Source organism: Vagococcus sp. WN89Y, assembly GCF_052220145.1.
GTDB lineage: Bacteria > Pseudomonadota > Gammaproteobacteria > Enterobacterales > Enterobacteriaceae > Kosakonia.
This window is the reverse complement of the sequence record NZ_JBQPOM010000071.1, coordinates 112454-167395: the sequence shown is the minus strand read 5'-3', so window position 1 is coordinate 167395 and position 54942 is coordinate 112454. Positions and strand designations below refer to the sequence as shown.

General features: G+C 53.6%; 61 protein-coding genes and 1 other annotated feature (2 of these 62 only partly in view). Of the genes, 36 read left to right on the top strand and 25 right to left on the bottom strand.

The window, feature by feature from the left end:
* Positions 1 to 644, top strand: the 3' portion of a protein-coding gene (locus ACTU3N_RS22285; protein ID WP_443088305.1) for an aldo/keto reductase. It extends 208 nt beyond the left edge of the window; only the last 644 of its 852 coding nucleotides appear in the window; its start codon lies off the left edge, out of view; the stop codon is at positions 642 to 644.
* 35 nt (positions 645 to 679) lie between these two features.
* On the opposite strand, the gene ACTU3N_RS22280 is transcribed toward ACTU3N_RS22285, so the two are convergent.
* On the bottom strand, positions 680 to 1564 hold the full coding sequence (locus tag ACTU3N_RS22280) for a D-hexose-6-phosphate mutarotase (protein ID WP_443088304.1): 885 nt from the start codon (positions 1562 to 1564) through the stop codon (positions 680 to 682).
* A 76-nt stretch (positions 1565 to 1640) separates the two neighbouring features.
* Complete coding sequence (gapA, locus tag ACTU3N_RS22275; protein WP_443088303.1) at positions 1641 to 2636, bottom strand: glyceraldehyde-3-phosphate dehydrogenase; 996 nt, start codon at positions 2634 to 2636, stop codon at positions 1641 to 1643.
* Positions 2637 to 2977: 341 nt separating this feature from the next.
* Here gapA and msrB point away from each other — a divergent pair, with 341 nt between their 5' ends.
* A complete protein-coding gene (msrB, locus tag ACTU3N_RS22270; protein ID WP_443088302.1) occupies positions 2978 to 3391 on the top strand; it encodes a peptide-methionine (R)-S-oxide reductase MsrB in 414 nt (137 codons plus the stop codon).
* 39 nt (positions 3392 to 3430) lie between these two features.
* Positions 3431 to 3709 (top strand): YeaC family protein, encoded by a 279-nt coding sequence (locus ACTU3N_RS22265; protein WP_443088301.1) that lies wholly within the window; start codon positions 3431 to 3433, stop codon positions 3707 to 3709.
* Positions 3710 to 3775: 66 nt separating this feature from the next.
* Here the strand turns inward: ACTU3N_RS22265 and pncA are convergent, their stop codons facing one another.
* The 3 genes from pncA to sppA all read right to left on the bottom strand — a co-directional run bounded on the left by pncA (position 3776) and on the right by sppA (position 7361).
* Complete coding sequence (gene pncA, locus ACTU3N_RS22260; protein ID WP_443088300.1) at positions 3776 to 4420, bottom strand: bifunctional nicotinamidase/pyrazinamidase; 645 nt, start codon at positions 4418 to 4420, stop codon at positions 3776 to 3778.
* Positions 4421 to 4426: 6 nt separating this feature from the next.
* Positions 4427 to 5443, bottom strand: coding sequence for an asparaginase (ansA, locus tag ACTU3N_RS22255; protein WP_443088299.1), 1017 nt, complete (start codon positions 5441 to 5443; stop codon positions 4427 to 4429).
* 64 nt (positions 5444 to 5507) lie between these two features.
* On the bottom strand, positions 5508 to 7361 hold the full coding sequence (gene sppA / locus ACTU3N_RS22250) for a signal peptide peptidase SppA (RefSeq protein WP_443088298.1): 1854 nt from the start codon (positions 7359 to 7361) through the stop codon (positions 5508 to 5510).
* 162 nt (positions 7362 to 7523) lie between these two features.
* Here sppA and ACTU3N_RS22245 point away from each other — a divergent pair, with 162 nt between their 5' ends.
* Positions 7524 to 8075 (top strand): NAD(P)H nitroreductase, encoded by a 552-nt coding sequence (locus tag ACTU3N_RS22245; RefSeq protein ID WP_443088297.1) that lies wholly within the window; start codon positions 7524 to 7526, stop codon positions 8073 to 8075.
* 33 nt (positions 8076 to 8108) lie between these two features.
* Here the strand turns inward: ACTU3N_RS22245 and phoC are convergent, their stop codons facing one another.
* Positions 8109 to 8855 carry an acid phosphatase PhoC gene (gene phoC / locus ACTU3N_RS22240; RefSeq protein WP_443088296.1) on the bottom strand — a complete coding sequence of 249 codons (747 nt, stop codon included), beginning with the start codon at positions 8853 to 8855 and terminating at the stop codon, positions 8109 to 8111.
* A 276-nt stretch (positions 8856 to 9131) separates the two neighbouring features.
* On the opposite strand from phoC, the gene selD reads away from it, so the two are divergent.
* A complete protein-coding gene (gene selD / locus ACTU3N_RS22235; protein WP_443088295.1) occupies positions 9132 to 10175 on the top strand; it encodes a selenide, water dikinase SelD in 1044 nt (347 codons plus the stop codon).
* 3 nt (positions 10176 to 10178) lie between these two features.
* Positions 10179 to 12137 carry a DNA topoisomerase III gene (locus tag ACTU3N_RS22230; protein WP_443088294.1) on the top strand — a complete coding sequence of 653 codons (1959 nt, stop codon included), beginning with the start codon at positions 10179 to 10181 and terminating at the stop codon, positions 12135 to 12137.
* Positions 12138 to 12139: 2 nt separating this feature from the next.
* Here ACTU3N_RS22230 and gdhA read toward each other — a convergent pair whose 3' ends face one another.
* Positions 12140 to 13483 carry an NADP-specific glutamate dehydrogenase gene (gene gdhA / locus ACTU3N_RS22225; protein WP_443088293.1) on the bottom strand — a complete coding sequence of 448 codons (1344 nt, stop codon included), beginning with the start codon at positions 13481 to 13483 and terminating at the stop codon, positions 12140 to 12142.
* Positions 13484 to 13716: 233 nt separating this feature from the next.
* On the opposite strand from gdhA, the gene ACTU3N_RS22220 reads away from it, so the two are divergent.
* The gene (locus ACTU3N_RS22220; protein WP_443088292.1) at positions 13717 to 14001 is read left to right on the top strand and encodes a DUF1496 domain-containing protein; all 285 of its coding nucleotides are present in this window, start codon (positions 13717 to 13719) and stop codon (positions 13999 to 14001) included.
* Here ACTU3N_RS22220 and ACTU3N_RS22215 read toward each other — a convergent pair.
* Positions 13967 to 14374: a pyrimidine (deoxy)nucleoside triphosphate diphosphatase gene (locus tag ACTU3N_RS22215; RefSeq protein WP_443088291.1), complete on the bottom strand. Its 408-nt coding sequence runs from the start codon at positions 14372 to 14374 to the stop codon at positions 13967 to 13969. The genes ACTU3N_RS22220 and ACTU3N_RS22215 overlap by 35 nt on opposite strands.
* A gap of 4 nt (positions 14375 to 14378) precedes the next feature.
* Complete coding sequence (gene xthA / locus ACTU3N_RS22210; protein WP_443088290.1) at positions 14379 to 15185, bottom strand: exodeoxyribonuclease III; 807 nt, start codon at positions 15183 to 15185, stop codon at positions 14379 to 14381.
* Positions 15186 to 15619: 434 nt separating this feature from the next.
* On the opposite strand from xthA, the gene ACTU3N_RS22205 reads away from it, so the two are divergent.
* From ACTU3N_RS22205 to ves, 7 genes are all read left to right on the top strand, one after another.
* The gene (locus tag ACTU3N_RS22205) at positions 15620 to 16840 is read left to right on the top strand and encodes an aspartate aminotransferase family protein (RefSeq protein WP_443088289.1); all 1221 of its coding nucleotides are present in this window, start codon (positions 15620 to 15622) and stop codon (positions 16838 to 16840) included.
* Entirely contained in the window at positions 16837 to 17871 is a 1035-nt protein-coding gene (gene astA, locus ACTU3N_RS22200; RefSeq protein WP_443088288.1) for an arginine N-succinyltransferase, read from the top strand. The genes ACTU3N_RS22205 and astA overlap by 4 nt, the downstream gene beginning before the upstream one ends.
* Positions 17868 to 19346 (top strand): succinylglutamate-semialdehyde dehydrogenase, encoded by a 1479-nt coding sequence (gene astD, locus ACTU3N_RS22195; RefSeq protein WP_443088287.1) that lies wholly within the window; start codon positions 17868 to 17870, stop codon positions 19344 to 19346. The genes astA and astD overlap by 4 nt, the downstream gene beginning before the upstream one ends.
* Entirely contained in the window at positions 19343 to 20668 is a 1326-nt protein-coding gene (gene astB / locus ACTU3N_RS22190) for an N-succinylarginine dihydrolase (RefSeq protein WP_443088286.1), read from the top strand. The genes astD and astB overlap by 4 nt, the downstream gene beginning before the upstream one ends.
* Before the next feature lie 11 nt (positions 20669 to 20679).
* Positions 20680 to 21645: a succinylglutamate desuccinylase gene (gene astE, locus ACTU3N_RS22185; RefSeq protein ID WP_443088285.1), complete on the top strand. Its 966-nt coding sequence runs from the start codon at positions 20680 to 20682 to the stop codon at positions 21643 to 21645.
* Positions 21646 to 22004: 359 nt separating this feature from the next.
* Positions 22005 to 22451, top strand: coding sequence for an ATP-independent periplasmic protein-refolding chaperone Spy (gene spy, locus ACTU3N_RS22180; RefSeq protein ID WP_443088284.1), 447 nt, complete (start codon positions 22005 to 22007; stop codon positions 22449 to 22451).
* A 278-nt stretch (positions 22452 to 22729) separates the two neighbouring features.
* The gene (ves, locus tag ACTU3N_RS22175) at positions 22730 to 23290 is read left to right on the top strand and encodes an environmental stress-induced protein Ves (RefSeq protein WP_443088283.1); all 561 of its coding nucleotides are present in this window, start codon (positions 22730 to 22732) and stop codon (positions 23288 to 23290) included.
* Here the strand turns inward: ves and cho are convergent.
* Together cho and nadE are read right to left on the bottom strand one after the other, a co-directional pair.
* On the bottom strand, positions 23284 to 24150 hold the full coding sequence (gene cho / locus ACTU3N_RS22170; RefSeq protein ID WP_443088282.1) for an excinuclease Cho: 867 nt from the start codon (positions 24148 to 24150) through the stop codon (positions 23284 to 23286). The two genes, ves and cho, sit on opposite strands and share 7 nt — an antisense overlap.
* 84 nt (positions 24151 to 24234) lie before the next feature.
* Positions 24235 to 25065, bottom strand: coding sequence for an ammonia-dependent NAD(+) synthetase (nadE, locus tag ACTU3N_RS22165; RefSeq protein WP_443088281.1), 831 nt, complete (start codon positions 25063 to 25065; stop codon positions 24235 to 24237).
* A 249-nt stretch (positions 25066 to 25314) separates the two neighbouring features.
* On the opposite strand from nadE, the gene osmE reads away from it, so the two are divergent.
* The gene (gene osmE, locus ACTU3N_RS22160; RefSeq protein ID WP_443088280.1) at positions 25315 to 25656 is read left to right on the top strand and encodes an osmotically-inducible lipoprotein OsmE; all 342 of its coding nucleotides are present in this window, start codon (positions 25315 to 25317) and stop codon (positions 25654 to 25656) included.
* Between the two features lie 49 nt (positions 25657 to 25705).
* Here the strand turns inward: osmE and katE are convergent, their stop codons facing one another.
* On the bottom strand, positions 25706 to 27964 hold the full coding sequence (gene katE, locus ACTU3N_RS22155; RefSeq protein ID WP_443088279.1) for a catalase HPII: 2259 nt from the start codon (positions 27962 to 27964) through the stop codon (positions 25706 to 25708).
* 191 nt (positions 27965 to 28155) lie between these two features.
* On the opposite strand from katE, the gene cedA reads away from it, so the two are divergent.
* A complete protein-coding gene (cedA, locus tag ACTU3N_RS22150; RefSeq protein WP_443088278.1) occupies positions 28156 to 28413 on the top strand; it encodes a cell division activator CedA in 258 nt (85 codons plus the stop codon).
* Between the two features lie 54 nt (positions 28414 to 28467).
* Here the strand turns inward: cedA and ACTU3N_RS22145 are convergent, their stop codons facing one another.
* The 4 genes from ACTU3N_RS22145 to hxpB form a co-directional block, all read right to left on the bottom strand.
* Positions 28468 to 29859, bottom strand: coding sequence for an L-cystine transporter (locus ACTU3N_RS22145; RefSeq protein ID WP_443088277.1), 1392 nt, complete (start codon positions 29857 to 29859; stop codon positions 28468 to 28470).
* Positions 29860 to 29989: 130 nt separating this feature from the next.
* On the bottom strand, positions 29990 to 30580 hold the full coding sequence (locus ACTU3N_RS22140) for a metal-dependent hydrolase (RefSeq protein WP_443088276.1): 591 nt from the start codon (positions 30578 to 30580) through the stop codon (positions 29990 to 29992).
* A 97-nt stretch (positions 30581 to 30677) separates the two neighbouring features.
* Positions 30678 to 31439 (bottom strand): 2-dehydro-3-deoxy-D-gluconate 5-dehydrogenase KduD, encoded by a 762-nt coding sequence (gene kduD / locus ACTU3N_RS22135; protein ID WP_443088275.1) that lies wholly within the window; start codon positions 31437 to 31439, stop codon positions 30678 to 30680.
* A gap of 148 nt (positions 31440 to 31587) precedes the next feature.
* Positions 31588 to 32256: a hexitol phosphatase HxpB gene (gene hxpB, locus ACTU3N_RS22130; RefSeq protein WP_443088274.1), complete on the bottom strand. Its 669-nt coding sequence runs from the start codon at positions 32254 to 32256 to the stop codon at positions 31588 to 31590.
* A gap of 146 nt (positions 32257 to 32402) precedes the next feature.
* On the opposite strand from hxpB, the gene ACTU3N_RS22125 reads away from it, so the two are divergent.
* Positions 32403 to 32939: a YniB family protein gene (locus tag ACTU3N_RS22125; protein ID WP_443088273.1), complete on the top strand. Its 537-nt coding sequence runs from the start codon at positions 32403 to 32405 to the stop codon at positions 32937 to 32939.
* A 45-nt stretch (positions 32940 to 32984) separates the two neighbouring features.
* Here ACTU3N_RS22125 and ACTU3N_RS22120 read toward each other — a convergent pair whose 3' ends face one another.
* From ACTU3N_RS22120 to pfkB, 3 genes are all read right to left on the bottom strand, one after another.
* Positions 32985 to 33845 (bottom strand): fructosamine kinase family protein, encoded by an 861-nt coding sequence (locus ACTU3N_RS22120; RefSeq protein ID WP_443088272.1) that lies wholly within the window; start codon positions 33843 to 33845, stop codon positions 32985 to 32987.
* 98 nt (positions 33846 to 33943) lie between these two features.
* Complete coding sequence (gene ghoS / locus ACTU3N_RS22115; RefSeq protein ID WP_443088271.1) at positions 33944 to 34234, bottom strand: type V toxin-antitoxin system endoribonuclease antitoxin GhoS; 291 nt, start codon at positions 34232 to 34234, stop codon at positions 33944 to 33946.
* 96 nt (positions 34235 to 34330) lie between these two features.
* Positions 34331 to 35263, bottom strand: a complete 933-nt coding sequence (gene pfkB, locus ACTU3N_RS22110; RefSeq protein WP_443088270.1) for a 6-phosphofructokinase II — start codon at positions 35261 to 35263, stop codon at positions 34331 to 34333.
* Between the two features lie 290 nt (positions 35264 to 35553).
* Here pfkB and ACTU3N_RS22105 point away from each other — a divergent pair, with 290 nt between their 5' ends.
* Together ACTU3N_RS22105 and ACTU3N_RS22100 are read left to right on the top strand one after the other, a co-directional pair.
* The gene (locus ACTU3N_RS22105) at positions 35554 to 36309 is read left to right on the top strand and encodes a DUF481 domain-containing protein (protein ID WP_443088269.1); all 756 of its coding nucleotides are present in this window, start codon (positions 35554 to 35556) and stop codon (positions 36307 to 36309) included.
* 260 nt (positions 36310 to 36569) lie between these two features.
* Positions 36570 to 36785 carry a hypothetical protein gene (locus ACTU3N_RS22100; protein WP_443088268.1) on the top strand — a complete coding sequence of 72 codons (216 nt, stop codon included), beginning with the start codon at positions 36570 to 36572 and terminating at the stop codon, positions 36783 to 36785.
* A 127-nt stretch (positions 36786 to 36912) separates the two neighbouring features.
* On the opposite strand, the gene ACTU3N_RS22095 is transcribed toward ACTU3N_RS22100, so the two are convergent.
* Entirely contained in the window at positions 36913 to 38358 is a 1446-nt protein-coding gene (locus tag ACTU3N_RS22095; RefSeq protein WP_443088267.1) for a flagellin N-terminal helical domain-containing protein, read from the bottom strand.
* 133 nt (positions 38359 to 38491) lie between these two features.
* On the opposite strand from ACTU3N_RS22095, the gene fumD reads away from it, so the two are divergent.
* The 9 genes from fumD (at position 38492) to ihfA (ending at position 46551) form a co-directional block, all read left to right on the top strand.
* Positions 38492 to 38704, top strand: coding sequence for a fumarate hydratase FumD (gene fumD, locus ACTU3N_RS22090; protein WP_443088266.1), 213 nt, complete (start codon positions 38492 to 38494; stop codon positions 38702 to 38704).
* A gap of 587 nt (positions 38705 to 39291) precedes the next feature.
* Complete coding sequence (gene thrS, locus ACTU3N_RS22085; protein ID WP_443088265.1) at positions 39292 to 41220, top strand: threonine--tRNA ligase; 1929 nt, start codon at positions 39292 to 39294, stop codon at positions 41218 to 41220.
* 3 nt (positions 41221 to 41223) lie between these two features.
* Positions 41224 to 41766 (top strand): translation initiation factor IF-3, encoded by a 543-nt coding sequence (infC, locus tag ACTU3N_RS22080; RefSeq protein WP_443088371.1) that lies wholly within the window; start codon positions 41224 to 41226, stop codon positions 41764 to 41766.
* Between the two features lie 92 nt (positions 41767 to 41858).
* Positions 41859 to 42056, top strand: coding sequence for a 50S ribosomal protein L35 (rpmI, locus tag ACTU3N_RS22075; RefSeq protein WP_001124225.1), 198 nt, complete (start codon positions 41859 to 41861; stop codon positions 42054 to 42056).
* 45 nt (positions 42057 to 42101) lie between these two features.
* Positions 42102 to 42458, top strand: a complete 357-nt coding sequence (gene rplT / locus ACTU3N_RS22070; RefSeq protein ID WP_013366084.1) for a 50S ribosomal protein L20 — start codon at positions 42102 to 42104, stop codon at positions 42456 to 42458.
* A gap of 153 nt (positions 42459 to 42611) precedes the next feature.
* Positions 42612 to 42735, top strand: a sequence feature (Phe leader region).
* Positions 42617 to 42661 (top strand): pheST operon leader peptide PheM, encoded by a 45-nt coding sequence (gene pheM / locus ACTU3N_RS22065; RefSeq protein ID WP_152525475.1) that lies wholly within the window; start codon positions 42617 to 42619, stop codon positions 42659 to 42661. Its footprint overlaps the feature before it by 45 nt.
* 126 nt (positions 42736 to 42861) lie before the next feature.
* Positions 42862 to 43845 carry a phenylalanine--tRNA ligase subunit alpha gene (gene pheS / locus ACTU3N_RS22060; RefSeq protein ID WP_443088264.1) on the top strand — a complete coding sequence of 328 codons (984 nt, stop codon included), beginning with the start codon at positions 42862 to 42864 and terminating at the stop codon, positions 43843 to 43845.
* Between the two features lie 14 nt (positions 43846 to 43859).
* Positions 43860 to 46247, top strand: coding sequence for a phenylalanine--tRNA ligase subunit beta (gene pheT / locus ACTU3N_RS22055; RefSeq protein ID WP_443088263.1), 2388 nt, complete (start codon positions 43860 to 43862; stop codon positions 46245 to 46247).
* A gap of 4 nt (positions 46248 to 46251) precedes the next feature.
* Complete coding sequence (ihfA, locus tag ACTU3N_RS22050; protein ID WP_006820203.1) at positions 46252 to 46551, top strand: integration host factor subunit alpha; 300 nt, start codon at positions 46252 to 46254, stop codon at positions 46549 to 46551.
* Positions 46552 to 46697: 146 nt separating this feature from the next.
* Here the strand turns inward: ihfA and ACTU3N_RS22045 are convergent, their stop codons facing one another.
* Both ACTU3N_RS22045 and ACTU3N_RS22040 read right to left on the bottom strand, forming a co-directional pair.
* Positions 46698 to 47489, bottom strand: a complete 792-nt coding sequence (locus tag ACTU3N_RS22045) for a DNA-methyltransferase (RefSeq protein ID WP_443088262.1) — start codon at positions 47487 to 47489, stop codon at positions 46698 to 46700.
* Positions 47434 to 47631, bottom strand: coding sequence for a Com family DNA-binding transcriptional regulator (locus ACTU3N_RS22040; RefSeq protein WP_443088261.1), 198 nt, complete (start codon positions 47629 to 47631; stop codon positions 47434 to 47436). Before ACTU3N_RS22040 ends, ACTU3N_RS22045 begins: the two co-directional genes overlap by 56 nt.
* Positions 47632 to 47934: 303 nt before the next feature.
* Here ACTU3N_RS22040 and ACTU3N_RS22035 point away from each other — a divergent pair, with 303 nt between their 5' ends.
* Both ACTU3N_RS22035 and ACTU3N_RS22030 read left to right on the top strand, forming a co-directional pair.
* A complete protein-coding gene (locus ACTU3N_RS22035; protein ID WP_443088260.1) occupies positions 47935 to 48615 on the top strand; it encodes a hypothetical protein in 681 nt (226 codons plus the stop codon).
* A 19-nt stretch (positions 48616 to 48634) separates the two neighbouring features.
* Positions 48635 to 49054, top strand: a complete 420-nt coding sequence (locus ACTU3N_RS22030) for a hypothetical protein (protein WP_443088259.1) — start codon at positions 48635 to 48637, stop codon at positions 49052 to 49054.
* A gap of 252 nt (positions 49055 to 49306) precedes the next feature.
* Here the strand turns inward: ACTU3N_RS22030 and ACTU3N_RS22025 are convergent, their stop codons facing one another.
* A complete protein-coding gene (locus ACTU3N_RS22025) occupies positions 49307 to 49447 on the bottom strand; it encodes a Hok/Gef family protein (protein ID WP_000078920.1) in 141 nt (46 codons plus the stop codon).
* Between the two features lie 191 nt (positions 49448 to 49638).
* Positions 49639 to 49899 carry an ogr/Delta-like zinc finger family protein gene (locus ACTU3N_RS22020; RefSeq protein ID WP_000488107.1) on the bottom strand — a complete coding sequence of 87 codons (261 nt, stop codon included), beginning with the start codon at positions 49897 to 49899 and terminating at the stop codon, positions 49639 to 49641.
* Positions 49900 to 50100: 201 nt separating this feature from the next.
* Here ACTU3N_RS22020 and ACTU3N_RS22015 point away from each other — a divergent pair, with 201 nt between their 5' ends.
* Positions 50101 to 51261, top strand: a complete 1161-nt coding sequence (locus ACTU3N_RS22015) for a hypothetical protein (RefSeq protein WP_443088258.1) — start codon at positions 50101 to 50103, stop codon at positions 51259 to 51261.
* A gap of 130 nt (positions 51262 to 51391) precedes the next feature.
* Here the strand turns inward: ACTU3N_RS22015 and ACTU3N_RS22010 are convergent, their stop codons facing one another.
* Entirely contained in the window at positions 51392 to 52489 is a 1098-nt protein-coding gene (locus ACTU3N_RS22010) for a phage late control D family protein (RefSeq protein WP_443088257.1), read from the bottom strand.
* 157 nt (positions 52490 to 52646) lie between these two features.
* Between ACTU3N_RS22010 and ACTU3N_RS22005 the strand changes: the two genes are divergently transcribed.
* The 5 genes in view from ACTU3N_RS22005 to ACTU3N_RS21985 are tightly spaced (at most 54 nt apart) and all read left to right on the top strand, a layout consistent with a single transcriptional unit that may run on beyond the window.
* The gene (locus ACTU3N_RS22005) at positions 52647 to 53831 is read left to right on the top strand and encodes a phage tail sheath subtilisin-like domain-containing protein (protein WP_443088256.1); all 1185 of its coding nucleotides are present in this window, start codon (positions 52647 to 52649) and stop codon (positions 53829 to 53831) included.
* Positions 53831 to 54343, top strand: coding sequence for a phage major tail tube protein (locus ACTU3N_RS22000; protein WP_443088255.1), 513 nt, complete (start codon positions 53831 to 53833; stop codon positions 54341 to 54343). Before ACTU3N_RS22005 ends, ACTU3N_RS22000 begins: the two co-directional genes overlap by 1 nt.
* A gap of 54 nt (positions 54344 to 54397) precedes the next feature.
* Entirely contained in the window at positions 54398 to 54766 is a 369-nt protein-coding gene (locus tag ACTU3N_RS21995; protein WP_443088254.1) for a hypothetical protein, read from the top strand.
* Between the two features lie 35 nt (positions 54767 to 54801).
* On the top strand, positions 54802 to 54930 hold the full coding sequence (locus ACTU3N_RS21990; protein ID WP_000763327.1) for a GpE family phage tail protein: 129 nt from the start codon (positions 54802 to 54804) through the stop codon (positions 54928 to 54930).
* Positions 54917 to 54942 carry the beginning of a phage tail tape measure protein gene (locus tag ACTU3N_RS21985; RefSeq protein ID WP_443088253.1) on the top strand. The gene runs 2782 nt beyond the window's last position, so 26 of the gene's 2808 nt are visible here — the first part of the coding sequence; the start codon lies at positions 54917 to 54919; its stop codon lies beyond the right edge, outside the window. Before ACTU3N_RS21990 ends, ACTU3N_RS21985 begins: the two co-directional genes overlap by 14 nt.

Below are 54942 nucleotides of genomic sequence, written 5' to 3'. Positions count from 1 at the left end.
TGCGCGACAAAGTTTTTCTGGTCTCAAAAGTCTACCCGTGGAATGCAGGCGGCAAAAAAGCGATCGCGGCCTGTGAAGCAAGCCTGCGCCGCCTGCGCACCGATGTGCTTGACCTCTATTTATTGCACTGGAAAGGCAATTATTCGCTGGAGGAGACGGTCGCGGCGATGGAGACACTGATCCGCCAGGGCAAAATCCGCCGCTGGGGAGTTTCTAACCTTGATTACGATGATATGCAGGCGCTAATGAGCGTGGATGGCGGGCAGGCCTGCGCCACCAATCAGGTGCTGTATCATCTCGGCTCGCGGGGGATCGAGTTTGATTTGCTGCCGTGGTGCCAGCAACAGGCGATGCCGGTGATGGCCTATTGTCCGCTGGCTCAGGCCGGTCGCCTGCGCCGGGGGCTACTGGAAAACAACGTGGTGCAGGATATCGCCTGGAACCACAAGGTCACGGCGGCGCAGATCCTGCTGGCCTGGGTGATTAGTCATCAGGGCGTGATGGCTATTCCGAAAGCCTCCAGCGTGGCACATGTAAAGGAAAATGCGGCGGCGCTGGGGATTGCGCTCAGTAGCGAAGATCTGACGCGGCTGGATGCGGCTTTTCCGGCACCGAAGGCGAAAACGCCGCTTGATATGGTGTAAAGGCTAAACCCTCTCCCAAAAGGAGAGGGTTACGTTTAGCGTTTCACGACGCGCAGCGTTTGCGCCAGGCGGGACGGTTTCTCGTCGGTGGTCTTTTGCGGGACGGTCACGCAGGCGGTTTCCACACAGACAAAGGTTTTGTAACCGTCGTCCGGCATATCCGCCATGCTGACGGAGAGCGCCGGGCCGGGGTTCCAGCCCACCACGTTGCTGTGATGCTGGTGAATAACCTCAATGGCGCGGTTCAGGGCACTGTCGTGGATCAGGCTGCACGCTTCCGGGTTCAGATATACGCGGTCGGTACGATCCGGGAAAGTCTGCACGCCATCGGTGAGCGCATCTTCTTTCGCATCATTAACCTTATCAATAAAGCGATCGCCGAGGCCGCTGACCTTGACCTTGCTGATATCGCCGACATTGAAATAGGTGTGCAGCGCGGCGGTCGTTTCAAACTCGCCATGGGCTTCCAGCTCAATTTCGCAGGTCGCGCCCAGTCGGTAGCGCGCTAACAGCGTGAAATCATGCGGCCAGTACTGACGTGTGGCCTCGCTGCTTTGCAATTCAAAGGTCAGCACCACGCCGCTGTCGTCTTCATTATGCGCCTGCAATGTCCAGGGCAGATTACGCGCAAAACCGTGCGCGGGCAGGCCTTGCTCTTTCGCCGGGCCGAACCACGGCCAGCAAACCGGCACGCCGCCGCGCAGTGCGACGCCTTCTTTAAACGGGGTGTTGTTGCTTAACCATAAAACCTCCTCTTCACCCTGCGGTTTCCAGGAGAGCAGATGCGCGCCCTGCAACGAGACGGATGCTTTAACCTGCGGATGATCAACAACAATCAGATCCAGCTCATCCATTTTGCGCAGCGAAAGGGTGGAGGTAATTTGTTCGACTACCGGAAGTGCAAAAATTTTATTTATCATTAACGCAATCCTCTGTCTTCAAAGCAAAAAAAAGAGCGACCGAAGTCGCCCTTGTTGATCAGTCACTCATCTCAGCTTATTTAGAGATGTGAGCGATCAGGTCCAGAACTTTGTTGGAGTAGCCGGTTTCGTTGTCGTACCAGGAAACCAGTTTCACAAAGTTGTCGTTCAGTGCGATACCTGCTTTAGCATCGAACACGGAAGTGCACACTTCGCCGTTGAAATCGGTAGAAACAACGTCGTCTTCGGTGTAACCCAGAACGCCTTTCATATCGCCTTCAGAGGCTTTCTTGATGGCTGCTTTGATCTGCTCGTAGGTCGCCGCTTTTTCCAGGCGAACGGTCAGGTCAACAACAGATACGTTCGGAGTCGGTACGCGGAACGCCATGCCGGTCAGTTTGCCGTTCAGTTCCGGCAGCACTTTACCTACTGCTTTAGCAGCGCCGGTAGAGGACGGGATGATGTTCTGAGCCGCGCCACGGCCGCCGCGCCAGTCTTTGTGAGACGGGCCGTCAACGGTTTTCTGAGTCGCGGTGGTTGCGTGAACGGTGGTCATCAGACCTTCGATGATGCCGAAGTTGTCGTTGATAACTTTAGCCAGTGGAGCCAGGCAGTTGGTGGTGCAGGATGCGTTGGAAACGATGTCCTGGCCTGCGTATTTGTCAAAGTTAGCACCGCGAACGAACATCGGGGTGTTGTCTTTGGACGGACCGGTCAGAACCACTTTTTTCGCGCCAGCGGTGATATGTTTACGCGCGGTTTCGTCGGTCAGGAAGATACCGGTTGCTTCTGCAACAACGTCAACACCTACTTCATCCCACTTCAGGTTAGCCGGGTCTCTTTCAGCGGTAACGCGGATTTTTTTACCATTCACGATCAGGTGGCCATCCTGCACTTCAACGGTACCGTCAAAACGACCGTGAGTGGAGTCATACTTCAGCATGTAAGCCATGTAGTCAGCGTCTAACAGGTCGTTGATTGCAACGATCTCGATGTCAGAACGTTTCTGAGCAGCACGGAAAACAATGCGACCGATACGGCCAAAACCGTTGATACCTACTTTGATAGTCATATATTCCACCAGCTATTTGTTAGTGAATAAAAGGTTGGCTGTAAAATTACAAAAACCTTACGCAGCGTCAAGCGGAATCGTGTCAATCATTGCGACAAATCAATCCTCCGCATAACCTTTGTTCGACTGACTCGCCTCACTCTTCCTTTGAGCATCCTCCCCCTTATGGGGACGCCGTTTGGGATTTTAAAGAGCGGACAAGATAAAAATGTGAAATGTCTCACAATTCCCTGGCCGCTTTAACACAACCGATAAGTTTAGAACAAAAGTTAGCACTTCAGTGTTAATGTTTTGTTAGAATCGACGGTAAAAGCGCTATTTTGACTGTGGGAGATGAGCATATGTCGAACAATTCCTCCGACGATTTAGAGAAAAAAGGCCTCACGGAGATGCAGTTTTACGTGACGCAAAATCACGGCACCGAGCCGCCTTTTACCGGGCGTCTGCTGCATAACAAACGCGACGGTGTTTACCATTGCCTGGTGTGCGATGCGCCGCTGTTTAATTCACAAACGAAATACGAATCCGGCTGCGGCTGGCCAAGCTTTTTCGAGCCGCTCAGCGAAGAGGCTATCCGCTATCTGACCGATTATTCACACGGTATGAAGCGCGTGGAAATTCGTTGCGGCAAGTGCGATGCGCATCTCGGCCATGTTTTCCCCGACGGCCCGCAGCCAACGGGCGAGCGCTACTGCGTTAATTCGGCCTCGCTGAGCTTTACCGACGATGAAAACGGTGACCAGACGCGCGGCTGAAAAATCGATTCAGCTATTATTCCTTCGGAGTTAAACAAGATGAACCTCGATCAAATCGTTAACAGCATGACGCCGGAGATTTACCAGCGTCTGGTGACTGCCGTCGAATTAGGAAAATGGCCAGATGGCGTAGCGTTGACGCCGGAGCAAAAAGAGAACAGTTTGCAGCTGGTGATGATGTGGCAGGCGCGCCATAACACCCAGGCGCAGCACATGACCATCGATACCGCCGGGCAGATGGTGATGAAAAGTAAGCAGCAACTAAAAGAGGATTTTGGCATCGCGCCAAAACCGATTGCGACGCTGAAAATGCAGTGACGGCTTGCGGGCCGCTCAAGCTTAAACCTAAGCGGCAGGGCAAAGCTGCCCTACTCGCGGTAAAACTCAGGCGTGGGTTTCCAGCCAGTCCGCCAGCGTATAGAGCGTCGCGCCTGCCCCCGCCATCGCCATAAACGCCTGCGCGCTATCCTGCGGCTGTAAATTGACGCCGCGACAACCGTCGGTGATGACGCTGACCTGATAGCCGAGCGCCAGCGCGTCCAGCACGGTAAACTTCACGCAGTAATCCGTCGCCAGTCCAAGAATTATCAGTTCGTCAATCTGCTGCTCGCGAAGCCAGCCATCGAGCTGCGTCTTTTCCCGGTGACAATTGTCAAAAAACGCGCTGTAGCTGTCTATCTTCGGGTTTTCGCCTTTGTGAAAAAGCGCATCAATCGCCTGCTGCTTCAGCAACGGATGCAGCGCGGCACCGTCGCTGCCCTGCACGCAGTGATCCGGCCAGAAAGTTTGCGCCAGACCATCCAGCACACCCTGACTGAACGGTTCAACAGCGTGCTGGCTGGCGAAACTGCCATGCCCGGCAGGGTGCCAGTCCTGGCTTGCCAGCACGGCTTCGCCGCGCGCTTTGCACCAGTCAATTAATACGTTGGCGACATCCACCGTGCTGTCGCCTTCGGCCACGGCCAGCGCGCCACCGGCGCAGAAATCATTCTGAATATCGACCAGCAATAATGCACGTTGTGTCATCATTCCCCCTTATTCATCCGGCGTCAGTTCGCCGCGCAAATTCTGCGTCATTGCCGTGCGGATAGCACTGGCATCCAGCCCCTGGCTTAACAAATAGTGCAGCTTGGTCAGCGTGGCTTCTACCGTCATATCGGCTCCGCCAATAACACCGACGTGGGCGAGGGCGTTGCCGGTGGCGTAACCCCCCATATTCACCTTGCCGGACATGCACTGTGTCAGATTCACCACCACAATACCCCGCGCGCTTGCTTCCTGTAATTCTTTGAGAAACTCACCGTTTTGCGGCGCATTACCCACGCCGTAGGAGCGCAGGATCAGCGCTTTAACCGGCTGGCGCAGAAAGTTTCGCACCACATCGGCAGAGATGCCGGGGTAAATCGTCACCACGCCAATCGGCTGCGGCGTAATCGGGTGAACAATCAGCTCGCCAGTCGTACCGGGTGCCGGTGGAGTGTTGAGCCTGCGGATATGAATGCCGGCCTCCAGCAACGGTGCAAGATTTGGCGAGGCGAAGGCGTTAAAACCGTCGGCGTGCGCTTTCGTGGTGCGGTTGCCGCGATAGAGCCGGTTATTAAAAAACAGCGTCACTTCATTAATGGGAAAGTTCGCCGCGACATATAACGCATTCAGCAGATTGATTTGCCCGTCGGAACGCAGCTCGGCGAGGGGGATTTGTGACCCTGTCACAATGACCGGTTTGCTGAGATTCTCCAGCATAAACGACAGCGCTGAAGCCGTGTAGGCCATGGTATCGGTGCCGTGCAGGATGACAAAACCGTCATACTCGTCGTAATGATCTTTAATATCCTCGGCGATATGCTGCCAGTCTTCAGGCGTCATATCTGAAGAATCCATCAGCGGCGCATATTCGTGAATGGTAAAGTCCGGCATCTCCGGGCGGTGGAATTCCGGCATCAGCGCCAGCTGGCGCTGCAAATGACCGGAGACCGGCACGTAGCCATGTTCAGAGCGTTGCATACCAATGGTGCCGCCGGTATAGGCAACGTAAATGGATTTCTTTTGCATGATAGTGGGTTCTTACCGCATCAAAAAAATCCCCTCCGTCAGGAGGGGACAGCGTGTTGTGATTTTAGCGGATAGTGGCGCAGTTGAGGCACAGCGCATAGCGATTTTGCGGGTCGTTAAACACCGCCAGCTTGTCGGCTTCGTTTTTTACTTCAAGAGCGGCACTGGCCAGCGGCGCGGGGAGCCACGCCTGCAATGCCTGCGGCAGTATCGCGCGTGCGGAGCCGGACATGCTGTCCAGCGCGCGATCGAAGAAGCTCGGCTCCTGCTCGTAGTAATCCACATGCCACTGCTTAAGCTTCGCCAGCTCGGCGGCTTTTGCCAGCGCGTCATCAAAGTCACCCAACGCATCGACCAGGCCGTTTGCTTTAGCATCTTCGCCAGTCCAGACGTGACCCTGGGCAATTTTGTCGATTTGCGCCGGCGTGCTGTTGCGGGACTTCGCCACCAGCGTGATAAAGCGCTGATAACCGTTCTCAATGCTCAGCTGCATCATCTCAGAGACCTGTGCAGGCAGTGCTTTGGTGATGCTGACATCCGCCAGCGGCGACGTGGCAACGCCGTCCGTATGCACGCCAATGGTTGCAAGGCTATCCTGCAGGGTGTTAATCACGCCAAAAATACCAATAGAGCCGGTCAGGGTGCTGGCGTTGGCAATGATGTAATTCGCCGGTGTGGAGATCCAGTAGCCGCCGGAGGCAGCCATACCGCCCATTGAAACCACCACCGGTTTGCCTGCCGCGCGGGCGGCGACAAGCTCGGCGCGAATGGTTTCTGAGGCGCTGACGCTGCCGCCTGGGCTGTTAACCCGCAGCACGATAGCTTTCACTTTCGGGTCCAGACGCGCGTCGCGGATTTGCGATGCGGTGGTGTCGCCGCCCACATTCCCCGGCGTTTCTTCCCCATCCATAATTGCCCCGTTGGCGAAGACCACGGCGATGGTATCACCCACATCGCTCGGTTTTTTCAGCGGGTAATCATAAAGGCTAACCGCGCGGAAGTTTTTGCTGTCGTTGTCCCAGCCAAACTGTTTCACCAGCGCTTTTTCCGCCTGCGGTGCGGAGCCAAGCTCATCAACAAGCTTATTCTCCAGCGCGTATTTACCGGTATCGCCGCCGGTTTTACGCAGCCCTTCAATCACCGCATCGGCGCCCGGGAACACTTGCTGAGGGGTGATTTGGCGGTTAGCCGCGATGGTCGTTAAATAGTTATTCCACAGCTCGCCAATCCAGCGGCTGTCTGCTTCGCGCGCCGCATCCGACATATTGTCGCGGATAAACGGTTCCACCGCAGATTTATAGGTTCCGACGCGGAACACATGGGTGGTGACCTTGAGCTTCTCAAGCAGGGTTTTGTAATACAGGCCGTTGGTGGCGAAGCCGTGCAGGTCAACCACGCCGTCCGGGGAGAGCCAGATTTTGTTGGCGAAGCTTGCCAGGTAATACTGCCCCTGACTGTAATTATCACCGATTGCATAAACTGGTTTGCCGCTGTCGCGGAACTCGCGCAGCGCCTTGCCGATATACTGCATCGAAGGCTGATCGGCTCCGGCGAAGTTTTTCAGATCCATCACGATGCCGGTGATATTACGGTCAGCCTGTGCCTGGCGGATGGTTTCCACGATGTCGAACAGCGAGTTTTCCTGCAGGCGATCGGAGCTGGCGCCAAAGAACTGGCGGCCCAGCGCGCCAAGCCTGCTGCTGGAGCTGGGTTTATCGACAATCACGCCAGAAATATCCAGCAGCAATGCGCCACGGCTGCTGTGCTCGGCTTTGCCGTTATTGAGCTGCATCCAGACGCCAACGCAAACCAGCACGAGTAAAATGAAAAATATATTCAGCACCAGATTGCGGATAAAGTTCAGCAATCGCCAGGTCCACCTGAAAAAGCCGGCAATAATTCGCCAAAGTGTACGCATGTCTTCTCCCTGGGAGTTAAAGGTTACCGCAGCCCTGCGCGGTAAAGTGTGGTTATCCTAATTATCCGGCTGCCTCTTGTCAGCAGGAATCGCCTCCATGCTGTAACAATTTCCGCACCCGTGTTAATTTTATAAATAAATTTCAACACAGGAGTTTAACTAATGGATGCACTTGAGCTGCTGGTCAACCGACGCAGCGCTTCACGGCTGGCAGAACCAGCCCCGGCGGGTGAACAACTGGAGAATATTTTACGTGCGGGTATGCGCGCGCCGGATCACGGTACGCTGCAACCCTGGCACTTTTTTGTGATTGACGGCGAAGGCCGCGAGCGGTTCAGCAAGGTACTGGAGCAGGGGGCGATGGCCACCGGTCAGGACGAGAAGGGCGTTGAGAAAGCCCGCACTTCGCCGTTTCGTGCGCCGCTTATCATCACCGTGGTGGCGAAGTGCCAGCCGCATCATAAAGTGCCCGAATGGGAGCAACTGCTCTCGGCAGGCTGTGCGGTGATGGCGATGCAGATGGCCGCGCTCGCGCAGGGGTTCAACGGTATCTGGCGCACCGGGCCGCTGGTGGACAGCCCGGCGGTGCGCGACGCCTTTGGCTGTGGCGAGCACGATAAAGTGGTTGGCTTCCTTTATTTAGGCACGCCGCAGCTTAAAGCGTCTACCACCGTGGCAGTGGCGGACACCGCGCCGTTTGTCACGCGCTTCTGATAACCACGCGCGTTCAAATGAACGCGCGTTTTCTTATTTATGCTTTGCGGCAAACTCTTCTTTTGCTTTCTGTAATTGCTGCTGGAACGCCGGGTTCGTGTGCAGCGTCGCCACTACGGCTGAGCCGACAATTCGCGCGGCGTCCACGTCACTCTGCCAGTGGTAGCCACAAATAACACGGCTTTGCCCCAAATCATAACCACGCTTAAGGATTTCGTTCTGGCGCTGAGGATTGATTTCCGCCAGCACCAGCGCCGTAGCCCAGCCAATAGAGGTATGACCGGAAGGATACGAGCCATTTTTCGACAGCGTATCCTGATCTTTCGTATTGCAAGTAGCGGTGCCGTAAAAGACGAACGGGCGAATACGCATATATTTCTGCTTGGCGCTGCGCGTTGCCAGATCGCCCGCATCTTCAATCATATTGGTTAACAGTTTATGCAGCGCGGGCGAGTCGTTCTCGGTGATTGGCGAGCCGAAGGCCGCAGAGAACGCATTAGCTACGCCGCCGCTGCTCAGGTTGGCATCTTCCGCCGCTTGCTTGCCGCGCGGTGTATTACGCAGCAGGCGACTCTGTTCGTACATGGCCTGATCGTTGAGAAACGCGATGCTTCCCACTTCTGGCGGAGGCGGCAGCAGCGCGAGACTGTCGATGGCCTGGTCGTTTTTCAGATAGTAGAGCGACGGTTTGGTCGTGGCATCGTTACCGGCCGGGACAAGCGCCCAGGCGTTGGCGCAAAAGAGACTGGCAAGGCAAAAAGCCATCATGTTTTTTTTCATTTGATTTCCTTTCTGCGAAGATTTAATGCACCGGAATACGGCGTGTAACATTTCTGTCATATTTAGTAAAAGCAAAAAAAAAACAGAAAAAATTGCGGTAAATCACAAAATGGGCCGATGTAAGTAACCAGGCATGAGCGAATGCGTGAAAAATCATCACCCTGGCGCGCTAATTCGCTCGCTTAATGAGCAGTAGCGCGCGAATTAAGCGTGCCGGACTTACCACCTTAGCGTTTGGGCGCTACCATAGCGGGATTGCAATGACAGGAGATGTCCATGAGCGAGCAAACTATTCGTTTAACGCAGTACAGTCACGGCGCGGGCTGCGGCTGTAAAATTTCCCCCAAAGTGCTGGATACTATCCTGCACAGCGAGCAGGCGAAGTTTCTCGATCCGAACTTGCTGGTGGGTAACGAAACGCGCGACGATGCCGCCGTTTACGATTTAGGTAACGGCACGTGTGTCATCAGCACTACCGACTTTTTTATGCCTATCGTCGACGACCCCTTCGACTTTGGGCGTATCGCTGCCACTAACGCAATAAGCGACATTTTCGCCATGGGCGGTAAGCCGATTATGGCCATTGCTATTTTGGGCTGGCCTGTAAACACGCTTGCGCCAGAAATTGCCCGCGAGGTTATCGACGGCGGGCGTTTTGCCTGCCAGCAGGCGGGCATTGCACTGGCCGGTGGTCATTCCATTGATGCGCCGGAACCGATTTTCGGCCTGGCGGTGACGGGCGTCGTGCCCACCGCGCGGGTGAAGAAAAACAGCACCGCCCAGGCGGGTTGCAAACTGTTCCTCACCAAGCCGCTCGGTATTGGCGTACTGACCACCGCCGAGAAAAAATCCCTGCTTAAACCTGAGCACGTTGGTCTTGCTACAGAAGTGATGTGCCGGATGAATATCGCAGGCGCGGCATTTGCCGATATCGATGGGGTAAAAGCGATGACCGACGTTACCGGTTTTGGCCTGCTTGGGCACCTGAGCGAGATGTGCCAGGGCGCGGGCGTGCAGGCGCAAATCAGCTATCAGGACGTGCCGAAACTGCCAGGCGTTGAAGAGTATATCGCCCAGGGCGCGGTGCCGGGCGGCACGCAGCGTAACTTTGCCAGCTACGGTCACCTGATGGGCGAGATGCCTGATGCCGTGCGCGATCTGTTATGCGATCCGCAAACCTCCGGTGGTTTGCTGCTGGCGGTGACGCCGGAGGCGGAAGCCATCGTCAAAGCCACGGCGGCGGAGTTTGGTATCGAGCTGAGCGCAATCGGCGAGCTTGTCAGCGCACGCGGCGGTCGCCCGATGATCGAGATCCGTTAATTAATGCGTCTTTTTATTGCCGAAAAGCCCAGTCTGGCTCGCGCTATTGCGGATGTGTTGCCAAAGCCGCATCGCAGAGGCGATGGCTATATTGAGTGCGGTAACGGTCAGGTGGTGACCTGGTGTATCGGTCACCTGCTTGAACAGGCGCAGCCGGATGCTTACGACAGTCGCTACGCGCGCTGGAACCTGGCCGACTTGCCGATTGTGCCGGAAAAGTGGCAGCTACAGCCACGCGCCTCGGTGCTCAAGCAGATAAACGTTATCAAGCGTCTGCTCAACGATGCCAGCGAAGTGGTGCATGCCGGTGACCCGGATCGCGAAGGGCAGCTGCTGGTGGACGAAGTGTTGGATTACCTGCAACTGCCTGCTGAGAAGCGCCAGCGGGTGCAGCGCTGCCTGATTAACGATCTCAACCCGCAGGCGGTGGAACGGGCGATTGAGCGGCTGCGCGCAAACAGCGAGTTTATCCCGCTGTGTGTTTCCGCGCTGGCGCGCGCCCGCGCCGACTGGCTTTATGGCATCAACATGACCCGCGCCTGGACACTGTTGGGCCGCAATGCAGGCTATCAGGGCGTGCTGTCAGTAGGACGCGTGCAGACGCCGGTGCTGGGGCTGGTGGTGCGCCGCGACGAAGAGATTGAAAACTTCGTGGCGAAAGATTTTTTCGAGGTCAAAGCGCATATCGTGACGCCTGCCGGGGAGCGCTTCACCGCGCAGTGGCAGCCGAGCGATGCCTGCGAGTCCTGGCAGGACGAAGAGGGGCGTTTGCTGCATCGCCCGCTGGCTGAACATGTGGTCAACCGTATCACCGGTCAGCCTGCCATTGTTACCGCTTATAATGATAAACGGGAATCGGAACTGGCTCCGCTGCCGTTTTCGCTCTCGGCGCTGCAAATTGAAGCAGCGAAAAAGTACGGCCTGAGCGCGCAAACGGTGCTGGATATTTGCCAGAAGCTGTATGAAACCCACAAGCTTATCACCTACCCGCGTTCGGATTGTCGCTATCTGCCGGAGGAGCACTACGCCGGGCGGCATGCGGTGCTGAATGCCATCGGCGCGCACGCGCCGGACTTGCTGCCCCAGCCGGTGGTTGATCCGGAAAAACGTAACCGCTGCTGGGATGATAAAAAGGTGGACGCGCACCACGCGATTATCCCGACCGCGCGCGCCTCGAAAGTAAATCTGACCGACAACGAGGCCAATATCTATAACCTCGTGGCCCGCCAGTATCTGATGCAGTTCTGCCCGGATGCGGTGTTTCGCAAATGCCAGATAGATCTTGATATCGCCAACGGTAAGTTTATCGCCAAAGCTCGCTTCCTGGCGGAGGCTGGCTGGCGCACGTTGCTGGGCTCGAAAGAGCGCGACGAAGAGAACGACGGTACGCCGCTGCCGGTGGTGGCGAAAGACGATGAGCTGTTATGCGAAAAAGGCGAAGTGGTGGCGCGCCAGACCCAGCCGCCGCGCCATTTTACCGATGCCACGCTGCTCTCTGCGATGACCGGTATCGCCCGCTTTGTGCAGGATAAAGATCTGAAAAAGATCCTGCGGGCAACCGATGGGCTGGGCACTGAAGCGACTCGCGCCGGGATTATCGAGCTGCTGTTCAGGCGCGGTTTTCTTATCAAGAAAGGGCGGTATATTCATGCCACTGAGCCTGGCAGAGCGCTGATTCACTCTCTGCCTGAAATGGCCGCACGGCCAGATATGACCGCGCACTGGGAGTCGGTACTGACGCAAATCAGCGAAAAGCAGTGCCGCTACCAGGACTTTATGCAGCCGCTGGTCGGCACGCTGCATGAGCTCATTCGCCAGGCGCGCAACACGCCGGTGCGCCAGTTCCGTGGCCTGGTCGCTCCCGATGCCGGGCAAAAGGCGAAAAAGCCAGCGGCGAAAAGCCGGGGGAAAAAGCGCCCGCCTGCGTCGCAGACGGGAGAAGACAACGCCGCGCCGGTGTAGCCTCAGATAACGCCCTGCGCCAGCATCGCATCGGCAACTTTGACAAAGCCTGCGATGTTGGCGCCGCGCACGTAATGCGTCTGTTTGCTCTCGCCGCCGTATTCCACGCAAGCCTGGTGAATGTCGAGCATAATATGGTGCAGGCGTGCATCCACTTTTTCCGCTTTCCAGCTCAGACGGGCGGCATTTTGCGCCATCTCCAGACCTGACGTTGCCACACCACCGGCATTGGCCGCTTTACCCGGCGCAAACAGCACGCCCGCCTCCAGAAACAGATCGGTTGCCGCAATAGTCGTTGGCATGTTAGCGCCTTCAGCAACGGCCTTCACGCCGTTAGCGATAAGCTTGCGCGCAGCATCCACGTCCAGCTCATTTTGCGTGGCGCACGGCAGCGCGATATCCACAGGCACTGACCAGGGCTGCTGGCCTTCGAGATAATGGAGGCCGAATTCGCGCGCATAATCCGCCACGCGGCCATCACGGCTGGCTTTTATCTCGCACAGTCGCGCCAGTTTTTCCGGCGTAAAACCTGCTTCGTCCACTACGGTACCGGCAGAGTCTGACACCGTTATCACGCGCGCGCCGAAGGCCATCGCTTTTTCGATAGCATACTGCGCGACGTTACCCGAACCGGAGACCGCCACGCGCATCCCTTCCAGACCCAGGCCGTGGCGCGACAGCATCGCTTCGGTGAAATACACCAGACCGTAACCGGTGGCTTCCGGGCGAATTAAACTGCCGCCAAACGACAGCCCCTTACCGGTAAACACGCAGGCGGTGTTATTGGAAAGTTTCTTCATCATGCCCGCCATAAAGCCCACTTCGCGTGCGCCGACGCCAATATCGCCTGCCGGTACGTCAGTATCGGCACCGAGGTGACGGTAAAGTTCTGTCACCAGCGCCTGGCAAAAACGCATCACTTCACCATCGCTTTTGCCTTTGGGGTCAAAATCGCTGCCGCCTTTCCCCCCGCCCATCGGCAGCGTGGTCAGCGCATTTTTAAAGGTTTGTTCAAAGCCGAGAAACTTAAGAATCGATAAGTTAACCGAGGGGTGAAAACGCATACCGCCTTTGAACGGGCCGATGGCGGAGCTGAACTGAACGCGCCAGGCCCGGTTCACCTGCACCTGATTGCGGTCATCCACCCAGGCGACGCGAAACTGGATAACGCGCTCTGGCTCAACCAGCCGCTCAAGCAATGAGAGCTGGCGATAGCGGGGATTTTGTTCGAGATACGGCCACAGCGTGGTCATCACCTCGCGAACCGCCTGGGAGAACTCCGGCTGGTGCGGGTCGCGTTGTTGTACGTGCGTAAGAAAAGCGTCAAGCGAGCGTGTCTGATCCATAGAAAGTGTTTTCTCTTATTGTTAGCGTGTGTTTGTTGCGATTGCGGGCGCGTTTGCAGGCCCTTCGGGACTATACCACTCGCTATGTGTCAGGCCGCAAGGAGAAATTTTGCTCACCAGGCATTTTAATAATATCGGCGCAGTCATAACTAAAAGCGATGACAAAGAGGAGTAAAGCTGGCGAGAAGAGATCCGTTATAGTAATAGAAGAAAACAAACAGTAAGGGCAGGTTATGAGCCGTTTTATGTGGATAGCAGCGTTAATGATGGTGGCCACGAGCAGTGCGCTGGCCGAGCGTTTTCCGTCGCCCAATGTTGAAGTACAGGTGCCGCCGGAGGTGTTCAGTTCCGGTGGGCGTACGCAAACGTCGCAGCCCTGTATTCAGTGCTGCGTGTACGCTAATCAGAACTATTCGGAAGGGTCGGTGATAAAAACCGAAGGCATACTGCTGCAATGCCAGCGTGATGAGCGCACGCTGTCGACTAACCCGCTGGTCTGGCGGCGCGTGCAGCCATAAACGCGTCCAGCAACGGGATGTCCGCCGGGGCCAGCGCGTAGTTCCGCGCCTGCTCCGGGGTACACCATGCCAGCGCGCTATGGTAATGGCGCGTCGGTTCTCCGGCGAAAGAGGGCACATGCCAGGCATGCAGATGGATTAACCGCCCGGAGACTTCGCGGCAGTGGCTTGCGATATAGCGCGCGGGCCGGGCGTCAATGCCCAGCTCCTCGCGCAACTCACGTATCAACGCCTGCGGCTGGGTTTCACCGGCTTCGACTTTGCCGCCGGCAAACTCCCACAGCCCGGCCTGGTCGGCGTGCGGCGGGCGTTGAGCAAGTAAAATCTTGCCGTCGCGCTCAATGATTGCCGCCACAACGTCGAGGGTTTTCATCGCATCAGACCTTAAAGGTTGCCCAGACCGGCGCGTGATCGGACGGCTTTTCCATGCTGCGGATGTCGTAATCAATCCCGGTTTCGATGCAGCGCTCCGCCAGCGGTTTGCTTGCCAGCAGCAAATCGATACGCAGGCCGCGGTTATCATCAAACCCTTTTGAGCGATAATCAAACCACGAGAAACGATCCTGAGTGTCCGGGTGCGCTTCGCGGAAGGTATCCACCAGCCCCCAGCCTTTCAGCCGCTCCATCCACTCGCGCTCTTCCGGCAGGAACGAGCACTTACCGGTACGCAGCCAGCGCTTACGGTTCTCTTCACCAATGCCGATATCCAAATCGGTCGGACTGATATTCATATCACCCATGATCAGCACCGGATTATCCTTTTTGAGTTCGTTATCGAGGAAATTTTGCAGATCCTGGTAGAACTTCTCTTTCGCCGGGAATTTTACCGGATGGTCGCGGCTTTCCCCCTGCGGGAAGTAGCCGTTGATCACCGTGACAGTGCCCATCGGCGAGGGCAGCTCCGCCATAATAATACGGCGCTGCGCTTCTTCACCGTCGTTCGGGAAACCGCGACGCACCGAAATCGGCGTCTCTTTGGTCAACAGCGCGACACCATAATGACCTTTTTGGCCGTGGTAAAAAACGTTGTAACCGAGACGCACCACATCCTCCAGCGGAAACATATCGTCGTGGACTTTCGTCTCCTGCAAACCAATTACGTCGGGCTGGTGTTTTTCGACAAGCGCTTCAAGCTGGTGAGGGCGGGCGCGCAGGCCATTGATATTAAAAGAGACAAATTTCATAGTCGCAGCTAACCAAGGGAGTGAGAGATGCAAGGATGTTAGCAGAGATTATCTGGCAGAACCGCCACTTATTTACATCGTTAATATCAATGGGGCAAAAAACGCGCCAGTTGCTCCGTTATGGTGCGTAATGCGCGATAACAGGGCGTTCTGTCAGAATAAATTTCGTTGATGATCACAGTTCCAGAATTATATCTGTTGAATGCATAAAATAACGCTAATGTTGCCCAATATCCTCCTGCAGTAAAAAATTATTCACTTATTATGCAATTATAGTGAATAGCGTCCGGTTGTAACTCATTGATATTTCGCTATGGCATTCGCTTTATGCATTTTTAACGCTGGCTGGCACGAACCCTGCAACCTACATTTACAGCGAAATGTTCATAATTACTTAACAATTAATCAACCTATTATTTACCGGTGAGGCCGCTATGACCCAGTCAGTTACGCGTGAAAATTTCGACCAATGGATGCTACCTGTCTATGCGCCAGCGTCTTTTATCCCGGTACGCGGTGAAGGATCGCGCCTGTGGGATCAAGCGGGGAAAGAGTATATCGACTTTGCCGGAGGGATAGCGGTAAACGCGCTGGGCCACGCGAACCCGGCGCTGCGTAAGGCTCTGGAGGAACAGGCAGCAAAATTCTGGCATACCGGGAACGGCTATACCAACGAGCCGGTGTTACGGCTGGCGAAACGCCTGCTGGATGCCACCTTTGCCGATCGCGCCTTTTTTTGCAACTCCGGAGCGGAAGCTAACGAAGCCGCGCTGAAACTGGCGCGGAAATATGCCCATGACACCTACGGGGCGCAAAAAAGCACCATCGTCGCCTTCAATAATGCCTTTCATGGCCGCACGCTGTTTACCGTCAGCGCAGGCGGGCAGCCTGCCTATTCGCAGGACTTTGCGCCGTTACCGCCGCAAATCCAGCACGCGCCCTATAACGATTTAGCCGCCGCACGCGCGCTGATTAATGACGACACCTGCGCCGTGATTGTCGAACCGATGCAGGGCGAAGGCGGCGTGGTGCCTGCGACCCAGGCGTTTTTGCAGGGGCTGCGCGAGCTGTGCACCCGCCACAATGCGCTGTTGATCTTTGATGAAGTGCAGACCGGCGTCGGGCGTACCGGCGAGCTGTATGCCTATATGCACTATGGCATCACCCCGGATGTCCTCACCACCGCCAAAGCGCTCGGCGGCGGTTTCCCGATTGGCGCGATGCTGACGACCGAAACATTCGGCAAGGTAATGGTTGTGGGTACGCACGGCACCACTTACGGCGGCAACCCGCTGGCGGGCGCGGTAGCGGGCGCGGTGTTAGACACGGTTAATACCCGGGCATTTCTTGATGGCGTCAAACAGCGCCATCAGTGGTTCACGGAGCAACTTAGCGCACTGAACGCCCGTTACGCACTGTTTACAGAGATCCGTGGGCTTGGCTTGCTGATCGGTTGCCAGTTAACGGAACAGTACGCCGGCAAAGCGAAACAACTGCTGCAACTGGCCGCGCAGGAAGGGGTGATGGTGATGGTCGCAGGCGCAAGCGTCGTGCGCTTTGCACCGGCGCTGAATATCAGTGAAGACGAGGTGCGTCATGGGCTGGAGCGTTTTGCCCGCGCGTGTGAAAAATTTGCTCTGGAGTCCTCATCATGATGGTTATCCGCCCTGTTGCGCAAAACGATCTGCCCGCGCTGCTCGCCCTGGCCGGGAAAACCGGCGGCGGACTGACTTCGCTTCCGGTCGATGAAGCCACACTTGGCGCGCGCATTGAGCGCTCGCAGCGTACGTGGCGTAGCGAACTGCCGGTGGCCGATCAGGGGTTTGTGTTTGTGCTGGAGGAGAGCGAAAGCGGCGACGTGGCGGGGATCTGCGCTATCGAAGTGGCGGTGGGGCTAAATGACCCCTGGTACAACTACCGCGTCGGTACACAGGTGCACGCCTCGAAAGAACTGAATGTGTACAACGCGTTGCCGACGCTGTTTCTGAGTAACGATCACACCGGCAGCAGCGAGTTATGCACCCTGTTTCTTGACCCTGCCTGGCGCAAAGAGGGTAACGGCTACTTGCTGTCAAAATCACGCTTTCTGTTTATGGCTGCGTTTCGCGATCGCTTTAATGAAAAAGTGGTGGCGGAGATGCGCGGGGTGATTGATGAGCAGGGGTTTTCACCGTTCTGGGACAGCCTCGGCAAGCGCTTTTTCTCGATGGATTTTAGCCGCGCAGATTACCTGTGCGGCACCGGGCAGAAAGCCTTTATTGCTGAGCTGATGCCAAAACATCCTATCTACACGCACTTTCTCAGCGCCGAAGCCCAGGCGGTGATTGGCGAGGTGCATCCGCAGACCGCGCCTGCGCGTGCGGTGCTGGAAAAAGAGGGCTTTCGTTACCGCAACTATATCGACATTTTCGACGGCGGGCCGACGCTTGAGTGCGATATCGATCGGGTGCGGGCTATCCGTAAAAGTCGGCTGGTGGATGTCGCAACCGGCCAGCGCGCCCCCGGCGAGTGGCCAGCCTGTATGGTCGCTAACGAACAGTATCACCAGTTTCGCGCCATGCTTATTAACGCCGACCCGGCAACAGAGCGGTTGCTGCTAAGCCCCGCTGAGCTGGATGCACTGAAATGCCAGCCGGGCGATACGGTGCGCCTGGTTCGTCTTTGCGCTGAGGAGAAAACACAATGAGTTTATGGATCAAGGGTGAATGGGTAACAGGCCAGGGAGAACGGCGCGTAAAGACCAACCCGGTCAGTCGTGAAGCGCTGTGGCACGGGTATGACGCCAGCAGCGCGCAGGTTACGCAGGCTTATCAGGCCGCGCGTGACGCCTTCCCGCAGTGGGCGCGTAAACCACTGAGTGCACGCCAGGCGGTTGTGGAGAAATTTGCCGCCCTTCTTGAAAGCAACAAAAGCGCGCTGACGGATATTATCGCACGCGAAACCGGCAAGCCGCGCTGGGAAGCGGCGACAGAAGTGACGGCGATGATCAACAAAGCGGCCATTTCCGTGAAGGCGTACCACGCGCGAACCGGTGAGCAGCATACCGAACTGGCGGACGGTGCAGCCACGCTGCGCCATCGCCCACATGGCGTACTGGCGGTATTCGGGCCGTATAACTTCCCCGGCCATTTACCCAATGGTCATATTATTCCTGCGCTGCTGGCGGGTAATACGCTGCTGTTTAAACCAAGCGAGCTGACGCCCTGGAGCGGTGAGGCGGTGGTGAAACTGTGGGAGCAGGCGGGTCTGCCTGCCGGGGTACTCAATCTGTTGCAGGGCGGTCGGGAAACCGGCCAGGCGCTGAGTGCATTACCGGGGCTGGATGGGCTGCTCTTTACCGGCAGCGCCAGCACGGGGTATCAGTTGCATCGCCAGCTTGCCGGGCAGCCGGAGAAGATTCTGGCGCTGGAAATGGGCGGTAACAACCCGCTGATTGTGGAAGACCCGGACGATACCGATGCTGCCGTGCATCTGGCTATCCAGTCGGCGTTTATTACCGCCGGGCAGCGTTGCACCTGCGCGCGCCGTCTGCTGGTGAAGCGCTCTGCCGCCGGGGATGCTTTTATTACGCGTCTGGTTGAGGTCGCGTCGCGGTTGACGCCGCAAGCCTGGGATGCCGAGCCTCAGCCTTTTATGGGCGGCTTGATTTCGCCTGAAGCGGCGCAGAAGGTTTATCAGGCCTGGCAGGCGCATGAAGCGCGCGGCGGGAAAACGTTGCTGGCACCGCGCTTGCTGGCAGAAGGCACGTCGCTATTAAGTCCGGCGATAATTGAGATGACCGGGGTGGCCGATGTCCCGGATGAAGAAGTGTTCGGCCCGCTGCTGTGCGTCTGGCGTTACGATACCTTTGAGGAAGCCATTACGCTTGCGAACGCTACCCGCTACGGGCTGGCCTGCGGCCTGATTTCGCCGTCACGCGAAAAATTCGACCAGCTTTTGCTGGAGGCGCGCGCCGGGATCGTCAATTGGAACAAACCGCTTACCGGCGCGGCCAGTACCGCGCCGTTTGGCGGCGTGGGGGCCTCCGGTAACCACCGGGCGAGCGCATGGTACGCCGCGGATTACTGCGCGTGGCCGATGGCGAGCTTAGAGTCGCCAGCGTTAACCCTGCCGCAAACGCTCAGTCCGGGGCTGGATTTCACCCGTGAGACGCTGCCATGAAAACGCGTGAAGTGAATTTTGATGGCCTGGTGGGGCCAACGCACCACTACGCCGGGCTGTCGTTCGGTAACGAAGCCTCGACAAAGCACCGCTTTCAGATTTCCAACCCGAAGCTTGCGGCAAAACAGGGCTTGCTGAAAATGAAAGCGTTAGCCGATGACGGTTTTGCCCAGGCGGTGATCCCGCCGCATGAACGGCCCAATGTCCCGGTGCTGCGCCAGCTTGGCTTTAGCGGCAGCGATGAGCAGGTGGTGGAAAAGGCAGCATTACAGGCTCCGCTGCTGCTTTCCGCCGTCAGCTCAGCCTCTGCCATGTGGGTCGCGAACGCCGCCACGGTGTGCCCTTCAGCCGATGCGCTCGATGGCAAAGTGCATCTGACGGTGGCGAACCTCAACAACAAATTTCACCGCTCGATCGAAGCGCCCACCACGGAGGCGATACTGCGCGCAATATTTGGCGATGAAAATCGCTTCTGCGTGCATTCTGCGCTGCCGCAAGTGGCGATGTTTGGGGATGAAGGTGCCGCCAACCATAACCGTTTTGGCGGTGATTACGGCGAGCCGGGGGTGCAGCTTTTCGTCTACGGGCGCGAAGAGCGGCGCGATACATTCCCCACGCGTTACCCTGCGCGCCAGACGCTGGAAGCCAGCCAGGCGGTTGCCCGCATCAATCAGGTGCGCCCTGAGCAGGCTATTTTTGCCCGCCAGAACCCGGACGTTATCGACCAGGGCGTCTTTCATAATGATGTGATAGCGGTATCTAACCGGCAGGTGCTGTTTTGCCATGAGCTGGCGTTTGTCGATCAGCCACATCTCCTGGAGCAGCTACGCGCGAACGTCCCCGGTTTTACCGCCATCCAGGTGCCGCAAAGTGCCGTCAGCGTGGCAGAGGCGGTGGCAACGTACTTATTCAATAGCCAGTTAGTAAGCCGCGAGGACGGGCGCATGATGCTGGTGCTACCGCAGGAGTCGCAGGCGCACCCTGGCGTGTGGCGCTATCTCAACGAACTGCTGGCGGCAGATAACCCGATAAGCGAGCTGAAAGTGTTCGATCTGCGCGAAAGCATGGCCAACGGCGGCGGCCCGGCGTGCCTGCGCCTGCGCGTGGTGCTCAACGCAAAAGAACAGCAAGCACTGAACCCGGCGGTGATGATGAACGATAGCCTGTACGCCGCGCTGAATGCCTGGGTGGATAAGTACTATCGCGACCGGTTGACGCTGGCGGATTTAGCCGATCCGCAGTTGCTGCGTGAAAGTCGCGAAGCGCTGGATAGCCTGACGCAATTACTCTGTCTGGGTTCTGTTTACCCGTTCCAGCGCTAAGGGGAGGGCGTATGGAGAATTTTCTTGCGATAACATTTGCCGGTGAGATCCCGCAAAACAAATCCGGCGAGTCGGGCGGCATCCACTGGCTGTGGCATGAACAAGGCATCCTGGAGCTGGTGCCCGTGCAGCCTACCGGGCGCTCGCTGGTGCTCTCTTGCGCGATTCACGGTAACGAAACCGCACCGGTAGAAATGGTTGATAAGCTTCTAAAAAATCTTTTTGCCGGACGCCAGCCGCTTAGCTGGCGCGTGCTGGTTATTTTAGGCAACCCGCAGGCGCTGGCGCAAAATAAACGCTATCTGAAACACGATCTGAACCGTTTATTTGGTGGACGCTGGCAGCAGATTGCGGCAGGCGATGAAACCGTGCGCACCGCGCAGCTTGAGCGCGCCGTAAGCAATTTTTTTGCCGCCGGGGATGAGCGGCGCTGGCATCTGGATTTGCATACGGCGATCCGTGGCTCGCACCACCTGCGCTTTGGCGTGCTGCCGATGCGCGCGCAGCCCTGGGATGAGCAATTTCTGGAATGGCTTGGCGATGCCGGGCTGGAGGCGTTGGTGTTTCACCAGGCACCGGGTGGCACCTTTACTCATTATACCTGCGAAGCGTTTGATGCCTTGTCCTGCACGCTGGAATTAGGTAAGGCGCTGCCGTTTGGCACCAACGATCTCAGCCAGTTCAGGCAGACGTCCGGCGCGCTGGCGGCGCTGCTGGCGGGCGAGCCTTTTAGCGCGTCACAAACCGCGCCGCTGCGCTATCGTGTTGTGCAGCAACTGACCCGGCACAGCGAAGCGTTTACGCTGTATATGTCGCCTAAGACGCTTAACTTTACGCCTTTCCCTGCCGGGACGGTGCTGGCAGAAGATAGCGGGGAGCGCTACGTGGTGCAGCGCGAGCAGGAGTATGTTTTGTTCCCCAATCCTGATGTTGCCATTGGCTTACGCGCCGGTTTGATGCTGGAGAAAATGTCCTGAAATATACGCCGTTATATATTGCGGCGTCCTTTTATTATTCCATTAAATAAATTTCAGAATTATCACGCCTAAACGGTTTATTATTTATCCGTATTCCTATTTAATTTCACCACCTCCTTTAAAAACATGCGCTTAGTTAATTTCAGATGCAACTCTTCACCGTTTTTCCTTATTTCCTCTATAATTGATGAAATGATGATATTTACTCTTACATTGTTTTACTGTCGCCCTGATTAATTGACGATAAAGAGCGTAAAGTAAATACCATCAAGACGTTAACTGTCGTAAATAAAACGAAAGTAGTGAATATCATTAACTACGTTAACCACCGTAAGTAAAACTAAATTAAGGAATTAATTATGCGTAAATTAACAGCGTTATTCGTTGCCTCCACCCTCGCTTTCGGTGCTGCTAACCTGGCTCATGCCGCTGAAACCACCGCCGCGCCTGCCGATGGCAAGCCGATGATGCATCAAAGAGATCCGGTTGAGATGCGGATGTTTAAAGGGCTGAACCTGACAGATGCGCAAAAACAGCAGATTCGCGACCTCACGACAAGCGAGCGTAACCAGATTAAACGTCCATCGGCAGAAGAGTTGCGCGCAACGCAGGAGATTGTCGCCAGCGATACCTTTGATATCGCTAAAGCTGAAGCGCAAATTGATAAAGCCCAGGTGAAGCACAAAGTGATGATGCTCAAACATCTTGAAACTCAGAATAAGATTTACAACCTTCTGACCCCGGAGCAGAAAAAACAGTTTAATGCGAATTTTGAGAAGCGTCTGACAGAACGTCCGGCGCGGTAAGGTAAAATCGCTCCTGAAACGGCTGAATAATTCAGCACACTTCCTGAAACCGTCGGTTTTGCTCACTCCTGTCAGGGTGGGCAGACCCGGCGGTTTTTTCTCTTCCCGACCGCTGGTTCTGCCTGGGGCAACGCGCTATTCTCTGCATTGATCATCTTTTTTTATCCCCCAGCCTAAGGCAAATACCTTTGGTTGCCGATAGTCCCTGTCTGACCATAAAAACAATGCATGCTGCGCCACGCGCAGCGGCCCGGCTTTGGCTGTGCCTTTCAGGAGTGATGATGGACTTTTTTGATATCCGTAAAATGCCCGTCAGTTTGTGGCGTAATGGTGCAGGCGAGACGCGCGAGATTTGCTGTTTCCCACCCGCGACGCGGGATTTTGACTGGCGCGTCAGTATTGCGACGCTGGCAAGCAGTGGCGAATTTACCTCCTTTCCCGGCGTGGAGCGGGTGATAACGCTCATTGAGGGCGGAGAAGTGGTGCTGGATGGCGGCGAGGCGTTTTGCCACACTCTCAGACACCTGCAACCGTTTCGTTTTCCCGGCGAGCAGCCGGTCAAAGCCGGGCTGCGTTCCGGGAAAATGTCGATGAATTTCAATGTCATGACCCGCAGCGATCGCTGCCGGGCAGCGGTGCGCGTTGCCGATCGCACCTTTACCACCCCAGGCGCGCGCGGCGGCGTGGTGTTTGTGTTGAGCGGCGCCTGGCAACTGGGGGAGACGCTGCTGAGCGCCGATCAGGGCGCCTGGTGGCAGGAAGGGCGCAATACCCTGCGGCTATTGCAGGCCGAAGGGCAGTTATTGTTTAGCGAAATCAGCTGGCTACCCGGCTACTGATCCAGCTCAATGATGTCATAGTCGCCGCAGAGCAGCGGCTTGCAAAGGATTTTATAACCGTCGTGATCAAACCCGGCAGGGGCGCGCAGTAGCGCTCCCGCATCGCTTAGCGCATCGACCGCACCCAGCCACAGCCAGTTATGGATAATATGATACTGGGTCATCGTTTCGCTCCGCTCTTTAAGGGCTATCGGGCCTTGCCACGGCCAGCACACCAGCCGTAAACGCGCCATCGCGGCCATAAAACGCATGTTGTGCGCTTCAGGCGACTCGCGGCCACAGCAGGCACCGGCGCAGCGCTGCAGTGCCGAGCGAAAGCAGGCCCGGCCACGACTCAGGGGTTCCAGACCCAGCAGCCCGTAACAGAGTTTTTCGTCATCGGCGATGGTTTGCAGCGCCTGTAAAGCAGCCCGGCGGTTGGCGAACAGGCCATAGAGATCGGCAGAGGTGGAAAAATCCACCTCTTTGGCATACACCACCTGCGGTTTTTCACCGCTAAGACGCAGCGAGCAGAGCTGACGGTTGCGGCGCAGGCGCTTATTAAACAGCGGCTGACGCTCTTTGATAAGTTGCGCTTCCAGCAGCAGCGCGCCGAGTTCCCCGGCGGTGCAAATCCAGGTAACGCGCCGCGCCTGGCGCAGCATGGCGGCTTCATCTGGCGTGCGCAGGTGCGACAGCACACGGCTGCGAATATTGACGCTTTTGCCGATATAGAGCGGCATCGCCTCGCCGTCACCATGAAAGATATAAACGCCGGGATGCTTTGGCATGGCCTCAAGCCACGGGCGCAGATGTTCGGGATATTCATAGATTGCCGCCGCTTCAAATTCGAGACGCGGGGCGGATTGACGCCTGACCACAAACCACTCCTGTTACTGTTTACTTATCCAGTATAGCAGGGCTTCGTTGCTGAAAAAAGAGGCGGCCTGCGCCGCCCTGAAAGTTTACTGTTTTTTCCAGAAATCATCGAATACCGTGATCGGCGGACGGCGTTTGTGCTCGGTCTTCAGATACCAGCCTTCAATAATTTTGGCGCTACCGGCATCGAGCTGCTTGCCTTCGAGGTAGTCGTCAATATTCTCATAGGTCACACCCAGCGCCGCTTCGTCCGGCAAAGCAGGACGATCGTCTTCCAGATCCGCCGTCGGTGCTTTCTTATACAGATGCTCCGGGCAGCCCAGCCAGGCGAGGATCTGTTTTCCCTGGCGTTTATTCAGGCGAAAGAGCGGGTTAATGTCTGTTCCGCCGTCACCGTATTTGGTGTAAAAACCGGTCACTGCTTCCGCCGCATGATCGGTGCCGACGACCACGCCTTTGCACATCCCGGCGATGCTGTATTGCGCTTTCATACGCTCGCGCGCTTTCTCATTACCCCGCACAAAATCGCTCAGCTCAATACCCGCGCCGCGCAGCGCCTGTTCGCTTGCCAGCACGGCGCTTTTAATATTGACCGTCAGTACGCGATCCGGGCGAATAAACGCAATCGCGTCCTGGCAATCCTGCTCATCGGCCTGGGCGCCGTAAGGCAAGCGCACGGCGATAAACTGGTATTCTTTATCGCCGCTATCTTCGCGCATCTCAAGAATAGCCTGCTGGCTGATTTTGCCTGCGAGCGTGGAGTCCTGGCCGCCGCTGATGCCCAGTATCAGCGATTTTATAAAAGGATGCGCCTTCAGGTAACTTTTCAGAAAGTCTACGCTGCGGCGAAATTCAGTTTCGGCATCAATGGTCGGTTTAACACCGAGCGCCGTAATAATCTCTTGTTGCAGAGTCATTTACCCCTCCGTTCTGTGATGCTGTTAAAGGTTGCAATCGTTTTAACTAAAGCTAACCCGTCGGCGGCTAAACGACAAGGATCATAAAACTATGGGGTGCATTTTGCGGCGATTTAACGAGTTAGTACTCTTTTTATTAGATTTCTCTGAAAGATAGACCATTGAGTTCGTTTAGTTGAAAAAAGCACTTTTATATTCCAGGCTTATATAACACGCTGATACACAAGCGGATAAACAAGAGGATGGAATATGAAAAAGAACATCGCAGGAATTCTGGGTGCAGCAGCGGTACTGACTATGCTGGCAGGGTGTACGGCTTACGATCGCGCAAAAGATCAGGTTAGCCAGCCAGTAGTGAAAGATGTGAAAAAAGGCATGACGCGCGATCAGGTCATGCAGATTGCGGGCCGCCCGTCTTCTGAAGTGACCATGGTGCATGCGCGCGGTACGTGCCAGACCTATATCCTGGGTCAGCGTAACGGTAAAACGGAAACCTACTTCGTCGCACTGGATGAAACCGGTCGTGTGCTGAACTCCGGCTACCAGACCTGTGCTGAATACGACACCGATCCGCAGGCGCCGAAGCAGTAATTTTCTGCTACACACTAAAAAAAACCGGCCATTTGGCCGGTTTTTCACGTTATGCAGGAACGCTATCAATCTTACCGATGCGTGACCAGACCCGGTGAGCGGCGAGCAGAGTCAGGAAATCATCAAGTAGCGCGCCTTGCGCATTATCTGCCTCGACAATACCTTCTTCACCCTGCGACGGGACATTCAGCACATCTTTAAACTGACGCGCATCGCCGACCAGCGCGATAGTCTTCAGGTGTTTGTAAGCTTCGAGCAAATAATACTTCGCATCACCGTTATCCAGCAGACCACTGAGATCGCCGCCCGGGACAATCACACCGTCCACGGTGAGGGATGGCGAACCGGCAAAAGTCGCAGCGACCGGCAGCGTGGAGCCGTCATCCGCCACCACTTCACCCATGCGCGAATAGAGCAATTTCGCGTGCACGCCTTTTGCTTTCAGCCCCTGCAGGATAGCAAGCACATCGGCAGCGCTCACCTTGTCATGCAGGAGAATCGCCACCTGGCGGCCTTTCAGGGTGCCATCGGGCACGGCATAGAGGCTGAGGGACGGATCTTTTTGCAGACCGTTCACATCCGGCGGCGGGGCAATATTGCACTGCTCATCGCTCAGGGTGATACCCAGGTTTTCCGCCACGCGTTTTGCCAGCGTAATATCAATATGCGCCAGCTGATCGACCACGCGCTCACGAATATACGGCCGGGCGACTTTGCTTAGCTCAAAGCTGAACGCATCGACGATATGGCGCTGTTCAAACGGTGTCTGGCTAAGCCAGAACAGGCGCGGGTGGGCGTAGTATTCCCCGAAAGAGGGGCTGCGTTCGCGGATTTTATGGCCTTCCACTCGCTCCTGGTAAGTCTCAAAACCGCCGCGCTTTGGCCCCGGCGGCGTTTCACGCGGCCAGTTATCGTTAATCGAGTTCGGCTCATAGTTTGCCGGATTGGTATCAATATCCATGCGATGCATGCCGTCGCGCTGGAAATTATGATACGGGCAGGTCGGGCGGTTGATCGGGATCTCATGGAAGTTCGGCCCGCCGAGACGGCTGATTTGCGTATCCGTATAAGAGAAGAGGCGGCCTTGCAGCAGCGGATCGTTGGTGAAATCCAGCCCCGGAACGATGTGGCCCGGGTGGAAAGCGACTTGTTCGTTCTCGGTAAAGAAGTTGTCAGGGTTACGGTTGAGCACCATTTTACCGACGCGCTGTACCGGAACCAGCTCCTCAGGGATGAGTTTAGTCGGGTCGAGCAGGTCGAAGTCAAACTTGAACTCATCTTCTTCCGGGATCAGCTGCAAACCCAGCTCATATTCCGGAAAATCACCTGCTTCGATCGCTTCCCATAGCTCACGGCGATGGAAGTCCGGATCGCGCCCGGTCAGTTTCTGCGCCTCATCCCACACCAGCGACGCTTTACCCGCCAGCGGCTTCCAGTGGAAACGCACAAAAGTGGCTTTGCCCTGGGCATTAATCATGCGGAAGGTATGAATACCGAAGCCTTCCATGGTGCGATAGCTGCGCGGAATACCGCGGTCAGACATCGCCCACATCACGTTGTGCAGGGTTTCCGGTTGCAGCGAGACATAGTCCCAGAAGGTGTCATGCGCTGACTGGCCCTGCGGAATTGCCCAGTGGGGTTCCGGTTTCACCGCATGGACAAAATCCGGGAATTTATGGGCATCCTGAATAAAAAATATCGGCGTATTGTTACCGACCAGGTCAAAGATGCCCTCTTCTGTATAAAATTTGGTGGCGAAACCGCGGATGTCGCGCACCGTATCGGCTGAACCCGCGCCGCCCTGTACCGTGGAGAAGCGCACGAAGACCGGGGTGATTTTCTCCGGGTCGGACAGGAAGTCTGCTTTGGTGATGTCGCTCAGGCTACGGTAGGGCTGAAAGTAACCGTGTGCGGCCGAGCCGCGCGCGTGCACGATGCGCTCAGGGATGCGTTCGTGGTCGAAATGGGTAATTTTTTCCCGCAGGATAAAATCTTCCAGCAGCGTCGGGCCGCGTGTTCCGGCGCGCAGGGAGTTTTGATCGTCGGCGATGCGCACGCCCTGATTGGTGGTTAGCGCAAAATTTTCGCTTCCTTTACGAAAGGGTTCCAGCTGGTTGAGTTTGTCGTTTGTGGTATCCGGTGCTTTCAGGCTGCCCGGCGCGGTGGGTTGTTCACCCGGCGCGCTGGGATGTGGCGAGGGGAGGTGGGAATTATCTTCAGGCGCAAGGGAATCCAGGCCGGGACGCGATTCGCTGGCGTCATGAACCGGGGACTGGTGGCTGTTAGGGTCGTTATGCTTCTGCGACATTGAACTCTTCTCCTTTCTCATTGCTAAAAATGACCGTTATGTTTTTTAAGACCCTATAACTATAGAACATGGTTTTGGCGCTAAGGTCGCAGACGGTTGAATGAAAAATCGCAGAAAGGCACGCAGGGCGCGACGGAGCGGGCCACTATCGGCTATGATAAGGCCTTTCTTGTTTGTGGAATTTGTCTTTAGTGAATGCACCAATTATGAAACCATTTCGCCAACACAATCGCCGAGTCATTAGCTATGTTCCCCGCGTCGAGCCTGCGCCTCCCGATCACGCAGTGAAAGTTGAAGGGTTTCGCGATGTATGGTTGTTGCGTGGTAAATATGTGGCGTTTGTGCTGGTGGGGGAACACTTTCGCCGCTCGCCGACATTCAGCGTGCCGGAAGCAGCCCAGCGCTGGGCGACGCAAATGCGCCAGGAAGGCGAAATAGCAGAAGAATAAAAAACGCCTGCACAGCGGCAGGCGTTATCAGGGTAGCTCAACTCTCAGCTCAAATTAGCGATGCGCCAGCTCGCTGTGCTCTTCACTGTCCATCACGGTTTTATCCGTTTGTTTCAGCCACTGGCTGGTCAGCGTACCGGCAGTCATCGAACCGTTCACATTCAGCGCGGTACGGCCCATATCAATCAGCGGTTCGACAGAGATAAGCAGCGCCACCAGCGTCACCGGCAGGCCCATCGCGGGCAGCACGATAAGCGCCGCGAAAGTCGCCCCGCCGCCAACACCCGCCACACCAGCAGAGCTGACGGTGACGATACCGACAAGCGTTGCAATCCACACCGGGTCCAGCGGGTTGATGCCCACCGTCGGTGCAACCATCACCGCCAGCATCGCCGGGTAGAGACCCGCACAGCCGTTCTGGCCGATGGTCGCACCAAACGAAGCTGAGAAGCTGGCGATAGACTCCGGCACGCCCAGGCGACGGGTTTGCGCTTCAACGTTCAGCGGAATCGACGCGGCGCTGGAGCGGCTGGTAAAGGCGAACGTCAGTACCGGCCACACTTTGCGGAAGAATTTCAGCGGGCTGACGCCGTTAATGCCCAGCAGCACGCCATGCACCGCAAACATAATGGCCAGACCGAGGTAAGAGGCAATCACGAAACTGCCGAGTTTAATGATGTCCTGAATGTTGGAACCGGCCACCACTTTGGTCATCAATGCCAGCACGCCGTAAGGGGTCAGTTGCATCACCAGACGTACCAGCTTCATCACCCAGCTTTGCAGCGTGTCGATAGCGCGCAGCACGCGCTCGCCTTTCGGCGCATCATCTTTCAGCAGCTTCAGCGCAGCCACGCCGAGGAACGCGGCGAAGATAACCACGCTGATGATGGAGGTCGGGCTGGCGCCGGTCAAATCGGCGAACGGGTTTTTCGGCACGAAGGAGAGCAGCAATTGCGGCACGCTCAGGTCCGCCACTTTACCGACGTAGTTGCTCTGAATAGCGTTCAGGCGCGCGGTTTCCGCACTGCCCTGGACCAGGCCTTCCGCCGTCAGGCCAAACAGATTGGTCACCAGTACCCCGACCAGCGCTGAAATCAGCGTGGTGAATAACAGAGTACCGATGGTGAGCACGCTGATTTTACCTAACTGCGAGGCGTTATGCAGACGCGCCACGGCACTTAAGATAGAAGCAAAGATCAGCGGCATGACGATCATTTGCAACAGTTGTACGTAACCGTTACCGACAATATTGAACCACTGGATGGAATCCTTCAGTACCGGACTGTCAGCGCCATAAACAGCGTGTAATGCCAGGCCAAAGACGACGCCAAGACCTAAGCCCACCAGTACTTTTTTTGCCAGACTCCACTGTTTGTGACGCGTTTGCGCCAGCAGAACCAGCAAAGCCACGAACACGACGATGTTCGCGATTAGTGGAAAATTCATCCCCGTTCTCCTGTTCTCATTATGCGGACGACCAATCGGTCTATCCTGTAACGCAAGGTTATCAGAAGTGCCGGGATGAGGTTTATATCCAAAAAGAATGGCTTATAACAAAAACATTATAGTTGTTCGGTTAATAATCATTTTGGTGATGAATGAACTGCGTGAACTGCGCCTGTAGGGTATTTATCATCTGTGAGGTCCAGCGCACTGCACTGTTTTCGGGCAATGTCTGCGGCATCCACACCGCCCAGGTAAACAGCGCCATGCAGAGGACTCGCTCCAGCTGATTGCCTTTTTGCGGCATTAATAGCGGCAGACGAAAGCGCCAGCGACAGGGCCAGAGCAGCGGCACGCCAGCCGGGGTTATCATATCGGCGAGGATATGGCTGATATACCCTATCACCATGCCCTGTAACGCATCGGCAGGGACTATCCAGTCCGGGGGAACTTTCAGATAAAAAAGCGTCAGGGCGAGAAACACGGCCAGCAGGCTATGGGTGAAACCACGGTGCCCGAACGCGCGCGCCACGGGTTTAGAAATCCACTTCAGGCGCTGACCGAGAAATGATTTTGGGTGATCGATATCGGGCAACAGACAGGTCAGGATGGCCGACGGCACAATATGCCACCAGTCGCCCTGAGCGAGCACTGGCGTTAATTCAGCATTTTTGGCAAACACTGAACAAGCAATGGAAAAAAGCAGATGTCCTTCCGCCGTCATGATGAAACTCGCTAAACTGTCGATGCATACAGTATAGGATGTTTGTACAGTAGGCGGAAGTAGTGACGGTGTAACTCTTTGTCACAAATTTGCCAGATTAGCGCGCCAGCCAGCCGCCATCGACCGCAAGCGTGAAGCCGTTGACGTAATCTGAGGCGCGCGAGGCCAGAAACACCGCTGCGCCTTGCAAATCTTCCGGGGTTCCCCAGCGCCCGGCAGGAATCCTTCCGAGGATCTCCTGGCTACGCTCGGCGTCATCCCGCAGCTGCTGGGTGTTATTGGTCGCCATATAGCCCGGCGCAATCGCGTTGACATTGATACGGTGCGGCGCCCATTCGTTAGCCAGCAGCCTTGTCAGCCCCAGCACGCCGCTTTTTGACGCGGTGTAAGAGGGGACGCGAATACCGCCCTGCCAGGAGAGCATCGAGGCAATGTTAATAATTTTCCCGCCCTCACCCTGGGCAATAAACTGCCGGGCCACGGCCTGGGAAAGAAAGAACACCGTTTTCAGGTTAAGGTTCATGACATCGTCCCAGTCCTGCTCGCTGAAATCGAGTGCGTCACAGCGGCGAATGGTGCCCGCGTTGTTGACCAGGATATCAATCCGCCCCATTTTCCCGACCGCCTGGCGGACAATATCGTCGATGGTGTGCTGGTGGCGCAAATCGGCCTGAATAGCCATAAAACGCCGTCCCAGCGCCTCAACTTTCTGCGCTGTGTCATGGGGGATTTTTCGGTTGACACCGATAATATCGCAGCCCGCCTGCGCCAGGCCCAGCGTCATTCCCTGACCAAGCCCGGTATCGCACCCGGTGACGATGGCCACTTTACCCGCAAGATTAAAGGCATCCAGTATCATGATTACTCCGGCGTAATATTTTAACAGGCATAAGCGCCTGTGCAGAGGATAGAAGGCCGGAAGGAAAAACTCAAATAAAAATGAAATGATGTTTCAAAAAGTGACGGGTTGAAAAATAAAGAGGCAGCAGGGCGCTGCCCCGGAACATTTACCCGAGCAGATGGTTCAGCGTGAGCTGCTCAAGGCTGTCGAGTTTCACATTGGCGAGCACATAACGCGGGTCCTGGCGATGCTCCGCGTCCGGCACCACGATGGAGCGCATGCGTGCGGCTTTGCTGGCAATCATACCGTTAACGGAATCTTCCAGCGCGACACAGGTCAGCGGGTCGACGCCCAGTTTCGCGGCGCAATCCAGGTACACTTGCGGGTGCGGCTTGCTGTACGGCAGTTTTTCCGCAGAAGCGAGCGCGTCGAAACTGTCGCGCAGTTCAAACATGTCGAGCACTTTTTCCAGCATATGCAGCGGCGATGCTGACGCCAGACCGACCATCAGGCCGTTGGCTTTACACAGGGCGATGGCGTGGCGAACGCCGGGGAGCAGGGGGCGCTCTTCTTCAACCAGCGAAATCGCGCGCTGGATGATGCGTTCTGTCACCTCTTCGCGGCCAGGCCCCACCCAGGGTTGATGCGCAAACCACAGGTCAACGACCATATCAATGCGCAGGCCAAGCGTGTCGGGCAGTTCGTTGCGGCGCGACACATCCACACCCAGCCCGGCAATGACCTCCAGTTCAGCGCGATCCCAGAGCGGCTCCGAGTCAATCAGTAACCCATCCATATCAAAAATGGCAGCAAGAATTTGACGGGAAGCAGACATAACACCTCTCTTTATTAGCGCAGTGAATACCGGTAACGGATTGATAATGGATAAAGATTCATCATAGCGTCTTTAAAGAGTGGGCGAAAAGGGTAATCAGCGGGTAGACTTAAACAAAAACAGTGCGTCACATACAAGGGGAAGCCATGACGTATCAACAAGCTGGACGCATCGCCATTCTGAAGCGCGTTCTTGGTTGGGTGATTTTTATCCCGGCGGTGGTATCGACCATCATCTCTGTACTGAAATTTATGTACGATCACAGCGAAAAACAGCCCGGCATTAACGCCGTGATGCTGGATTTTGCCCATGTGATGATTGAGATGATGCGCTTTAACACCCCGTTTTTAAATCTCTTTTGGTACAACTCGCCGACGCCGGATTTCCGGCACAGTGCGAACATCATGTTCTGGGTTATCTATGTGCTGATTTTTGTCGGGCTGGCACTGCAGGCGTCCGGCGCGCGCATGAGCCGCCAGGCGCGGTTTTTGCGCGAAGGGGTTGAAGACCAGATGATCCTCGAAAAAGCCAAAGGGCCGGAAGGGCAAACGCGTGAGCAGATAGAGGCGCGAATTGTGGTACCGCATCACACCATTTTTCTGCAATTTTTCCCGCTGTATGTGCTGCCGGTAGTGGTGATTGTTATCGGCTACTTCTTCTTTACGCTGCTCGGTTTTTTATAAGTAGCATTGCAGATAACGCAGGCCACCGAAAGGTGGCCTTGTCGGTTACGCTGCCAGCACCCGCTCCAGCGCGCGCTGGGCATTGAGCAGATGTTCCCCGCCAAATAATATCGCGCGATTTAATAAGGTATAGAGCTGATAGACAGGTTGCCTGTCGAGAAAATCATAGGGCAGCGGCGAAACCGACTGATAGCCATCATAAATTTGTGGCGGCTGATCCGGGTGCAGCGGCAGCATAGCCAGATCGCACTCTCTGTCGCCCCAGTAGCACGCCGGATCGTAAATATACGGTCCCTTTGGCCCCAGCGCACAGTTCGCTGACCACAAATCCCCATGCAGCAAAGAGGGTTGCGGCTGGTGAGAAGAGAGCCGCTGCTGGACATGCTCCACGATGGCGTCAATATTGCCAAACTCCAGCCCTTTTTCTGCCGCCAGCTCCAGCTGCCAGCCGATGCGCTGCTCGGAGAAAAACGTCGACCAGCGGCGCTGCCAGGCGTTGGGTTGTGGCGTGGTAGAGAGATCGTTATCGAAATCCAGCCCGAACTGCGGCTGATCGCTCCACTGATGCAGATACGCCAGCTGCTGGCCTAAAATGAAGGCATTGTGCGCATCCAGAGGACGGGCGGGCAGGTACTCCATGACCAGAAAGCTATAGTCCCGATCGCTGCCCACGGCCAGCACTTCAGGCACGCTTACCGTATTACTGCGCGCCAGCAGCGCCAGTTGATCGGCTTCGGCGGTAAAGATTGGCAGTAATTCGCGGTCGTCGCATTTCATAAAGAGGTCATGCCCCGCGTAGCGTAAATGCCATGCCGCATGAATTTCGCCGCCTGGCAACTCCTCGCGTTGCTCGATTTCCCCGTCGCCCAGTTGTTCGCTTAACAGACTACTTACCGCTTGCCACATGATGTCTCTCCCATGTTATCAGCCCGATCAAATAGTTAGCGCACTTAAAGCTTTTAAAATACGACGTAACGCTTTTTTTAAGCGGCAGTGCTGGCGTTTTACGGCTGTGCTTTTCGCCACTCCTCCCAGCGATACACGTCGATTTCTGTCTCTTCACCGACGGCGCTTTCGGCCAGACCATTTGCTAAATCATTCACTTCCTGCTCGCTTAACGCGCTGAGCAAGCCGAACGTGTTGGTGCCAAGATCATGCACATTGCCGTCGTCATCCGTCATGGTGAGGAGAAAACCCGCGCGTGTAAAGTGGTTATTTAACTCATTAATTTGCGTGAGGGTCTGCTCGTGAAATTTGACCGTTATGACGTAGCGCGTGATGCTATCAGTGCCCATATTTCACTCCGTGATGTTGTAAAAGTTTTTTTAGCATAGTCGGCAGGGTTAATTTGTCGACTGCCGACGGGCCTCCCCTGAAGCGGGGAAAAGGCGTCATATTTTGCATAAGTAATCGTAGATTTTTTGCGTGTCGCTAAGGGCGCACAAACGGGTGCCCTGATTGATGGTCGCCGCGCTTCCGGCGGCCACGCCAAAGCGCACCATATCGTCAAGCGGCGCATTTTGCGCAAGTTTTAAGGTCATTGCACCGACCATGCTGTCGCCTGCGCCGACGGTGCTTTGGCTCTTCATCGGCGGCGGCACCACCTGCACGCAGCGTTCGCTATCAACGGCCAGCGCGCCCTGCGGGCCGAGTGAGACAACCACGCGTAAGGCTTTGCCGCTGCGAACAATTTCCAGCGCGGCCTGGCGCACGTCGTCCGGTTGCGTCAGGTCACGCCCTGACAGCGCGCCCAGCTCTTTCTGATTCGGTTTAACCAGCTCAAGCTGCCCGACGCCGAGCGCGGCGCTAAGGGCTTCGCCGGAGCTATCGACGATACAGCGAATGCCTTTTTGTTGTGCGGCTTCCAGCAGTTGCGTGAGTTTGTTTGTCGAAACGCCCGGCGGCAAGCTGCCGCTGATTACCAGGATAGCGCCCGCTTCAATAATCAGAACTTTCTCTTCCAGTTTGCGGAATTCGTCTTCGCTTAGCGCAGCACCAGGCATCACAAACCGGTACTGCTCGCTGCTGGACGTGACATGGACATGCAGGTTTTGCCGCGTCCAGTCTTTCGTATGGACACTGATGGTCGGTACATTTTCGTCCGCCAGCAGGGCAGAGAGATGTTCACCGGTTGCGCCGCCTGCGGGATAAATTGCCGTGGCTTTCCCGCCCAGATGGGCAATGGCGCGCGCCACATTGATGCCGCCGCCGCCGGGTTCAAAAACCGGGGTGCTACAGCGTAGTTTTCCTTCGGGATAGATTTGCGGCGTCAACGTCGCACTATCAAGTGAAGGCGCCAGTGTCAGCGTATAAATCGGTACCATGATTACCTCCTTTTATTCCGGTTGTATTAAGCATGGCAGCGAATAGTCGAAAGGGAAAGTAATTAACAATATGATTTATGTAAAAAATATATGTTAAGTCCAGGAAATAGTAATAACTGTTTCGTTTTTTTCAGTGCGCTCTTATTCAAAAAATTAAATAAGATTTCATTGATATGTTTAAGCAGCCTTTTTATAATTTGTTACCTTTCTCAGGAACGTTACTCATTGATCCTTCTGAAAGTTTCCGGGACCGTGTTGGTCTCTTTTTTTGCTGTACGGACTCCTAATAAATGAAGCTTGTTAAGACAGTACCCGCGCTGGTTATAGCTGCGGGCGTGCTTGCGTCAATGAATGCTGGCGCAGATGATACCGTTTTTACTGTCATGGATGACCCTTCCACCGCGCAGAAACCTTTCGAAGGCAACCTGAACGGCGGCTATCTCGCCCAGTCCGGCAATACAAAGAGTTCTTCTTTGACCGCCGATTCCACACTAACCTGGTACGGTGATACCACCGCCTGGTCTCTGTGGGGCAATGCCAGCAATACCTCTTCAAATGATGAACGTTCGTCTGAAAAATACGCCGTCGGCGGTCGTGGTCGTTATAACATGACCGATTACGATTACCTTTTCGGGCAGGCGAGCTGGCTGACCGATCGCTACAACGGTTACCGCGACCGTGACGTGGTGACAGCAGGTTATGGTCGGCAGATCCTCAATGGCCCGGTTCACAGCCTGCGCTTTGAATTCGGTCCGGGCGTTCGTTATGACAAGTACACGGATGGTGATACCAAAACCACCGGCCTGGGGTACGCGTCAGGAACCTACGCGTGGCAACTGTCTGACAATGCTAAATTTACGCAGGGCGTGTCGGTGTTTGGCGCAGACGATACGACGCTGAACTCAGAGACGGCACTGAATGTGGCTATCAATGACCATTTTGGTCTGAAAGTCGCTTATAACGTGACCTGGAACTCCGAACCGCCTTCAACGGCGCCGGAACATACCGATCGCAGAACCTCGGTAACGTTAGGCTATAAAATGTAAGCTGCCGGGCCGGAATTTTCGGCCCTTTTTTATTTGATATTTTGTGCTGTTATTTCAAACGTATTATCCAGTTTTATTTAAGTATCGTTTCTAACTCCTTAATCTCTCCATAATTAATCTCCTCGTTACACCTTCAGTTTATTTGACACGAATGGATAAATAAATTGACTGTGCAAGAGTGTGATCCAGATCTACAATTAAGGCACGGGTAAAAACACGCCCAGGTAGTCATGTGTTTAATTAAAAAAGAGAACCTGATTATGAACAATACAAAAACTGCCGCAGCAGCTGTAGTGCTTTCCGCACTCTCTTTTGGCGTTTTCGCTGCTGAGCCTGTTACCACTGCCGGTTACAATAATACAGATGTCAATGCTATCGAAGCGGGTTCCAATATGGTTCGCGGTTCGCACATCACTCAGGGAAATAACGATAAGGCGTTTAATGCGCATACGCTGGTTGCCGGTGAGTGGGAATAATGCGTAGAGAGTTAAGTCATTAACTTTTAAAACCGGAGAGTGTCGTACCGGTTTTATTTTCGCTATATTTTGCTGCGATAATATAATTATTGCGGCGATTGTCGTGCTTATTATTCATAGCCATAAATTAGTCACGAAGCAGAGCCAGAATATTTTCGACCGACTGGTTAGCAATTTTTAACACCGCATCTTGTCCCTGCTGTAATATCTGGGCTTTGACCATCTTACTGGCCTCCTGAGCATAATCTGCATCTTCAATACGGCTTTTTGCCGCACGCGTCGCGAGCGTCTGCTGTGCCAGTACCGATTTGCTTGATTCAAAGCGGTTAATTGTTGCGCCGTACTCCCCCCGATAGCCATTTACCTGGTCCAGTGCCTGGTCAAGCTTTGACATCGCGGCTTTGGACGTCTCTATGGAGAGCAAGTCGGTATTGTTTAACGCCAGCGATTTTACGTCGGCGGGGGTGGCAGCGACGGTTATGGATTGCAACGGTTCGCCCACGTTCGCGCTGGTCACCACTTGCCAGGGTTCGCTCTGCTTTGGCGGGACGGTTGGCGTAATCGTTGGTTTTGGCAAATCCCCCCAGGTGAGGTTGCTGGTAAAAGAACCGCTGCCAACAACCATGACTATCAGGTCTTCGGTGACATTATCTATTTTAACCCGCTCAAGGCGGTTCGAACCGTTGCTGCCGTCGTTAAATGCCCGGTCGGGTTCATACCTGTCGCCATCACCGCTATAACTGATGGTCATCCCGTTGTAATTGAGTGTTTCGCTACCATTTAACGCCCACGCGTTACCGCCTTCAATCAGCAGTGAATCGTCGTAGCTCGCCCCGTTTTCAAAACCATTGGCTTCGGTGAGCGCCTTGCTGGTGGCTTTTGCCGAATCGGTCACGCCGCGACTCACCCAGGTGTAATCAGGATCGCTGCCATTAACGGGTGTCCCGGCCAGATGCTTACCGTCGCGCGTAAAGAGCTGGATATCATCATCCAGCCCCAGCGAGTCGATAGTAATGGTGATATCCCGCGCACCGGCGGGAATATAGGCCAGCGAAATAATCCCTGAACTGAACGAGTAGTCGGTGCCCTGAACGGGAAACTTTACATTCAGCGGCGGGGTATCACCAATCAATACCGGCGGTAGCTCGGGAGAGTCAGTCGCCAGAGGATAGCGGCCAAAAATTTCCGTCCCTTCTGAAATCTGCTGAATATTTTTGAGGATGTTTTGATACTCACTATTCAGGCTGATGCGATCGCTTTCCACCAGCGTGTCATTCGCCGACTGAATGGCCAGACTTTTGGCGCGAATCAGCAATTCACCCACGGTAGCCAGGCTGCTTTCTGCCGTTTGCGCCATACTTATTGCATCGTCCAGGCCACGGGAAATCGCCGCATCTGCATTAATATTTGAACGCATACGGTTGGCGATAGCCAGTCCTGCGGCATCATCTTTGGCGCTATTGATACGCAATCCCGATGATAACCGCTCGATCGATTCCTGCAGCACGGACGCGGTGGTCGTCCTGACCCGTAAATTGTTGCTGCTGAGCTGGTTATAATTGATAGCTTGCATTACGGTAGTTGATTCATTCAGGTCGCTAATGGAACAATCATCGGCAACTGAGGCGAACAACTTTAAGGCAAATTGTCGAAAAATTTAACTTTGTGCAAATGTCCTGGCAAAAATGACCGTATCCGGAGGCGAAATGAGGAAAGCGAAAGACGACGAGTTATACGAGGAGATGTGCCGGGTGGTGGGAAAAGTCGTCCTTGAAATGCGCGACCTTGGGCAGGAGCCGAAACATATTGTTATTGCTGGCGTGGTCAGAACGATGCTGGCAAATCAAAAAGTTAAACGTTCAGCGCTGACAACGGAAGCAATGGAAACGGTGATCCGCGCGCTCGGTTACGAGGCGTAGCAATATTGAGCGGCTAAATAAAAGGCACGCCTGAACGTGCCTTCGGAGTAGGTTGTTGTCGCACCATAAAGAACGGCTTACCAGCGCCGCTTTTTATGGCGTCCCGGAAGGTTTCTCGACAACTTAATGCTGCGGTGTTTGTAAAACGAAAAAATAATTATCGCAATCAGCGCGATTATAATAATTGGATAAACTATTACCATGTCTTATCAGTATGTTAGATGTGAATGGGTAGCCAACTAGACTGCTTGCGGTGCTATTGTGTCAAGCGGCCGCGCTAAAATAAGATAATCCTTATGAAAATCGCCCATTTTATAACCTTTATCCGGGCCGGTGTCTAACCGCGCTATGAGGGGCATATCCGGGAGACAGGTCACAGTAATCCTTTCAACCCTCTTAACGAATGTGTACTATTAAAGCGTACTTAATGGCAAAGGTAAGGGTATGCGGCGGTCATGACTGAGCGCAGGCGTGCAGATTTCGCTAACGTGAAGCGAGAAAACTTACCTCCCGTGTCGTTATATTTATAAAATCTCATTTTGTATGTGCTCTTTCGTGTGGGGCACCACTGCAAATAAGGAAATGAAATGCCTGTAATTACTCTTCCTGATGGCAGTCAGCGTCAATATGACCATGCCGTTAGCCCCATGGATGTTGCTCTGGATATTGGTCCTGGTCTGGCAAAAGCCTGTATCGCGGGTCGTGTGAATGGCGAGCTGGTTGATGCAAGCGATCTGATTGAACAAGACGCGCAGCTGGCTATTATCACCGCGAAAGACGAAGAGGGTCTTGAGATCATTCGTCACTCCTGTGCGCACCTGTTAGGTCATGCTATCAAACAGCTTTGGCCGCATACCAAAATGGCGATTGGTCCGGTTATTGATAACGGTTTTTATTATGACGTTGATCTTGACCACACGCTGACTCAGGAAGATATCGACGCGCTCGAAAAACGTATGCATGAGCTCGCCGAAACCAACTACGATGTCATCAAGAAAAAAGTCAGCTGGCATGAAGCGCGTGAAACATTTGCCAAACGCGGTGAAAGCTATAAAGTCGCCATTCTTGATGAAAACATCGCGCATGATGATAAGCCTGGCTTGTATCATCACGAAGAATACGTCGACATGTGCCGTGGCCCGCACGTGCCGAATATGCGTTTCTGCCATCATTTTAAACTGATGAAAATCGCGGGTGCCTACTGGCGCGGCGACAGCAATAACAAAATGCTGCAGCGTATTTATGGCACCGCCTGGGCGGATAAAAAAGCGCTCAACGCGTATTTACAACGCCTGGAAGAGGCGGCCAAACGCGATCACCGTAAAATTGGCAAACAGCTCGACCTGTATCATATGCAGGAAGAAGCGCCGGGGATGGTGTTCTGGCATAATGATGGCTGGACCATTTTCCGCGAGCTGGAAACCTTTGTTCGTTCCAAGCTGAAAGCCTATCAGTATCAGGAAGTTAAAGGCCCGTTTATGATGGACCGTGTGCTGTGGGAAAAAACAGGGCACTGGGACAACTATAAAGATGCGATGTTCACCACCTCGTCAGAGAACCGTGAATACTGCATCAAACCGATGAACTGCCCGGGGCACGTCCAGATCTTTAACCAGGGGCTGAAATCCTACCGCGATTTGCCGCTGCGTATGGCGGAGTTCGGTAGCTGTCATCGTAATGAGCCGTCAGGCGCGCTGCACGGCCTGATGCGCGTGCGCGGCTTTACGCAGGACGATGCCCATATTTTCTGTACGGAAGAGCAAGTTCGCGATGAAGTGAACGGTTGCATCCGTATGGTCTACGATATGTACAGCACGTTTGGTTTCGAAAAAATCGTCGTGAAACTCTCTACGCGTCCTGAAAAACGCATCGGTAGCGACGAAATGTGGGACCGTGCTGAGGCGGATCTGGCGGTTGCGCTGGAAGAAAACAACATCCCGTTTGAGTATCAACTGGGTGAAGGCGCATTCTATGGTCCGAAAATTGAATTTACCCTGTATGACTGTCTCGATCGTGCATGGCAGTGCGGTACAGTACAGCTGGACTTCTCGTTACCGGCGCGTTTGAACGCTTCTTATGTTGGCGAAAACAACGACCGCCAGGTACCGGTGATGATCCACCGTGCGATTCTTGGTTCGCTGGAGCGCTTTATCGGCATCCTGACTGAAGAATTCGCCGGTTTCTTCCCGACCTGGCTGGCACCGGTTCAGGCGGTAGTGATGAATATTACCGATTCGCAGTCTGATTACGTTAACGAATTGACGCAGAAACTACAAAATGCAGGCATTCGGGTAAAAGCAGACTTGAGAAACGAGAAGATTGGCTTTAAAATCCGCGAGCACACTTTACGTCGTGTGCCATATATGCTGGTCTGTGGCGACAAAGAAGTGGAAGCCGGTAAAGTTGCCGTGCGTACCCGTCGTGGTAAAGACCTTGGCAGCATGGACGTAAATGAATTGATTGAGAAGCTGCAACAAGAGATTCGCAGCCGCAGTCTTCAACAACTGGAGGAATAAGGTATTAAAGGCGGAAAACGAGTTCAAACGGCGCGTCCGAATCGTATCAATGGCGAGATCCGCGCCCAGGAAGTTCGCTTGACGGGTCTGGAAGGCGAGCAGATTGGTATTGTGAGTCTGCGAGAGGCTCTGGAAAAAGCTGAGGAAGCCGGGGTGGATTTAGTTGAAATCAGCCCTAACGCCGAACCGCCCGTTTGTCGTATAATGGATTACGGCAAATTCCTCTATGAAAAGAGCAAGTCTTCGAAGGAACAGAAGAAAAAGCAAAAAGTTATTCAGGTTAAGGAAATTAAATTCCGTCCTGGCACAGATGAAGGTGACTATCAGGTAAAACTCCGCAGCCTGATTCGCTTTCTTGAAGAGGGTGATAAGGCCAAGATTACGCTGCGTTTCCGCGGTCGTGAGATGGCCCACCAGCAGATCGGTATGGAAGTGCTTAATCGCGTGAAAGACGATCTGAGTGAACTGGCAGTTGTCGAATCCTTCCCATCGAAGATCGAAGGCCGCCAGATGATCATGGTGCTCGCTCCTAAGAAGAAACAGTAAGGCCATCAAGTAATTAAACCTGTGGGTCACAGGCTCGCAGGTTTGGTTCGCCTTTGTTTCGTTTATTAACAATGCGAAGTGGAAGTTAAAAAATGCCAAAAATTAAGACCGTACGCGGTGCTGCTAAGCGCTTCAAAAAAACCGGTAAAGGTGGTTTTAAGCACAAGCACGCTAACCTGCGTCATATTCTGACTAAAAAAGCTACCAAGCGTAAACGTCACCTGCGTCCGAAAGCCATGGTTTCCAAAGGCGATCTGGGCCTGGTAATCGCGTGCCTGCCGTACGCATAAGTCGTTAACCTTTAAACTTTTTAATTAGAATATACAGGAGAGCATATGGCTCGCGTAAAACGTGGTGTGATTGCACGTGCACGTCATAAGAAAATTTTGAAACAAGCTAAAGGTTACTACGGCGCGCGTTCTCGCGTTTACCGTGTTGCCTTCCAGGCTGTTATCAAAGCTGGTCAGTACGCTTATCGTGACCGTCGTCAGAAAAAGCGTCAGTTCCGTCAACTGTGGATTGCACGTATCAACGCAGCAGCACGTCAGAACGGTATTTCTTACAGCAAATTCATCAACGGCCTGAAAAAAGCCTCTGTTGAAATCGACCGTAAGATCCTGGCTGACATCGCCGTATTCGACAAAGTGGCATTCACTGCCCTGGTTGAAAAAGCGAAAGCAGCTCTGGCGTAAGCCGGTTTAAGAGAGGGAGCCTGGCTCCCTCTTTTGCTTTAACGCTATGCTGCTGTAACCGTGCAGGATGCTTTAACTCCGTCAGCGCATTGACTTTTCACCGTGATACGCTTTCAATAAGCATCAACTTCTATTTACCCGATTAAGGTAACGCAAGCATGAATGCTGCTCTTTTCCGCTTCTTTTTTTACTTTAGCACCTGAACCCAGGGGGCTAGCGCGTGAGAAAAGAAACGAAAAACAGCGCCAGAAGCCTCCCCTGTGGAGGCTTTTTTTGTATCTGACGTTTGCTTTTCTGTTTTGCATCGCGTCGGGCAGAGCGGTTTACTCTGCCTGCGAGGCAAAATAGTTAGCGTAAATGACTTACCATAGACGGTGTCTGCACCGACATTACGAGGAAAACCATGTCACATCTCGCAGAGCTGGTTGCCAGTGCGAAGGCAGCCATTAACAATGCAACAGATGTCGCCGCGCTGGATAATGTACGCGTCGAATATCTGGGCAAGAAAGGGCATCTGACCCTGCAAATGACCACCCTGCGTGAGCTGCCGCCAGAGGAGCGTCCCGCTGCTGGTGCAGTGATCAACGAAGCCAAGGAGCAGGTTCAACAGGCGCTGAATGCCCGCAAAGCGGATCTGGAAAGTGCTGCGCTTAATGCGCGTCTGACCGCTGAGACTATCGATGTCTCTCTGCCGGGTCGTCGTATCGAAAATGGTGGTTTGCATCCGGTTACCCGCACCATTGACCGTATTGAAAGTTTCTTCGGTGAGCTCGGCTTTACCGTAGCGACAGGGCCGGAAATCGAAGACGATTACCATAACTTTGATGCCCTGAATATTCCGGGACACCACCCGGCGCGCGCTGACCACGACACTTTTTGGTTCGATGCGACGCGTCTTCTGCGTACGCAAACCTCCGGTGTGCAGATCCGCACCATGGAACACCAGCAGCCGCCGATCCGCATTATTGCGCCGGGCCGCGTCTATCGTAACGACTACGATCAGACCCACACGCCAATGTTCCATCAAATGGAAGGGCTGATCGTTGATAAAAATATCAGCTTCACCAATCTGAAGGGCACGCTGCACGACTTTTTGCGCAACTTCTTTGAGGAAGATTTGCAAATCCGCTTCCGCCCGTCCTATTTCCCCTTTACCGAACCTTCTGCCGAAGTTGACGTGATGGGCAAAAACGGTAAATGGCTGGAAGTGCTGGGCTGCGGCATGGTGCATCCTAATGTACTGCGTAACGTCGGTATTGATCCGGAAATCTACTCCGGCTTTGCCTTTGGCATGGGAATGGAGCGTTTAACCATGCTTCGTTACGGTGTCACTGATTTGCGCGCATTCTTCGAAAACGATCTGCGTTTCCTCAAACAGTTTAAATAAGGGCAGGAAAAACAATGAAATTCAGTGAACTGTGGTTACGCGAATGGGTCAATCCCGCCATTGACAGTGAAGCGCTGTCAGGGCAAATCACCATGGCAGGCCTGGAAGTAGATGGCGTAGAACCAGTCGCCGGCGCGTTCCATGGCGTTGTCGTGGGCGAAGTGGTTGAGTGTGCTCAGCACCCGAATGCCGACAAACTGCGCGTCACAAAAGTTAACACCGGCGGCGATCGCTTGCTGGATATCGTCTGTGGTGCGCCAAACTGCCGCAAAGGGCTGAAAGTGGCGGTTGCAACCGTGGGCGCGGTGCTGCCGGGCGATTTTAAAATCAAAGCGGCGAAACTGCGCGGTGAACCTTCAGAAGGGATGCTCTGTTCTTTCTCTGAGCTGGGGATTTCCGACGATCATAACGGCATCATTGAGTTGCCCGCAGATGCGCCCATCGGTACCGATATCCGCGACTACCTGAAACTTAACGACAACACCATTGAAATCAGCGTCACGCCAAACCGCGCAGATTGCCTGGGTATTATCGGTGTTGCGCGTGATGTTGCGGTGCTCAATCGTTCGCCGCTTATTGAGCCGGAGATTGCACCGGTTGCGGCGACGCACAATGAAACGCTGCCGATCACTGTTGAGGCGCCACAAGCCTGCCCGCGCTATCTGGGCCGTATTATTAAAGGCATCAATGTTAAAGCGCCTACGCCGCTGTGGATGAAAGAGAAACTGCGTCGTTGCGGTATCCGTTCTATTGATGCGGTAGTGGATGTCACCAACTACGTGCTGCTGGAGCTGGGGCAGCCGATGCATGCGTTTGACCGTGACCGTCTTGATGGCGGCATTGTAGTGCGTATGGCGAAAGAGGGCGAAACCCTGGTGTTGCTGGACGGAAGCGAAGCGAAGCTGAACGCCGACACGCTGGTTATCGCTGACCAGAGCAAAGCGCTGGCAATGGGCGGTATTTTTGGCGGTGAGCATTCCGGCGTGAATGACGAAACGCAAAACGTCTTGTTGGAGTGCGCTTTCTTCAATCCGCTCGCTATTACCGGTCGCGCGCGCCGTCATGGCCTGCACACCGATGCCTCGCATCGTTACGAGCGTGGCGTTGACCCGCAGTTGCAATATAAAGCGATGGAGCGTGCAACGCGCCTGCTGCTGGATATCTGCGGTGGCGAAGCCGGGCCGGTGATTGATGTGACCAATGAAGAGACGCTGCCGAAACCAGCAACGATCCGTCTGCGCCGCAGCAAGCTGGACAGGCTGATTGGTCATCACATTGCTGATGAACAGGTGAGCGATATCCTTACGCGCCTCGGTTGCAAAGTGACGGAAGGTCAGGACGAGTGGCTGGCCGTGGCGCCGAGCTGGCGTTTCGATATGGAAATCGAAGAGGATCTGGTCGAGGAAGTCGCGCGTATTTACGGCTACAACAATATCCCTGACGCGCCGGTGCAGGCAGGCCTGGTGATGGGCGAACACCGTGAATCAAGCTTGTCGCTTAAACGTGTGAAAACTATGCTTAGCGACAAAGGGTATCAGGAAGTGATTACCTACAGCTTTGTTGACCCGAAAGTGCAACAGCTGATTCATCCGGGAGAAGAGGCGCTGATCCTGCCAAGCCCTATCTCCAGTGAAATGTCAGCCATGCGTCTGTCGCTGCTGACGGGGCTGCTGGGCACGGTGGTGTATAACCAGAATCGCCAGCAAAGCCGCGTGCGTATTTTCGAAACCGGTCTGCGTTTTGTCCCGGACACGCAGGCGAACCTCGGCATTCGTCAGGATGTGATGCTGGCCGGTGCGATTTGCGGTAACCGCTACGAAGAGCACTGGGATCTGGCAAAAGGCAGCGTCGATTTCTTCGATCTGAAAGGCGATCTGGAGTCTGTTCTGGAGCTGACCGGGAAATTATCCGACATTCAGTTCCGCGCAGAAGCGATTCCGGCGCTCCATCCGGGACAATCTGCGGTGATTTATCTGAAAGATAGGCCTGTTGGGGTCATCGGTGTTGTGCATCCTGAGCTGGAACGTAAGCTTGATCTGAACGGTCGGACACTGGTGTTTGAACTGGAGTGGAATGCCCTCGCAGAGCGCGTGGTTCCTCAGGCGCAGGAGGTTTCCCGCTTCCCGGCAAACCGTCGTGATATCGCAGTTGTGGTTGCCGAAAATGTGTCAGCAGCAGATGTTTTGGCCGAATGTAAGAAAGTTGGCGTAAATCAGGTAGTTGGCGTAAACTTGTTTGACGTGTACCGCGGTAAGGGTGTAGCGGAAGGGTATAAGAGCCTTGCCATTAGCCTGATCCTTCAGGATACCAGCCGTACACTCGAAGAAGAGGAGATTGCCTCTACCGTCGCCAAATGTGTAGAGGCATTAAAAGAGCGATTCCAGGCATCATTGAGGGATTGAACCTATGGCGCTTACAAAAGCTGAAATGTCAGAATATCTGTTTGATAAGCTTGGTCTTAGCAAACGTGATGCGAAAGAGCTGGTTGAGCTGTTTTTCGAAGAGATCCGTCGTGCTCTTGAGAATGGCGAGCAGGTAAAACTGTCTGGCTTTGGCAATTTCGATTTGCGCGACAAAAATCAACGTCCAGGTCGTAATCCTAAGACCGGCGAAGATATTCCCATTACAGCACGGCGCGTGGTGACCTTTAGACCCGGCCAGAAGTTAAAAAGTCGTGTCGAAAACGCTTCGCCCAAAGCTGAATAATCTGCACTAACCAAAAAGGCCGCTCTGCGGCCTTTTTTATTTTGTTAATTTATTGATTTATAATGGTTTATTTATTTGTGTTCCACGACATGCCCACATTTTTCGTGGGGGAGTGGGAGTAAGCCCGCAATATTGCGGGCTTTGTCTTATAGTCTGGTCTCTGTTTCAAGTCGCCGTGTTGCCACCTCAAAATAATGTTCACTGGTTTCTATACCAATAAACCTACGCCCCGCTTTCAGTGCAGCCACGCCCGTTGTCCCCGATCCCATGAAAGGATCAAGAATGATTCCGCCGCTATTTGCAGTCCTGACCAGCTCTGCCATAAGTTCTTCTGGTTTTCCGGTCGGGTGCATTTTCTTTGATGGGATAACCGGGAACGTCATGCAGCCGTCGAATGGACCCGAAGGCGATTTCCCTAAATGTCCTTTGCTGCCCCAGACGATGTATTCGCACTGATGCCGGAAATACCCGGTGTGAGGGGTTCGCGCTGCTCTTCCTTTGTTCCATGCAACGATGCCACGCCATGTAAAACCGCTGGCCTGAAAAGCATCGGTTAAGGCTGGCAGTTGTCGCCAGTCAGTAAATACCAGGGCATAACCGCCCGGCCTGACTGCGCGGTATGCCTGCGCCATCCACAATTGCGTCCAGTACGCCCACGAATGGGCATCCATGTTTTCACCTGCGAATCCCTCAAACCGATGAATGTTGTCATTGTTCAGGTACTTGGTGAGGCTGTCCTGATTAGTTCGCCCCGCCTTATGTGTTGCACCTGAACTGTAAGGTGGGTCAGTGATTAAGGCATCAATGCTTTCTGGCTCAATCAGCGGCAATATTTCCAGAGCATTTCCACAGCAGAGCGTGGCATTGTCATTCTGGTAAATCTTAGTGTGTTCCTGTGTGTGGACTGGCTGGTGCTGGATTGCGATCCCCACGGTCATAACTCCTCATGTGTGTGGGGTGCTCGATGGCTCTCGTTATCTGGTTAAGGGTTTTGCAGCGCGGACACTTTACTTCAATGTAGTGAAATGAGGCGCGGGCAAGTAGTTTGTTGCAATTTTTGCATCGTACATTTTGCGGCATTTGCGGCACCTCTTATGTGGTTACTGCTGCTGATATGATAACAAATCGATCTGTTATGCCTATTGTTTATAAGTGGCGCCCTCATTTGTAAGGGTACCAAAAAGAAAACCCGCTGTTTTTTACGCTGCGGGTTTGTTTTGTGCCTGAAATTTGCCGAGTGGCGATGAAATGGCGGTGGTGTGGCGACCAGACTTTGATTTCCGAGCCAATAGGTTTACAGCTATTGGTAAATTGTAACTACTGGTCAATCAGGAAGATCATCGATAACATGAACTTTCCTAGTGGACGATAAGGAACGAACCAGTGGCAGGATATAACCCTACCTTTCAGGGAGAACCTGGGTACCTTTTTACGTTTAAATCTAATCTCCCGGACGGTATTTTTTTCGAGTTACCGCCACGCAACTTACCGCTTAATTCCCAACCCATTCTTGACGATGAAATGGGTATGTGCATTGGCTATTCGGTCAATCAGGCTCCCGGTTTATGGCAAATATACGATACCAACGGTGTCTTTGTGCGCATGGAAGAGGCTCCTCTTGAAAGCCCGCTTATCGATCCGACAGATATTGCGCTAATAGCATTTGGTGTGTTTCGAATATTGCGAACAGGCCGTGCGCTTTTTGAGGCAAGTAGTCGCGCTGCCCTTTCTGCAAAACTAAGTCAGACGACGATAAACTTTCTGCGGGGTAGATTAAAAATAGGTCTGTCTGCGCGAAACCTGAAAGTAACAAAAACAGTCGCTACACGAATGAGTGACCCTGGCCGCTATGTGCCGTTACAGATCATGGAAAAAGCTATTCGATATGGCACGCGAAGTCCCGATCCTCAAAACATCGCGGGACAATTTATATATCGAACGGAAATGCATCGGCTGGTTAAACGTACCGTTGGGGGGCAAGTGAAATATGTCCGTGAGCGTTATCGCCTTCACGTTCTCGTTAGAGAAAAAGACTGGACAATTATGCACTTTCACTACGATTAAGAATTAGAGAGCAACGGTTATGTTTGAGATAAAAAACGATGATGCGTTATTCCGATTTTCCTTTATCGAAAGGATCGAAGAGCCGGAGGACAGGCGTCAGGATTTAATCATGTGCTGGCTGGAAGTAGCAGGATCAGGCATAAGCCTGGAGTGTAAATGTGAGTTTAGCCTCTTCGACCTGGAGGAATTCCGGGATAAGCTGCACCACTTCTATCAGTTACTGTCTACAAATCAGGCGGTGCCACCAATAGTTTATGCTCCCCGAACTAATACTTTTCAGTGTGATATCCGTCATGCATCAGATGCTGATGTTATTGGTTTTAACTTCAAAATAACCCCTGATATGCTGACTCGCTGGACGGTTGAAGGTGGTACTCTCATTGATCAAAGTTATTTTCCTGACCTTATCGCGGGTATCGACTCGATTCTTACTAATTGAGATAGAGCGTTTTTGATGTAGATAGCCCTTTAATAAAGGGGCAAGGGTGATTTCGAGTGTTATGGTAATTCGCACCTTAGTGCTGCGAAATGCGGTCTGTTATTTTTGATGGTGTCCTCAGTGGGGGAGACCAAAAAGAAACCCCGCAGTTTTTACGCTGCGGGTTTGTTGTTCATACCTGTGAGATAGGGTGCCACTTCGGCCAACCTAAGCAACCGATTGACGGGGGATTGCTCCCCCGTCGCGGTTTCCTTACTGCTTACACTGTAAGAACGCCGCAAACTCCGCTCCCCAGAAGCTCATCCGTATTTCACACAGCGAACCGTGCAGCATCCAGATGATGAGGATTACCGTCACGCAGAACGTGATGGCCGTAAGCGATTTTTGCGACATAGCGCTTGCTCCTTTGTTGGAGAGGCGCTAACCTATCACTTGCTTAAGGTAGATATGTTAGGGCCTCGGTTAAACAGAAATGTTTTCCGGGGCCTTTCCACATCTGGCCTTCGGGTATTCCCTCCGACCATCAGCCGAAAGGCACCCGCGCGTAATCTATCGCTTTTTTGTTACTCCGGCAATTCTGCCTGTTAATTCTGAGGTAAAGGCAAACTCATCTGATTGTTTCCCCTGTGTGAAGCAGGCAGTTCATGCCACGGGATACCTTCTGAAGAGTGAACGCCGGAGGCGTGTTTCGATGTGAATTTATGGAAAGCTTCCAGTGTTGAGAAGCATACGCCGCATTCCAGGTTGTTACACTGGTAATACTTTTGCCGCACGGTGTTTGAATCATTCTCCGGACGACTGGTGCGGATACGGGCAGATGCGCCACAAAGCGGACAACGGAACATAGCGACCTCCCTTAACGTGGTGCTGGTTCTATTTTAAGTTGTACTGGCTCAGACTCCAACAGCCACTCCGCCTTGAGCAAAAAGTTAGCGCAGGAGTGCATGTTTAAACCTAATTGCTTTAAATATAGTGATTCGGATAACCAGATGACTTGTGTTTATATATGATAACGGTAAAAATCTACTCTCTATGAGAATGTTGATGTGAAAATGGTCACTATGAAGATAACTAAGACAAATTTTGGTATAACTATTAATGATACTTTAATAACGGATTTTCGCGATGTAGTTAATGAAAGAGATTTTGTTTATAGTTACTTCATAAACAGAAATGGTAAAAATCAGTTCAGCCCTATTTGTTCATGCATGGATTGGATTACTGTTTCTGTACGCTATCTTATGAACATCCCTGAAATATCTGAAGACATTGATATTAAAGCTATGCAGATTTATACTATTATATCATCAATCGATATAATAGTGGAAGCGGTGCGGCAACTCCATCGTATTATTGAAAGTGACAATAATTTTATGAAATGGCCCTTTAAAGGCTCTGTTGATATTTTTAAGGATAAAATACATTATCTTTCGCATGAGGATGATGACTCTTATTTTAAGAGTATTCGCGCTATTTTTGGTGCTCACCCTACGAATCTTAAAAATAACCACGGGGAGAGATTATTTGCGAGCTGGCCTCATTTTTATGCACTTAATAATAATGATTTTACTATAAGTCTTTATAATAACAAACCCGGTGTGGATGATGTTATTTTCGGTATTAAATTTAACGAGCTTATCTCATATGTTGAAAGTAGGTATAAATATCTAGAAAAACTAATGGACTCTATAGTGGTAATTCGTAACAACCATTACGATGTTTTGTCCGCGCAAGTTATATCATCCACCGATAACATTTATGATGAGTTGAGGCTGCTTCTTTCAGAAGTCGCTATACCAGGTAATAATGATTATTACCGAATGCAATTGGAAGAGTTAATTCATTTGTTTGATGGTTGTGTTAAAGAGAAGCATCTTCAAGATGAAGTAAATGAGTTTTTGAGTAAACTCTATCCGATCGTTTTAGAGATTAGAAATAATCTTCAGAAAATGAATATTGAAGATTTAACAACTACTTGTGATGTGATTATTTCGAGGCTTCCTACAGGTGAATTAAATTATGTTCTTCAGAAGATGTTTTCTTGTCTCCACTCAGATAGGGATGATCCATTGAAGGATTATTACTTTGATACTTTAAATAAATATACTGAAGGTTGGTATAATTTTTGCCCTGCAGATAATGATAGTACAACCTTGCTAAAACTTAGAATGATGCTGTATCGGTATCATCAGCAAAAACTTGATTAACGATGAGAAATAATGTCAGCGGATTTTTTATAATCTTGCATATCAATTCATCGTTAGGTTTATGATGCCTATTTCGGGCACAGAGCAAACAGGTATATTATGTTGGCTCTGTGCCGTATCTTCCCACCATTTAGGTTTGCGCAATCCATTCAGGGATTTTTGTTTCAAGTTCAAGCTGCGTGGTAAAACCGCTGTTATCAATGGTGTGCTCGGCTTTTGCAATAATCCAGTCCTGATTATCAATCTCGCTTTTAAATCCTGTTACCGTGCCATGCATTTCGGGGTAGAGTTCTGCGCGTCCACGTGCCAGTGTGATGGAGAATGATGCGGCTCCGCGTTGTAGCTGCTGCCACTTTGCCGCCGCAGCGCGTCTTGCTGCCTGTTCGTTCTGATAAGTCTTGCGTAACACAAACACGTTGCCTTCCGCACCTTCCATATAGTCGCCTTCACGGCTACTGCTTTTCTCCTTTTTCGGTTTACGGCGTTTCACGCTGACTTTTTTCTTTTTCCCGTAATTAAGATCAAGCCAGTAAGCGCGTACCCCCGTATACGCCTCTCGGTCAGCAATGCGGAACTGATGGCGATCGCCGCTGCTGCGTGTGATGGCGAACGATGGCAACGGCTGGCCCTGTGCGTTCACGCCACCGCCTGGCATGATGAATAACAGATTACCGCTTTTTACCGTGGTGATAGCACCCAGCATTTCCGCCATGCGCGTAAGGAAGGACATGTCGCTTTCTTCGGTCTGGTCGGCGTGGTCGATTTCGATATCCATCAGCATCTCGCTGATTTGCGGTTTCAGGCCGTACCGATGAGCGATGGCAGATACCACGCGCTCAATGGTCACATCATGCCAGGACACCTCACGTTTAACGTTAAATTCATCCCGAAAATCTGCGCTTCTGGCTGAAACAGTCAGCCTGTCCGGCGGTCCTTCGTGTGCGATTTCATCAACAATGTAAGTGCCTTTTTCTGTCAGTGGTTCTCCTTTCCAGCCAATGAGAACCGTCAGGCGCGCGCCCCGTGGCGGTAGCTGCAACTGACCATCTGCATCATCCAGCGTGATGGTTAGCTGGTCCGCTTCAAATCCCCGGTTGTCGGTCAGTGACAGGCTCATCAGGCGTTCTGCCACGCCGGACAGCGTTTTACCCTCAGCGAGAATATCAAAATCCGGCATTTTCACGGGGTCTGTGCTCTGACTGAGCAATTGCATGGTGGTATCGGTCATCTGTTCCCTCCCTGTGCGGCATGGTCGCATGTGCGTGCGTAGGGGGTTACTGCTTTTTGTTGTCGCCGTGGAGGGAGAACGGCGCAGGGGTGAGATTACGCGCGTGGTGGGTGATGATTGTTGCCGAATCATTTAACGGATACAAGGGGCTGAAGCTATGAGTGAAACTCGTTTTCATGGTGCCCGTGTTACGGAAAGTACCGACCTGGTAACAGCGATTAATGATGTTGATTCCAGTGTTATCGGTATCGTGGCAACGGCGGATGATGCGGACGCGGAGCTGTTCCCGCTGAACAAGCCCACACTGCTGACCCGCGTCAATGACGTGCTGGGAAAATGCGGGACTACGGGAACGCTTTATCGTGCGCTTAAAGCCATCGCAGACCAGGTGAGCACAAAAGTGATCGTCGTTCGCGTGGCTGAACACAAAGAAGAAGGCGGTAAGACGCAGGATCAACTGGTTATCGGTGGTTCTGAATCTGACGGCAGCTACACGGGGATGTATGCGCTGCTTGTTGCAGAGCAGGATGAAAGCATCGGATACCGTCCGCGTATTCTGGCCGCGCCGGAGCTGGATACAGAGGCGGTAACGAAATCCCTGTGCGTGATTGCGGGTAAACTGCGCGCGTTTGTGTATGCCTCATGTCATGGCTGTAACACGATGGCTGAGTCGATTACCTACCGCCAGAAATTCAACGAACGTGAGGTGATGCTCTTATGGCCGGACTTTATCGCCTACAACCCGAAAAGTGGCAAAAACGAAACGTTCCCCGCGCCTGCCTATGCGTGCGGCCTTCGTGCGTACATTGACCATGAGCGGGGATGGCACAAATCGCTGTCCAACGTTCCGGTTAAAAATGTGCTGGGGATGTCCAGACATGTGTTCTGGTCGTTGCAGGCCGAAGACAGTGATGCCAACAGCCTCAACAACAAAGAAATCACGACCATTATTCGTCGCAACGGGTTCCGCTTCTGGGGCAACCGCACACCGGAAACGAACGCCTACATCTTTGAGGTGTATACCCGTACCGCACAGGTACTGGCTGACACGATTGCGGAAGCGCAGTTTGAAACCATCGACAGTCCACTGACGCCCGCGAACGTGAAGGATGTTATCAGTGCCATCAGGGCAAAACTGGATTCACTGGTTACTACCGGGAAACTGATTGGGGCGTCGTGCTGGTATGACGTGGTGGATAACGGCACCACGGATTTACGTCAGGGGCGCGTACGTATTCGCTACAAATATACGCCCGTTCCTCCGCTGGAAGACATGGAGCTTTACCAGACGTTTACTGATGAATTCTTTGGTCCCGCATTTGCGGTGCTGGGAGGTGCCTGATGGCTGTACCAAAACATCTTCGCTTTTTTACGCTGTTTGTGGATGGTGAAAACGAAGTGGGTAAGGTGACGTCCGTCACTCTGCCTAAACTGACGCGCAAAACCGACAGCTACCGGGGCGGTGGCATGATGGGCGCAGTAAGTATTGATCTCGGTCTGGACGACTCCGCGCTTGATGCGAGCTTTGTCATGGGGGGCGCAGTTCGTGAGCTGTTCCTGAAGTATGGCGGCACGATTGACGGTACGCTGCTGCGTTTTGCGGGTGAATACTACACCGACGCTGAAAGCGACCTGTATGAAGTCGAAATGCGCGGGCGTGTGACGGAAATTGATATGGGGGAAGCCAGGCAGGGCGAAGCCACGTCGCACACTTACGCCATTAAAAACACCTACTACAAGCTGAGCGTTAACGATCGTCCGTTGTGGGAGATTGACCTGCTGAACTTCATTTACCGGAAGGATGGCAAGGACATTGTGCCCGACCGCATCCGTTCCGCGCTTGGGCTTGGCTGATAAGTAATATGCAGGTGGCGCAGTGCGTCGCCTCTGACTGAAAGGAGTTTCCTGATGAAAGAGACGAAAAACATCGATACCGAAAACACGGTGGTGGTTGCTGACACTGTGAAAGAAACCAGTGAACGCGGCGTAAAACTTACCCGACCAATTGAGCGTGGCGGCGAAAAAATCACGTATGTGGAGATTACCGGAGCAATTGAGCAGGCAGGCTCCCTGCGTGGTCTGTCGTTGTCTGATGTGCTGGCCCTGAAAGCGGAACCCATGTTTACGCTGATGTCACGCGTGACATCACCGCGACTGGATGAAGTGACGATAAAAAAAATGGCGTCCCGCGACTTTATTCAGTTATGTGTGGTTGCCGTAAATTTTTTGAGCGGTGCGGACTCTGGCGGGAAGAACGAACAGGCGACGGAAGCCTGATCACAGTTGTGCGCTTTGAGCACATAGAAGACTTTGTGGCAGATATTGCCGTCATTTTTAACTGGTCGCCCGCCGAAATCTTCATGATGACGCCCGGCGAAGTGGTTAGCTGGCGTGAGCGGGCGGCACTTCGCAGCGGGAATGCAGACAATGAAGACTCTTGATATCCGGGTCGC

Coding starts and splice junctions, on each gene's coding strand:
- msrB (WP_443088302.1), top strand. CDS start 2,978: ATGTCGAACAATTCCTCCGACGATTTAGAGAAAAAAGGCCTCACGGAG.
- sppA (WP_443088298.1), bottom strand. CDS start 7,361: ATGCGTACACTTTGGCGAATTATTGCCGGCTTTTTCAGGTGGACCTGG.
- ACTU3N_RS22145 (WP_443088277.1), bottom strand. CDS start 29,859: ATGAATTTTCCACTAATCGCGAACATCGTCGTGTTCGTGGCTTTGCTG.
- ACTU3N_RS22265 (WP_443088301.1), top strand. CDS start 3,431: ATGAACCTCGATCAAATCGTTAACAGCATGACGCCGGAGATTTACCAG.
- nadE (WP_443088281.1), bottom strand. CDS start 25,065: ATGACTCTGCAACAAGAGATTATTACGGCGCTCGGTGTTAAACCGACC.
- ACTU3N_RS22045 (WP_443088262.1), bottom strand. CDS start 47,489: ATGACCGTGGGGATCGCAATCCAGCACCAGCCAGTCCACACACAGGAA.
- thrS (WP_443088265.1), top strand. CDS start 39,292: ATGCCTGTAATTACTCTTCCTGATGGCAGTCAGCGTCAATATGACCAT.
- ACTU3N_RS22000 (WP_443088255.1), top strand. CDS start 53,831: ATGGCTGTACCAAAACATCTTCGCTTTTTTACGCTGTTTGTGGATGGT.
- rplT (WP_013366084.1), top strand. CDS start 42,102: ATGGCTCGCGTAAAACGTGGTGTGATTGCACGTGCACGTCATAAGAAA.
- ACTU3N_RS22010 (WP_443088257.1), bottom strand. CDS start 52,489: ATGACCGATACCACCATGCAATTGCTCAGTCAGAGCACAGACCCCGTG.
- pheS (WP_443088264.1), top strand. CDS start 42,862: ATGTCACATCTCGCAGAGCTGGTTGCCAGTGCGAAGGCAGCCATTAAC.
- osmE (WP_443088280.1), top strand. CDS start 25,315: ATGAAAAAGAACATCGCAGGAATTCTGGGTGCAGCAGCGGTACTGACT.
- ACTU3N_RS22025 (WP_000078920.1), bottom strand. CDS start 49,447: ATGTCGCAAAAATCGCTTACGGCCATCACGTTCTGCGTGACGGTAATC.
- ansA (WP_443088299.1), bottom strand. CDS start 5,443: ATGCAAAAGAAATCCATTTACGTTGCCTATACCGGCGGCACCATTGGT.
- ves (WP_443088283.1), top strand. CDS start 22,730: ATGATGGACTTTTTTGATATCCGTAAAATGCCCGTCAGTTTGTGGCGT.
- phoC (WP_443088296.1), bottom strand. CDS start 8,855: ATGAAAAAAAACATGATGGCTTTTTGCCTTGCCAGTCTCTTTTGCGCC.
- astE (WP_443088285.1), top strand. CDS start 20,680: ATGGAGAATTTTCTTGCGATAACATTTGCCGGTGAGATCCCGCAAAAC.
- ACTU3N_RS22125 (WP_443088273.1), top strand. CDS start 32,403: ATGACGTATCAACAAGCTGGACGCATCGCCATTCTGAAGCGCGTTCTT.
- spy (WP_443088284.1), top strand. CDS start 22,005: ATGCGTAAATTAACAGCGTTATTCGTTGCCTCCACCCTCGCTTTCGGT.
- rpmI (WP_001124225.1), top strand. CDS start 41,859: ATGCCAAAAATTAAGACCGTACGCGGTGCTGCTAAGCGCTTCAAAAAA.
- ACTU3N_RS22280 (WP_443088304.1), bottom strand. CDS start 1,564: ATGATAAATAAAATTTTTGCACTTCCGGTAGTCGAACAAATTACCTCC.
- kduD (WP_443088275.1), bottom strand. CDS start 31,439: ATGATACTGGATGCCTTTAATCTTGCGGGTAAAGTGGCCATCGTCACC.
- ACTU3N_RS22220 (WP_443088292.1), top strand. CDS start 13,717: ATGAGCCGTTTTATGTGGATAGCAGCGTTAATGATGGTGGCCACGAGC.
- astD (WP_443088287.1), top strand. CDS start 17,868: ATGAGTTTATGGATCAAGGGTGAATGGGTAACAGGCCAGGGAGAACGG.
- hxpB (WP_443088274.1), bottom strand. CDS start 32,256: ATGTCTGCTTCCCGTCAAATTCTTGCTGCCATTTTTGATATGGATGGG.
- pfkB (WP_443088270.1), bottom strand. CDS start 35,263: ATGGTACCGATTTATACGCTGACACTGGCGCCTTCACTTGATAGTGCG.
- ACTU3N_RS22030 (WP_443088259.1), top strand. CDS start 48,635: ATGTTTGAGATAAAAAACGATGATGCGTTATTCCGATTTTCCTTTATC.
- ACTU3N_RS22105 (WP_443088269.1), top strand. CDS start 35,554: ATGAAGCTTGTTAAGACAGTACCCGCGCTGGTTATAGCTGCGGGCGTG.
- astB (WP_443088286.1), top strand. CDS start 19,343: ATGAAAACGCGTGAAGTGAATTTTGATGGCCTGGTGGGGCCAACGCAC.
- gapA (WP_443088303.1), bottom strand. CDS start 2,636: ATGACTATCAAAGTAGGTATCAACGGTTTTGGCCGTATCGGTCGCATT.
- ihfA (WP_006820203.1), top strand. CDS start 46,252: ATGGCGCTTACAAAAGCTGAAATGTCAGAATATCTGTTTGATAAGCTT.
- fumD (WP_443088266.1), top strand. CDS start 38,492: ATGAGGAAAGCGAAAGACGACGAGTTATACGAGGAGATGTGCCGGGTG.
- ACTU3N_RS22095 (WP_443088267.1), bottom strand. CDS start 38,358: ATGCAAGCTATCAATTATAACCAGCTCAGCAGCAACAATTTACGGGTC.
- pncA (WP_443088300.1), bottom strand. CDS start 4,420: ATGATGACACAACGTGCATTATTGCTGGTCGATATTCAGAATGATTTC.
- ACTU3N_RS22020 (WP_000488107.1), bottom strand. CDS start 49,899: ATGTTCCGTTGTCCGCTTTGTGGCGCATCTGCCCGTATCCGCACCAGT.
- pheT (WP_443088263.1), top strand. CDS start 43,860: ATGAAATTCAGTGAACTGTGGTTACGCGAATGGGTCAATCCCGCCATT.
- astA (WP_443088288.1), top strand. CDS start 16,837: ATGATGGTTATCCGCCCTGTTGCGCAAAACGATCTGCCCGCGCTGCTC.
- ghoS (WP_443088271.1), bottom strand. CDS start 34,234: ATGGGCACTGATAGCATCACGCGCTACGTCATAACGGTCAAATTTCAC.
- katE (WP_443088279.1), bottom strand. CDS start 27,964: ATGTCGCAGAAGCATAACGACCCTAACAGCCACCAGTCCCCGGTTCAT.
- ACTU3N_RS22040 (WP_443088261.1), bottom strand. CDS start 47,631: ATGCCGCAAAATGTACGATGCAAAAATTGCAACAAACTACTTGCCCGC.
- gdhA (WP_443088293.1), bottom strand. CDS start 13,483: ATGGATCAGACACGCTCGCTTGACGCTTTTCTTACGCACGTACAACAA.
- ACTU3N_RS22005 (WP_443088256.1), top strand. CDS start 52,647: ATGAGTGAAACTCGTTTTCATGGTGCCCGTGTTACGGAAAGTACCGAC.
- ACTU3N_RS22140 (WP_443088276.1), bottom strand. CDS start 30,580: ATGACGGCGGAAGGACATCTGCTTTTTTCCATTGCTTGTTCAGTGTTT.
- xthA (WP_443088290.1), bottom strand. CDS start 15,185: ATGAAATTTGTCTCTTTTAATATCAATGGCCTGCGCGCCCGCCCTCAC.
- ACTU3N_RS22215 (WP_443088291.1), bottom strand. CDS start 14,374: ATGAAAACCCTCGACGTTGTGGCGGCAATCATTGAGCGCGACGGCAAG.
- ACTU3N_RS22100 (WP_443088268.1), top strand. CDS start 36,570: ATGAACAATACAAAAACTGCCGCAGCAGCTGTAGTGCTTTCCGCACTC.
- ACTU3N_RS22230 (WP_443088294.1), top strand. CDS start 10,179: ATGCGTCTTTTTATTGCCGAAAAGCCCAGTCTGGCTCGCGCTATTGCG.
- ACTU3N_RS22245 (WP_443088297.1), top strand. CDS start 7,524: ATGGATGCACTTGAGCTGCTGGTCAACCGACGCAGCGCTTCACGGCTG.
- ACTU3N_RS22205 (WP_443088289.1), top strand. CDS start 15,620: ATGACCCAGTCAGTTACGCGTGAAAATTTCGACCAATGGATGCTACCT.
- ACTU3N_RS22120 (WP_443088272.1), bottom strand. CDS start 33,845: ATGTGGCAAGCGGTAAGTAGTCTGTTAAGCGAACAACTGGGCGACGGG.
- selD (WP_443088295.1), top strand. CDS start 9,132: ATGAGCGAGCAAACTATTCGTTTAACGCAGTACAGTCACGGCGCGGGC.
- ACTU3N_RS21995 (WP_443088254.1), top strand. CDS start 54,398: ATGAAAGAGACGAAAAACATCGATACCGAAAACACGGTGGTGGTTGCT.